General features: G+C 35.1%; 57 protein-coding genes (2 of these 57 cut by a window edge). 24 read left to right on the top strand and 33 right to left on the bottom strand.

Translation table 11 applies throughout. The features are described 5' to 3' along the window. From JST55_15425 to JST55_15390, 8 genes are all read left to right on the top strand, one after another. A protein-coding gene (locus tag JST55_15425; GenBank protein MBS1494904.1) for a hypothetical protein crosses the window boundary here: on the top strand, positions 1 to 188 show its 3' portion. 172 nt of this gene lie to the left of the window's left edge; the window shows 188 of its 360 coding nt (coding positions 173-360); its start codon lies off the left edge, out of view; its stop codon occupies positions 186 to 188. Between the two features lie 40 nt (positions 189 to 228). Next, a complete protein-coding gene (locus JST55_15420) occupies positions 229 to 603 on the top strand; it encodes a hypothetical protein (GenBank protein MBS1494903.1) in 375 nt (124 codons plus the stop codon). A gap of 3 nt (positions 604 to 606) precedes the next feature. Continuing rightward, positions 607 to 966 carry a 2Fe-2S iron-sulfur cluster binding domain-containing protein gene (locus JST55_15415; GenBank protein ID MBS1494902.1) on the top strand — a complete coding sequence of 120 codons (360 nt, stop codon included), beginning with the start codon at positions 607 to 609 and terminating at the stop codon, positions 964 to 966. Between the two features lie 2 nt (positions 967 to 968). Continuing rightward, entirely contained in the window at positions 969 to 1,184 is a 216-nt protein-coding gene (iscX, locus tag JST55_15410; protein ID MBS1494901.1) for a Fe-S cluster assembly protein IscX, read from the top strand. Between the two features lie 130 nt (positions 1,185 to 1,314). Next, positions 1,315 to 1,944 (top strand): LON peptidase substrate-binding domain-containing protein, encoded by a 630-nt coding sequence (locus JST55_15405; protein ID MBS1494900.1) that lies wholly within the window; start codon positions 1,315 to 1,317, stop codon positions 1,942 to 1,944. Continuing rightward, positions 1,928 to 2,932, top strand: a complete 1,005-nt coding sequence (locus JST55_15400) for a glycosyltransferase family 9 protein (protein MBS1494899.1) — start codon at positions 1,928 to 1,930, stop codon at positions 2,930 to 2,932. The genes JST55_15405 and JST55_15400 overlap by 17 nt, the downstream gene beginning before the upstream one ends. Before the next feature lie 46 nt (positions 2,933 to 2,978). Next, positions 2,979 to 3,791, top strand: coding sequence for a DUF3108 domain-containing protein (locus tag JST55_15395; protein ID MBS1494898.1), 813 nt, complete (start codon positions 2,979 to 2,981; stop codon positions 3,789 to 3,791). A gap of 19 nt (positions 3,792 to 3,810) precedes the next feature. After that, on the top strand, positions 3,811 to 4,542 hold the full coding sequence (locus tag JST55_15390) for a 7-carboxy-7-deazaguanine synthase QueE (GenBank protein ID MBS1494897.1): 732 nt from the start codon (positions 3,811 to 3,813) through the stop codon (positions 4,540 to 4,542). A gap of 8 nt (positions 4,543 to 4,550) precedes the next feature. Here the strand turns inward: JST55_15390 and JST55_15385 are convergent, their stop codons facing one another. The 7 genes from JST55_15385 to JST55_15355 all read right to left on the bottom strand — a co-directional run bounded on the left by JST55_15385 (position 4,551) and on the right by JST55_15355 (position 12,741). Continuing rightward, a complete protein-coding gene (locus JST55_15385) occupies positions 4,551 to 5,348 on the bottom strand; it encodes a phosphatase PAP2 family protein (GenBank protein ID MBS1494896.1) in 798 nt (265 codons plus the stop codon). After that, positions 5,349 to 6,503, bottom strand: coding sequence for a PLP-dependent transferase (locus JST55_15380; GenBank protein ID MBS1494895.1), 1,155 nt, complete (start codon positions 6,501 to 6,503; stop codon positions 5,349 to 5,351). Positions 6,504 to 6,540: 37 nt separating this feature from the next. Then, on the bottom strand, positions 6,541 to 7,899 hold the full coding sequence (locus JST55_15375) for a pyridoxal-phosphate dependent enzyme (GenBank protein ID MBS1494894.1): 1,359 nt from the start codon (positions 7,897 to 7,899) through the stop codon (positions 6,541 to 6,543). A gap of 37 nt (positions 7,900 to 7,936) precedes the next feature. Beyond that, a complete protein-coding gene (gene lysS / locus JST55_15370) occupies positions 7,937 to 9,502 on the bottom strand; it encodes a lysine--tRNA ligase (protein ID MBS1494893.1) in 1,566 nt (521 codons plus the stop codon). A 78-nt stretch (positions 9,503 to 9,580) separates the two neighbouring features. Continuing rightward, on the bottom strand, positions 9,581 to 11,074 hold the full coding sequence (locus JST55_15365) for a pseudouridine synthase (GenBank protein MBS1494892.1): 1,494 nt from the start codon (positions 11,072 to 11,074) through the stop codon (positions 9,581 to 9,583). Further along, positions 11,074 to 11,895: an SMC-Scp complex subunit ScpB gene (gene scpB / locus JST55_15360; protein MBS1494891.1), complete on the bottom strand. Its 822-nt coding sequence runs from the start codon at positions 11,893 to 11,895 to the stop codon at positions 11,074 to 11,076. Before scpB ends, JST55_15365 begins: the two co-directional genes overlap by 1 nt. A 24-nt stretch (positions 11,896 to 11,919) precedes the next feature. Next, entirely contained in the window at positions 11,920 to 12,741 is an 822-nt protein-coding gene (locus JST55_15355; protein MBS1494890.1) for a segregation/condensation protein A, read from the bottom strand. 826 nt (positions 12,742 to 13,567) lie between these two features. Between JST55_15355 and JST55_15350 the strand changes: the two genes are divergently transcribed. The 6 genes from JST55_15350 (at position 13,568) to JST55_15325 (ending at position 17,744) form a co-directional block, all read left to right on the top strand. Beyond that, entirely contained in the window at positions 13,568 to 14,494 is a 927-nt protein-coding gene (locus JST55_15350; protein ID MBS1494889.1) for a CPBP family intramembrane metalloprotease, read from the top strand. After that, complete coding sequence (locus tag JST55_15345; GenBank protein MBS1494888.1) at positions 14,491 to 15,288, top strand: phosphatidate cytidylyltransferase; 798 nt, start codon at positions 14,491 to 14,493, stop codon at positions 15,286 to 15,288. Before JST55_15350 ends, JST55_15345 begins: the two co-directional genes overlap by 4 nt. An 82-nt stretch (positions 15,289 to 15,370) precedes the next feature. Then, the gene (locus tag JST55_15340) at positions 15,371 to 15,868 is read left to right on the top strand and encodes a hypothetical protein (protein ID MBS1494887.1); all 498 of its coding nucleotides are present in this window, start codon (positions 15,371 to 15,373) and stop codon (positions 15,866 to 15,868) included. A 22-nt stretch (positions 15,869 to 15,890) separates the two neighbouring features. Further along, on the top strand, positions 15,891 to 16,442 hold the full coding sequence (locus JST55_15335; protein MBS1494886.1) for a thioredoxin family protein: 552 nt from the start codon (positions 15,891 to 15,893) through the stop codon (positions 16,440 to 16,442). Between the two features lie 27 nt (positions 16,443 to 16,469). Then, positions 16,470 to 17,075 (top strand): 2,3-diphosphoglycerate-dependent phosphoglycerate mutase, encoded by a 606-nt coding sequence (locus JST55_15330; GenBank protein MBS1494885.1) that lies wholly within the window; start codon positions 16,470 to 16,472, stop codon positions 17,073 to 17,075. Between the two features lie 51 nt (positions 17,076 to 17,126). Continuing rightward, entirely contained in the window at positions 17,127 to 17,744 is a 618-nt protein-coding gene (locus tag JST55_15325; protein ID MBS1494884.1) for an HAD-IA family hydrolase, read from the top strand. Positions 17,745 to 17,935: 191 nt separating this feature from the next. Here JST55_15325 and JST55_15320 read toward each other — a convergent pair whose 3' ends face one another. The 5 genes from JST55_15320 to gnd form a co-directional block, all read right to left on the bottom strand. Then, positions 17,936 to 18,325 carry an antibiotic biosynthesis monooxygenase gene (locus tag JST55_15320; protein ID MBS1494883.1) on the bottom strand — a complete coding sequence of 130 codons (390 nt, stop codon included), beginning with the start codon at positions 18,323 to 18,325 and terminating at the stop codon, positions 17,936 to 17,938. Positions 18,326 to 18,459: 134 nt separating this feature from the next. Then, on the bottom strand, positions 18,460 to 18,900 hold the full coding sequence (locus tag JST55_15315; GenBank protein MBS1494882.1) for a response regulator: 441 nt from the start codon (positions 18,898 to 18,900) through the stop codon (positions 18,460 to 18,462). A gap of 135 nt (positions 18,901 to 19,035) precedes the next feature. After that, a complete protein-coding gene (gene pgl, locus JST55_15310; protein MBS1494881.1) occupies positions 19,036 to 19,758 on the bottom strand; it encodes a 6-phosphogluconolactonase in 723 nt (240 codons plus the stop codon). A gap of 8 nt (positions 19,759 to 19,766) precedes the next feature. After that, a complete protein-coding gene (locus tag JST55_15305) occupies positions 19,767 to 21,287 on the bottom strand; it encodes a glucose-6-phosphate dehydrogenase (GenBank protein ID MBS1494880.1) in 1,521 nt (506 codons plus the stop codon). 21 nt (positions 21,288 to 21,308) lie between these two features. Then, on the bottom strand, positions 21,309 to 22,208 hold the full coding sequence (gene gnd / locus JST55_15300; protein MBS1494879.1) for a decarboxylating 6-phosphogluconate dehydrogenase: 900 nt from the start codon (positions 22,206 to 22,208) through the stop codon (positions 21,309 to 21,311). Positions 22,209 to 22,564: 356 nt separating this feature from the next. Between gnd and JST55_15295 the strand changes: the two genes are divergently transcribed. Continuing rightward, on the top strand, positions 22,565 to 23,077 hold the full coding sequence (locus JST55_15295) for a DinB family protein (GenBank protein ID MBS1494878.1): 513 nt from the start codon (positions 22,565 to 22,567) through the stop codon (positions 23,075 to 23,077). Between the two features lie 14 nt (positions 23,078 to 23,091). Here the strand turns inward: JST55_15295 and JST55_15290 are convergent, their stop codons facing one another. From JST55_15290 to JST55_15250, 9 genes are all read right to left on the bottom strand, one after another. Continuing rightward, complete coding sequence (locus JST55_15290; protein MBS1494877.1) at positions 23,092 to 24,264, bottom strand: O-antigen ligase family protein; 1,173 nt, start codon at positions 24,262 to 24,264, stop codon at positions 23,092 to 23,094. 127 nt (positions 24,265 to 24,391) lie between these two features. Continuing rightward, a complete protein-coding gene (locus JST55_15285; protein ID MBS1494876.1) occupies positions 24,392 to 26,293 on the bottom strand; it encodes a polysaccharide biosynthesis protein in 1,902 nt (633 codons plus the stop codon). Further along, positions 26,293 to 26,904: a sugar transferase gene (locus JST55_15280; GenBank protein MBS1494875.1), complete on the bottom strand. Its 612-nt coding sequence runs from the start codon at positions 26,902 to 26,904 to the stop codon at positions 26,293 to 26,295. Before JST55_15280 ends, JST55_15285 begins: the two co-directional genes overlap by 1 nt. 87 nt (positions 26,905 to 26,991) lie before the next feature. Further along, the gene (locus tag JST55_15275) at positions 26,992 to 28,209 is read right to left on the bottom strand and encodes a DegT/DnrJ/EryC1/StrS family aminotransferase (GenBank protein ID MBS1494874.1); all 1,218 of its coding nucleotides are present in this window, start codon (positions 28,207 to 28,209) and stop codon (positions 26,992 to 26,994) included. 88 nt (positions 28,210 to 28,297) lie between these two features. Further along, a complete protein-coding gene (locus JST55_15270; protein ID MBS1494873.1) occupies positions 28,298 to 29,407 on the bottom strand; it encodes a DegT/DnrJ/EryC1/StrS family aminotransferase in 1,110 nt (369 codons plus the stop codon). Positions 29,408 to 29,418: 11 nt separating this feature from the next. Further along, the gene (locus tag JST55_15265) at positions 29,419 to 30,411 is read right to left on the bottom strand and encodes a glycosyltransferase family 2 protein (protein ID MBS1494872.1); all 993 of its coding nucleotides are present in this window, start codon (positions 30,409 to 30,411) and stop codon (positions 29,419 to 29,421) included. Positions 30,412 to 30,430: 19 nt separating this feature from the next. Further along, positions 30,431 to 31,147 carry a class I SAM-dependent methyltransferase gene (locus tag JST55_15260; protein ID MBS1494871.1) on the bottom strand — a complete coding sequence of 239 codons (717 nt, stop codon included), beginning with the start codon at positions 31,145 to 31,147 and terminating at the stop codon, positions 30,431 to 30,433. A 202-nt stretch (positions 31,148 to 31,349) separates the two neighbouring features. Further along, positions 31,350 to 32,216, bottom strand: a complete 867-nt coding sequence (locus JST55_15255) for an SDR family oxidoreductase (protein MBS1494870.1) — start codon at positions 32,214 to 32,216, stop codon at positions 31,350 to 31,352. A 99-nt stretch (positions 32,217 to 32,315) separates the two neighbouring features. After that, entirely contained in the window at positions 32,316 to 32,945 is a 630-nt protein-coding gene (locus JST55_15250) for an outer membrane beta-barrel protein (protein ID MBS1494869.1), read from the bottom strand. A 414-nt stretch (positions 32,946 to 33,359) separates the two neighbouring features. Between JST55_15250 and JST55_15245 the strand changes: the two genes are divergently transcribed. The 5 genes from JST55_15245 (at position 33,360) to JST55_15225 (ending at position 38,224) form a co-directional block, all read left to right on the top strand. Beyond that, positions 33,360 to 33,602 (top strand): hypothetical protein, encoded by a 243-nt coding sequence (locus JST55_15245; protein ID MBS1494868.1) that lies wholly within the window; start codon positions 33,360 to 33,362, stop codon positions 33,600 to 33,602. A 74-nt stretch (positions 33,603 to 33,676) separates the two neighbouring features. After that, positions 33,677 to 33,991, top strand: coding sequence for a phosphoribosylpyrophosphate synthetase (locus JST55_15240; GenBank protein ID MBS1494867.1), 315 nt, complete (start codon positions 33,677 to 33,679; stop codon positions 33,989 to 33,991). 24 nt (positions 33,992 to 34,015) lie between these two features. Next, positions 34,016 to 34,969 (top strand): glycosidase, encoded by a 954-nt coding sequence (locus JST55_15235; GenBank protein ID MBS1494866.1) that lies wholly within the window; start codon positions 34,016 to 34,018, stop codon positions 34,967 to 34,969. Between the two features lie 7 nt (positions 34,970 to 34,976). After that, complete coding sequence (locus tag JST55_15230) at positions 34,977 to 37,253, top strand: glycosyltransferase family 4 protein (protein ID MBS1494865.1); 2,277 nt, start codon at positions 34,977 to 34,979, stop codon at positions 37,251 to 37,253. Positions 37,254 to 37,282: 29 nt separating this feature from the next. Next, positions 37,283 to 38,224: a YihY/virulence factor BrkB family protein gene (locus tag JST55_15225; protein MBS1494864.1), complete on the top strand. Its 942-nt coding sequence runs from the start codon at positions 37,283 to 37,285 to the stop codon at positions 38,222 to 38,224. Between the two features lie 49 nt (positions 38,225 to 38,273). Here the strand turns inward: JST55_15225 and JST55_15220 are convergent, their stop codons facing one another. The 4 genes from JST55_15220 to JST55_15205 are packed head-to-tail and all read right to left on the bottom strand — an operon-like array spanning position 38,274 to position 39,744. Then, positions 38,274 to 38,450 carry a hypothetical protein gene (locus tag JST55_15220; protein MBS1494863.1) on the bottom strand — a complete coding sequence of 59 codons (177 nt, stop codon included), beginning with the start codon at positions 38,448 to 38,450 and terminating at the stop codon, positions 38,274 to 38,276. 37 nt (positions 38,451 to 38,487) lie between these two features. Continuing rightward, positions 38,488 to 38,883, bottom strand: a complete 396-nt coding sequence (locus tag JST55_15215) for a hypothetical protein (protein MBS1494862.1) — start codon at positions 38,881 to 38,883, stop codon at positions 38,488 to 38,490. A 6-nt stretch (positions 38,884 to 38,889) separates the two neighbouring features. Further along, a complete protein-coding gene (locus tag JST55_15210; protein ID MBS1494861.1) occupies positions 38,890 to 39,291 on the bottom strand; it encodes a YtxH domain-containing protein in 402 nt (133 codons plus the stop codon). 45 nt (positions 39,292 to 39,336) lie between these two features. Further along, on the bottom strand, positions 39,337 to 39,744 hold the full coding sequence (locus JST55_15205; protein ID MBS1494860.1) for a response regulator: 408 nt from the start codon (positions 39,742 to 39,744) through the stop codon (positions 39,337 to 39,339). Between the two features lie 413 nt (positions 39,745 to 40,157). On the opposite strand from JST55_15205, the gene JST55_15200 reads away from it, so the two are divergent. Next, the gene (locus tag JST55_15200) at positions 40,158 to 40,430 is read left to right on the top strand and encodes a hypothetical protein (protein ID MBS1494859.1); all 273 of its coding nucleotides are present in this window, start codon (positions 40,158 to 40,160) and stop codon (positions 40,428 to 40,430) included. Positions 40,431 to 40,764: 334 nt separating this feature from the next. Here JST55_15200 and JST55_15195 read toward each other — a convergent pair whose 3' ends face one another. From JST55_15195 to JST55_15160, 8 genes are all read right to left on the bottom strand, one after another. Next, positions 40,765 to 42,108, bottom strand: a complete 1,344-nt coding sequence (locus tag JST55_15195; protein MBS1494858.1) for a sigma-54-dependent Fis family transcriptional regulator — start codon at positions 42,106 to 42,108, stop codon at positions 40,765 to 40,767. Positions 42,109 to 42,111: 3 nt separating this feature from the next. Then, complete coding sequence (locus tag JST55_15190) at positions 42,112 to 44,916, bottom strand: PAS domain-containing protein (GenBank protein MBS1494857.1); 2,805 nt, start codon at positions 44,914 to 44,916, stop codon at positions 42,112 to 42,114. A gap of 817 nt (positions 44,917 to 45,733) precedes the next feature. Beyond that, complete coding sequence (locus tag JST55_15185) at positions 45,734 to 45,883, bottom strand: lmo0937 family membrane protein (GenBank protein MBS1494856.1); 150 nt, start codon at positions 45,881 to 45,883, stop codon at positions 45,734 to 45,736. Between the two features lie 263 nt (positions 45,884 to 46,146). Beyond that, positions 46,147 to 47,553, bottom strand: a complete 1,407-nt coding sequence (locus tag JST55_15180; GenBank protein ID MBS1494855.1) for a serine hydrolase — start codon at positions 47,551 to 47,553, stop codon at positions 46,147 to 46,149. Positions 47,554 to 47,587: 34 nt separating this feature from the next. Beyond that, positions 47,588 to 49,042, bottom strand: coding sequence for a serine hydrolase (locus JST55_15175; GenBank protein MBS1494854.1), 1,455 nt, complete (start codon positions 49,040 to 49,042; stop codon positions 47,588 to 47,590). Beyond that, positions 49,032 to 49,628 carry a TetR family transcriptional regulator gene (locus JST55_15170; protein ID MBS1494853.1) on the bottom strand — a complete coding sequence of 199 codons (597 nt, stop codon included), beginning with the start codon at positions 49,626 to 49,628 and terminating at the stop codon, positions 49,032 to 49,034. Before JST55_15170 ends, JST55_15175 begins: the two co-directional genes overlap by 11 nt. Before the next feature lie 229 nt (positions 49,629 to 49,857). Beyond that, a complete protein-coding gene (locus JST55_15165) occupies positions 49,858 to 50,046 on the bottom strand; it encodes a hypothetical protein (GenBank protein ID MBS1494852.1) in 189 nt (62 codons plus the stop codon). A gap of 185 nt (positions 50,047 to 50,231) precedes the next feature. Next, positions 50,232 to 51,689, bottom strand: coding sequence for a hypothetical protein (locus JST55_15160; GenBank protein ID MBS1494851.1), 1,458 nt, complete (start codon positions 51,687 to 51,689; stop codon positions 50,232 to 50,234). Between the two features lie 529 nt (positions 51,690 to 52,218). On the opposite strand from JST55_15160, the gene JST55_15155 reads away from it, so the two are divergent. The 3 genes from JST55_15155 to JST55_15145 all read left to right on the top strand — a co-directional run. After that, positions 52,219 to 56,097, top strand: coding sequence for a T9SS type A sorting domain-containing protein (locus tag JST55_15155; protein ID MBS1494850.1), 3,879 nt, complete (start codon positions 52,219 to 52,221; stop codon positions 56,095 to 56,097). A gap of 110 nt (positions 56,098 to 56,207) precedes the next feature. Then, positions 56,208 to 56,387, top strand: a complete 180-nt coding sequence (locus JST55_15150) for a hypothetical protein (protein ID MBS1494849.1) — start codon at positions 56,208 to 56,210, stop codon at positions 56,385 to 56,387. A 6-nt stretch (positions 56,388 to 56,393) separates the two neighbouring features. Next, a protein-coding gene (locus JST55_15145; GenBank protein MBS1494848.1) for an FAD-dependent oxidoreductase crosses the window boundary here: on the top strand, positions 56,394 to 57,671 show its 5' portion. It continues 228 nt past the right edge of the window; only the first 1,278 of its 1,506 coding nucleotides appear in the window; it begins with the start codon at positions 56,394 to 56,396; the stop codon falls past the right edge of the window.

The following is a 57,671-nucleotide window of genomic DNA, read 5'->3' as shown; positions in this document are numbered from 1 at the left end:
CGCAGGCTGCATTTGATTCATTAAAAGCTGATATGGAAAAAAATAAGTTTGTAATGAACTCACAGGGAAATAATGTTATGAGTGATGCAGGAGGTATGGTCAACTGGGCAAAGGATGATAAAATTGCCTTTGTGGTTTTCTCAAGAAAAGATGATAAGATAACTACTATAGTAATTGCTTATAAATAAAATTTTTTAAACACTAAAACAAAGATAGACGTAACAAAGAATGAAAGTAATTCTCACACTTGTTTTTATCCTGATAGCTTCAGCTTCATTCTCACAAGATCTTGGCAAAAATTTCCCTGCAGATTATCCTGCGGATTTGCCGAAACCAAAAATAACAGTTTATAACGGTTCTGAACCGGTTGATAAAGGAACTGTTTTTATGTTTGATACAGACCAAACAGTAAAAGATGCCTTTAATTTTTTTACTGCCGAAATGCCGAAAGCAGGTTATAAAGTTTATAGCGAACCATTGCTTTCAGGTGATACAGGCGGAAGCGGTTTATGGGAAAAAGATGATAAGATTGTAACACTATTAGTTATGAAGCCCGAAGGATTTGAACAGACGTCAATTTCTATTTCTATTACATCTAAATAAATTATGCCAAAAGTAACATTTTTACCGGATAACAAAACCTTTGAAGGAAAAGCCGGAGAGTCACTATTAGATATTGCTCTTGAGAACGATATTGATCTACAGCACAACTGCGGCGGAGTCTGCGCCTGCTCCACTTGCCACGTCATTGTAAAAAAAGGAATGAAAAACTTTGATGAAATGACTGACGAAGAAGCAGACCAGCTTGATGAAGCAGAAGGTTTAACACTTGATTCAAGGTTAGGATGCCAGTGCAAAATATTACTGGAAGAAGGCGAAGATATCGTTGTAGAAATACCAATGATAAATGAGCAGATAAGATATTTCTTCCATGAAGGAAAACCAACTAATACAATTCCACACTAATTATGTTTGATAAATTCAAATGGGAAGATACTGAAGATATCGGCATTGCGCTCTATGAGAAAATGCCTGATACTGATCCTTTGCATATAAGATTTACCGATTTGCTTGAATGGATAAAGGGACTTGAGAACTTCGATGATGATATTTCTAAATCGAATGAATCAAAACTTGAAGCAATTCAGATGGCATGGTATGAAGAATGGAAAGAGAATCAGTAGTATAAGAACCAGTAAAATAAAATCAGTAGAAATTTTTGAATTTAAGTTAATTCTGACTTCTGTAATTTTCGATTACAGAAGTTTTTTTTTTTGTAAACAATTGTAGAACTGTTAAAGTAATTGCAAAAGAATGATTAAGATACCGCTGTTCCCGCTAAATCTCGTCCTCTTTCCTAACTCAAAATTACCGCTGCATATTTTTGAAGAACGATATAAAATAATGATTACAAGATGCATGGATAATAATGAGCCGTTCGGAATAAACCTGATGTCTAATAATAATATAAGCGCAATTGGTTCTACTGCAGATGTTGTGAATAAATTTAATGTGCTGCCAAACGGAGAAATGGATATCGTTATAAGAGGAATATCTCGCTACGAACTTAAAAATTATAATCTTTCTTCCGAAGGTTATTTCATGGGAGAAATTAAATATCTTGAAGACGACACCCAATTTGCCAGAGAAGATTTTGATAAAGCAGTTGAGTGTTATAATAAAATAATAGATGCAGCATATAAGGGAACGCTGGAAAAAATAAATCCTGAAGAGCTAAGATGGATTGACGGCTCGGAATCTGTCTCATTTTTCATAGCACAGAAGTGCGGATTGAATTTATTGGAGCGCCAGCAAATCCTTGAAATCGACAGCGAACAGGACAGGCTGACATATCTATTAAAATATTTTGATGAAGTAATGCCGAAGATAGTTGAAGCTGACAGAATATCACAAATAATTCAAAGCGATGGCTACCTTCAGTAAAGAGAATATAAAGAAGATAGTTGTTTCAAGAACCGACAACCTTGGAGATGTTATTCTCACACTTCCTTTAATAACTCAAATCAAAAAAAACTTTCCTGATGCTTCAGTAACTTTTCTCGTAAAAAAATATGTGCATGACCTGATAAAAGATTATCCCGGAATTAATGAATTTGCATTTATAGATGATTTAAATGATTCATCAAAACTAAAAAAGTTTTTTAAACAAGGTGAGTTTGATTTACTGATTAATGTGTATCCGAGATTTGAAATTGCGCTGGCTGCATTTTTAGCGGGAGTAAAAATACGGGTCGGGACGGGTTACAGATGGTATTCATATTTATTCAATAAAAGAAATCACGAGCACAGAAAAACTGCTGAGAAACATGAAGCAGTTTATAATCTGAATTTGCTTAAGACAATAACTCATTCTAAAAATGATTTTCCGGTTGAGTTTAATTTTCAAATCAGTGAAGATGAGATTAAAAATTTGCGTGATAAGCTGCTTAAGAAATCATTTGATATAAATTCAGATTATATAATAATACATATTCCAAGCAAAGGCTCGGCTGCTAAACTTTCCAAAGAGAAATTTGTTGAATATATAAATGCTTTTAACTCTGAATTTAAAAATGTAAAAGTTATTTTTACAGGAGTGAGTGAAGAGAGAGATGAAATTGTGTCAGTGATAGCTGGGATTAGTGAAAAAGATAATCTGGTTAATCTCTGCGGAGAGTTAACTCTTTCAGAACTTAAAGTGCTTATAAATAAAAGTAAACTGTTCGTTTCAAATTCTACAGGTCCCATACATATTGCAGGAGCGTTGAATAAAAACATAATCGGATTTTATCCGCATCATCTTCCTGCAAGCAAAACACGATGGCAGCCGCTGAGTAAGAATACAGTAATACTGGAGCCTGAAATTGAAGATAATATGAATTCTATTCAAATAGAATCAATGTTAAAAGCCACAAGAAATTTTTTAAAATAATGAAACTATTTCCCGCAACACCAAGTTTAAGTATTAAATATAAAATATGAAAAATAAGATAATTTTAACATTTTTACTGATTTTTACAACATTAACTGCTGCTTTTGCGCAGGATACGACATTAAGAACAGTTCCAAATAATGCATTCAAGCAGGGTGAAAAACTTACGTTTGAAATCAATTACGGATTCATTACTGCAGGTACTGCTGAAATGATAATTTCACCTAACCTTGTAACAATTAATGCAAGACCTGTTTACGATATTACATTCACGGTAAACTCGTCATCTGCGTTCGGTTCTGTTTATAAAGTAAACGACTTTTACAAATGTTATCTTGACCAGCAGGGGTTATTTCCATGGAGATTTGAGCAGCACATTAAAGAAGGAAATTACACGAGAGATTTTGAAGCTTTATTTGATCAGGTTTACGGCAAAGTCAAAACTTATACCGGTGAAAAAGATCCAAAGAAATTTGAAGGGGAGTTTGATATACCTAAATATGTTCACGACGGTATCAGTGCGTTTTATTATGCAAGAACACTGGATTACTCAGGTATGAAAAATAATGATGTAATTCATTTACAAAATTTTTATAACGATAAAACTTTTCCGCTAGATATTAAGTATCTTGGTAAAGAAACTGTTGAAGTTTCGGCAGGTGAGTTCAGATGCATTAAAGTCCAGCCGTTCTTTATTGAAGGCGGTTTGTTTAAGAGTGAAGGTGATATCACTGTATGGCTTACAGATGACGACAGAAAAATGCCTGTGAAGGTTAGCTCAAAAATTATAATCGGTTCAGTTGATGTTGACTTAACTGATTACTCGGGACTTGCAGGTCCGTTAAAATCCAAGCAATAATTTTTAGAAACGAATTGAAATGAAAATTTCAGAACTTTTTTATACTATACAAGGTGAAGGAAAGAGGGCAGGCAAGCCCTCTTTTTTTATCCGCACAAATCATTGTAACTTACGCTGTCAGTTTGCCGGAGGCAATCTATGTGATACAGCCTACACAAGCTGGCATCCGGACGATGAAAAAAATATCGGTGATATTGAAATTGAAAAAATAATCGGCGAGTATCTTCAACATAATTGTATTGATGTTGTTATCACCGGCGGCGAGCCGACTATGTTTGAAGAGGATTTAACAAATCTTTGTATTGAACTGAAAAGAATAAATCCTGAGTGTGTGATTACAATTGAAACAAACGGCACTTACATGGGGAAATTTGTAGAGTATATTGATTTGGTTAGCATTAGTCCCAAACTGAAATCCTCCACTCCGTTCGGTACTCAATATGAAAAACTTCACACCAATAACAGAGTAAATTTTGAAAGTTTTAAGAAATATAACGAGTTAAGAAATGAAGGTAAGATTGATATTCAGTGGAAATTTGTTGTAACGAGTGAAGATGATTTGAACGAAATATTAGAACTGCAAAAAGAAGTAGGCTTCAAAAACTCCGATGTTTACTTAATGCCGGAAGGTATTACCGAAGAAGAGCTTGCTGCAAAACGATTGGAAATAATTGAGTTATGCAAAAAATATCAGTTCAATTATACCGACAGACTTCATGTGATTATATGGGGAAACAAAAGGGGAGTGTAATAATGAGTTTAGAAATTTATTTGCAATGCGACTGAGTTAAAACCGGTTGTTACGTTTGTTTTTCTTAACACGGGAATTTTAGAGCCCAATAAAAAATTATTAATAAATCCTGCACCAACCAAACTTCCTAAGGCTACATATCCGTTAACACTTACTTTTTTGTCATCAGAATAAGTCTCATTAAATAAATTACTTTTTGCTTTTATAATTTCTGTCCTTATGGAATAAATCAATATCGCGCCTCCTGCTCCGACAACAGCTCCCGCTAAAACATCACTCGGATAATGCACGCCTAAATAAATTCTTCCATAGGAAACTATCATAGCATAAGTATATGCTCCGGCAATTAGCAGGGGACTATCATTATATCTTAATGTCAAAGCCGTTGCCATAGAAAATACAGTTGATGTATGCGAAGAAGGAAATGAATAATCATCCGTAGGTGAATTATTCTCGCTTGAATAAACTTTTGGCAAAGTTACAAACGGTCTTTTTCTTTTTACGATTTTTTTTATTCCAAGTGTTAAGCCTAATGAAGTTACTTCTGAAACTCCAAGTAATACAGATGAGTTTTCATCGTAAATATTTTTATTCCCTCTTGCAAAAGCAAACATTGTAATGGGAGTAACGATTGCTGCAGGAAAAACTGTCTTATCTGTTATTGAAATAAATTTATCAAGGAAGTGCGAGCGGTTATTATTAATAGAACGGAAAATCCTTATATCAGGATTTTCCGTTTCTGAATTTTTTTGTGAGTATGAATTTGTAAAGGAAAATAATATTAAAATAAATATTATCTTCTTCATTTAAATTTTTGCTAATGCATTCTTTATTGCTTCAATCAAATCATCTTTATCTTCTATGCCGACTGAAAGTCTTACAAGACCGTCGCTTAATCCTATTTTCTCTCTCAAATCTTTAGGAATGCTTCCATGTGTCATTGAAACAGGATGGCAAACTAATGATTCAACTCCTCCGAGTGACTCTGCAATCTGAAAAATATCCAGAGCGTTACAGAATGCCTGCGCAGTTTCGTAGCTTCCAAGCTCAAGAGAAATAATTCCGCTGAAACCCCTCATTTGTTTTTTTGCAAGTTCATGCTGTGGATGAGAAGGAAGTCCCGGGTAAATTACATTTTTAATTTTTTTATCAGTCTTCAGGAATTCACAAATTGCCAGTGCATTTTCATTGTGCGCTTTCATTCTTACTGCAAGTGTTTTGGTAGAGCGAAGTACAAGCCAGCAATCGAACGGTGACGGCACTGCGCCTATAGAGTTTTGCAAAAACTTAAATCTCTCTGCAAGTTTTTCATCTGAAGTAATTAAACATCCGCCTATAACATCGCTGTGACCGTTAATATATTTTGTTGAGCTGTGTGTGACTACTGTAATACCAAAGTCTAAAGGATTCTGGAAGTAAGGGCTCATAAAAGTGTTATCAACACAAGTGATAATATTTTTAGAGTTTGCAAGTATTGCCAGCGCTTCTAAGTCAGTTAATCTAAGCATCGGATTTGTAGGCGTCTCAATGAAAATCATTTTAGTGTTATCTTTTATAGCAGCGCTAGTTTCATTCACATCTGAAGTATCTACATAGGTAAAATCAAGTCCGTAGCCTCTTATTACCTGTTCAAATAATCTGTATGTTCCGCCGTATGTATTGTTTGTAACGATGATATGGTCGCCGGGTTTGAAGATAGTTATAAGGCATTGAATTGCACCCATGCCCGATGAAAAACAAAATCCGTACTTTCCGTTTTCAAGAGCGGCAAGGTTTGCTTCAAGCGCCTGCCTTGTGGGATTTATTGTTCTTCCGTAATCATATCCTTTTGTTTCGCCGAGCTTGTCATTCGAATAAGTTGAGGTCTGGAATATAGGAGTTATAACCGCGCCTGTCGTTTCTTCAGGATGCTGCCCTGCGTGAATCGCTTTTGTTGCGAATTTCGATGAAGTAGTTTTCAAAATTTTATTTGTTCAGTTAAGAATTTCAGTTAATCAATTAAACGAATTCAAGTACATCGTAGTTTGTAATAATGCCTGCAATTTTTCCGTACTCGGATACGAGCACTGCAGGATTCTTTTTCAGTTGCTCAATAGCTTTTTCAACGTTCTCGCTTATTTCAAGGATCGGCGGCTTAGCATCCATCACATCTTTAACATTTTTACTTGCGCTGTTTCTGTCCTTCATTAAGTCATTCAGTAATTTTTGCTCATTCAAGGAACCGATACATTTCTCTCCGTCAAAAACAGGAATTGTTGTTAAGTTATATTGATTGGTTAAGTATAATGCATCTGATACTGTCTGGTCTGAACTTACTGTAACAAGCTCAGGAGTATCTTTCGCTGCTTTTGTATGGAAAATCGTTCCGACTGTAACCATATCTTTATCAAGCAATCTCTTTTCTCTCATCCATTCATCCGAGTGATATTTGCTCAGATATCTTTCACCTGTATCGCAAACGATAAATACAACAACTGCATTTTCATCCAAATCTTTTGCAACATCAAGAGCAACTTTTGCAATCGTTCCTGTTGATGAGCCGCAGAAAATACCTTCAACGCTTGAAAGCTTTCTGCACATCTTTACAGAATCAATATCACTTACATTAACTATTTCATCTATGAGAGTTACATCAACGTTTTCAGGAATAATATCCTGGCCGATACCTTCTACTAAGTAAGGTACTCCTTCAGGCGTCTGTCCCGTTGCTTTAAATGTTTTGAATATAGAGCCATAAGGATCTGCACCGATTATTTTTATATTGGGATTTTTTTCTTTAAGATATCTTGCTGTACCGATAATCGTTCCGCCTGTACCAATACCTGCAACAAAGTGTGTAATTTTTCCTTCGGTCGCTTCCCATATTTCCGGGCCTGTTGTTTTATAGTGAGCTAAGGGGTTGTTTTCATTTCCATACTGATAAGCAAATAAAGAATTCGGAATTTCTCTGTGAAGTCTTTTTGCTGTTTCAACATAATGTTCAGGTGTGCCCGGTTTTGCAGAGAGTGGTTTTATTATCACCTCAGCGCCTAAAGCTTTCAAATAATTTTTCTTTTCTGCAGATGCTTTTTCAGTCATTACAAAAATACATTTGTAACCTTTCTGATTTGCTGCAAGGGCAAGTCCTATACCTGTGTTACCGCTTGTTGCTTCAATGATAGTTCCGCCCGGTTTTAAAGTGCCCTCTTTCTCAGCTGCTTCAATCATCGAGATACCTATTCTATCCTTAACGCTTCCTCCCGGATTCATAGATTCCATTTTTGCAAGTACAGTCGCTTTGTAACCCGTTGTAAGTTTATTAAGCTTTACAAGAGGAGTGTTGCCGATTAAGTCCAGTATATTATTATAATATTTCATAGCCGCAATAATTAAGTTAAAATAAATTTTAAAATTTTTACAACTGTCTCATAAGAGGGAAGAATATTACGTCTCTTATAGTTTGTGAATTTGTCAGAAGCATCACAAGTCTGTCAACTCCAAGCCCGACTCCCGTTGTAGGAGGCATACCGATTTCAATAGCGCGAAGGAAGTCTTCATCCATCGGATGTGTTTCTTCTTCTCCGCCGCGGCCTCTTTCAACCTGCTGTTCAAGCAACGCTCTTTGGAGAACAGGGTCGTTTAATTCTGTATATGAATTTCCTAATTCCCATTTGTTAATATATGGTTCAAATCTTTCTACAAAGATAACAGCTTCAGGATCATTCTTCATTTGCTCAAGCTGCTCCATTGAGTACTCTCTAAGTGGTTTGCATAGGGGAGTAGTGTCAATCGGATGCTCAGTGATGAACGTTGGCTGCACCAATCCGCTTTCACATGTTTCTTCAAACAAGGCAGAGATTAATAATCCTTTGCTGTGAGAAATTTTTCTGTCGAAGTCGATTTCATTTTTTACCATGTGTTTTATAATTTCATCTTTGCTCATGCTCATTACATCAAGCCCTGTTGCTTCTTTAATAGCATCGACCATTTTAATTCTTTTCCACGGAGCTTTGAAATCAATTTCAGTTTCTCCGTACATAACTTTAGTTGTGCCGTTTGCGGCAATACATGCAGCTTCGCAAACCTGCTCAAACATATTCATGCTGTCAAAGTAATCTCCGTATGCCTGATACCATTCTACCTGTGTGAACTCAGGATTGTGTGTTCTGTCAATCCCTTCATTTCTGAAGTCACGTACGAATTCATAAACACGATTGAATCCGCCGACGATTAATCTTTTCAGATATAATTCATTGGAGATTCTTAAGTACAGTCTCATATCCAGTGCATTGTGATGTGTGATGAACGGACGTGCATTCGCGCCGCCATAAACACTTTGCAAAGTAGGAGTTTCAACTTCGAAGAAAGCTTTATCTTCTAATGTTCTTTTTATGGATTGAATAATTTTTGTTCTCTTTATAAAAACTTCCTTTACTCCGTCGTTTACAATTAAGTCAATGTATCGCTGTCTGTATCTTAACTCAACATCGGCAAAAGCATCATGAACAATCTTTTCACCTGATTCCAGAACTTCTTCTTTAACTACAGGAAGAGGATGCAAAGACTTAGTTAACAAGGTAAATGAATTACAGTGTACGGAAACTTCACCTGTCTTCGTTCTGAAAACATAACCTGCAGCTCCTATAATATCACCGATATCAAGAAGCTTCATTAAATTATAACTATCTTCACCTACATCATCTTTGCGGATGTATAACTGTATTTTTCCCTGTTCATCTTTTATGTGTACAAAACAGGCTTTGCCCATTTTGCGGATTGCCATTATTCTTCCTGCAACAGAAATGATTATTTCTTTTGCTTTTTCTTTCTGCTCGTCATCGGCAGGATCAACAAAATTATCGATTATATCTTTTGAGTAATGCGAGACATCAAATCTATGGGGATAAGGATTTATTCCCATGCTTTTTATGTGTTCAAGCTCTTCGTACCTTCTTTTTACCAGGTCGTTTTGTTCCGTCAAATTATTTCTCCTTATTAGTATTTTATGGGGGTATTTATAAATTATTTACAAATTACTTATAACTTTAAAATCTATTTGTTAAAATCTTTTTTTGAAGCCCGACTTAAAATTCTTGCTTCCGCTGCTTACTTTTTTTGAGAACTTCTTTTTAAAGTCCGGTTTTGAATCTCTGCTTTGGCTATCTGAAGAAAATTTCTTCGGTCCTGATTTAGAAAATGATTTTGGTGCATCACTTGAAAATCTCTTTGGCCCTGATTTTGAAAAATTCTTTTTAAATCCAGGCTTGGAATCTTTTCTTACAAAGTCATCATCTCTTACTGAACTTTTTGGTCTGTCCGAAAAATCATTTTCATATCCTTTCTTGGGTCGTTTCTCCAAGCGTGTATCATTCGAGAATTTCTTTTTGTAATCTATCTTATTCTGTTTCTGTTTTTCTTCGGATCTATCATCAGAAAATTTCTTTTTAAAACCTCTTTGTGAATCTGTTTCTCTGGAAAATCTGTTTGGCTTTTCGTCAGAAAACTTCTTCTTAAAATCTCTTCCGCTATCATCGTTATCCTTTGAAAATTTCTTTTTAAAATCTCTTACAGGTTTATCTTTCTTAAAATCTTTAGGTCCTCTTGTGTAATTTTTCTTTACTCCCTTTATTTCACTCTTCTCTGCTCTTTCTTTTGGAACTCTTTCCTCTGACATTGATTTCGGAGCAGGCTGCTTAGTCATTAAACTCTCGACTTCCTCCTTTGTCATTTTGCGGAACTCACCTTCACGCAAGTTACCGAGCTTCAATGCTCCGTAACCTGAACGGTGAAGTTTATTCACAAAGTATCCGAAGTGCTCAAACATTCTTCTTACCTGTCTGTTCTTTCCCTGTGAAATTGAAACAACTACCTCTGTATAATCTCTTTCGTTTGGAATATTTATAACTGCCGGAAGTGTATAAACACCTTCGAGCTTAATTCCTTTTTCAAGCAGCTGCCTGTGTTTATGTTCAAGCGGTCTGGATAATTTTACATCGTAAGTTTTCCAGACTTTGAAAACCGGGTTCATTAACTTGTTAGCAAAGTCGCCATCGTTAGTAAGGATAAGCAATCCTGTTGTATGAAAATCTAATCTTCCCACAGGGAAAACTTTCGTTTTCATGTTTACAATATCTATCACAGTCGGTCTTTTCTTTTCATCGCTTACACTAGTAATTACGTTAAGCGGCTTGTTCATCATCAGATAAATTTTCTTATCTGTTATACGAACGCGCTCACCGTCAATAAAAACTTTATCTGTTAAAGGATTTATTTTTGTGCCAAGGTCATAAACTTCCTTGCCGTTTACGCTTACACGACCTTCTACGATAAACTCATCTATTTTGCGGCGGGAAAACATTCCGTTTGCAGCGATGAATTTATTCAGTCTCTCTTTAGCAGGAGCCGGTTCGGTTATTTCGTCATTTGATTTGTAAGCCGTGTAGTCAGGTGTTTCTTCGGCTGTATTGTCAATTGTCTCTTCAGCTGTGCTGTCAATTGCTTCTTCAGATGTCTCTTTAACTATATCTTTAGATGTATCTTTTTTCTTTGCCATTAATCGCTTTCTTTATCTTCTTCTAAATTCTTGTCTATTTCTATAGTGCTTTTTATTTCTAACTCATCGATGTTTATTTCGGGAATATCATCCGATGTAATCTCAGGTGCTTCGGGGTCAACCATTAATTCATCGCCGCTTTGAATTTTATTTCCGTCTTCATCAAATTTAATTTCTTCCTGCGCGTCGCCGCCTTCTTCAGGTTTACCCGGAATAAAATTCTGATTAACAGAATTAAACAAATCAATATCCGCTTCAGTTATTCCTTCAATTTTTTCGTTCTGAAGAATTTCATTTATCTCTTTCAGCTTCGGTAAATCACTCACTGAATTCAATCCTAATATTTTCAGGAACGTATCAGTTGTTCCGTATAATATCGGTCTGCCGGGAGTTTCAGCTCTTCCGGTAATGCAAATCAAATCTCTTTCCAGCAGTGAATTAACTATATAGTCAACATTTACTCCGCGGATAAATTCAATTTCGCTTCTTGTAATAGGCTGCTTGTACGCAATGATTGCAAGTGTCTCAATCGATGACTGAGATAATTTCTTTCTTTGCTTTTCATCGAATAGTTTGCCTACGTAAATACCAAATTCTTTTCTTGTAGCAAACTGATATCCGCCGGCGACTTTTATTATTTCAAATGAGCTGCCTGACTGATTGTACTCTTCATTCAAAGCATCGACTGCCTGCTCAATTTTATTCACATCAGTTTTTATGCTGAAAGAAGATAAAATTTCGCGGATCTGCTTTGCAGGGATTTGTTCCTCCGAAGCAAATATCAATGACTCGATAATATTTTTTATATCGTTATTTACCAATTATGCGGGCAATGCTGTTTAATGTTATAATTCTTCGAGTGGAATTAATCTCTTTTTCAGCTTAAAGCTGGTAAGATTTTGGGGGTCAACTGTTATTTCAATTAATCCGTCTAAACCAAGTTGAAGTAATGCTAAAAAAGTAAATATTAATTTTAATCTGTCGTTAAGCGCAATTATTATTTCCATAAAATCAACTTCACCTTTTTCTTCCAGTAAATTCATCACGTATTCCTGCTGTCCTTCCTGTGATACATCAAGGACTTCAATCGGGTGCACAGTGCGTTCCTTAGTCAAGCCGCTAAGTACAATCTTATATGCTTTTATAAGATTGAAAATATTTATGTTCTTCAGTGAAGGGTCGTTCAAAACATCCACATCTGTTTCAGTTATTCTCACATCGCTATCAAAATAATTTCTTGAGAATTTCTTGCGAGCTTCCATTTCAAGCATTGCAAGCTCTTCAGTTGCATCTTTAAATCTTTTGTACTCAAGAAGTTTTCTTATGAGTGTCAGTCTCGGATCTTCTTCATCTACCAATTCACCGTCTTCGTTTAAGACAGGAATTAACATCTTCGCCTTAATTTTCATCAGCTCGGAAGCCATCAGCAAAAACTCGCCGGCAAATTCAATATCAAGCGACTGCATATAATTTACATATCCCAGAAAATCACGTGTGATTTTTGAAATAGGGATATTATATATATCAAGCTCATCGGCTTTGATAAAGTGAAGCAGGATATCCAGAGGACCCTCGAACTCAGGCAGCTTTGCCCAATATTCGTGGTTTCTTACTGCATTTTCCTGTTCTTTTGCAGCTTCAGTATTTACGTTTGTATCGACTTCCATTAAGCGTTAAATATACAAATAAGCGCACTCATATTAAATGAACTTTGAGATATAATTTTTATTTCCCCATTCCTACTAATAGGGTGATTCTTGTTGATTTGGAAGATTATTTTTCCGAAATTGAGAGGTGATAAAACAGACAGTCCGCCAAGGCGGATTAATCCTGTCAGGTCAGTTAAAAACGAAATAAAAATGTTGTTTGATATCCTAGTTCAGTTAAAACGAAATAAAATGTTATTTGATTTTCTACCGGGATTTTTAAAAGCACTTAGAATTTATTCTTATATACCTGAGAGGATTAATCCGCCTCGGCGGACTGTCGGCCAACTTTATATCTCTAACAATTATTTTGCAGAAATCCGTCAAAAACCCGTCAAATTTAAAAAATAAAAAATACGCGTATTGTTTTTTCAATTCCGGAATACTGATAAATCATCAAAGATTATGCGATAAAGAAAAAATATCTCTAACATTTTTCTCGATTAAAGGTATTAGAGAATATGTGATAGCATATTAATCTGTGTTTCAAAATGTTACAATAATGTTACTTTCTAAATTACAATCTGTGACATCATAAAAATCATATAAATCAGTGTTCCAATCCCGCTGAAGACGGGACTGAGCTGCGCTCAGAATGTGACAATAATGCGACAATGAAATCTTACATCATAAATCTTAATTCTTAAATAAAAGAAATGTGACAATAATGTAACAATCAAAATCTCTTAACTCGTAACTTGAAACTCGTAATTTGAAACTGAATCTGAATCCGTTGTTACTTTATTCATAAATCTATTTTGATAATATTGTAAATTACCTCATATACTTGGAAGAAAATAAGACCACACATACAGCTCCGTTTAAAAATATTAATCCCGTTGTTTATGTATTTCTGGGATTAGTTGTCGTATTTTTTTTATATCAGATAATCGGTGGATTAATTCAGTTCATGGCAACAGGGGAGGATTTTTCTTCCACCACAGGAAAGCTTACTTTAACCCGTATCATTATTTCCTTTGCTCAGTTCATGTTCATTCTTTTTCCTGCTGTTATGCTATCGTATCTGCAGGGTGATAATGTAAAAATTTCGTTCAGACTTAAGGCTCCGAAAATTTCCGTATTCGCATTAAGCATTGTCGGAATATTTGTTGTGCAGCCGTTCCTTCAATTGTATATGTACTACCAGAACAAAATTATTTTTTCTCTGCCGTTCGGTCAGGATGTGTTGAAGCAGATGAAAGACCTTTTTGATTTGCTTGAAGCTTCTACATTACGATTAGTCACTGCATATTCATTCGTTGAATTTCTAGTGATTGTTCTGGTAATAGCCGTTACTCCTGCTATATGCGAAGAGTTTTTATTCAGGGGATTTGTTCTCTCAAATTTTGAAAAAGTCAGCAAAAGAACTGCTGCAATTTTTTTCTCAGGATTACTTTTTGCGCTATTCCATTTTCATCCGTTTAATATAATACCGCTGGCAATACTTGGAATTTATTTATCGTTCACGGTTTATCACAGCGGAAGTATTTTCACAGCTATAGTTTGCCACTTCATAAATAATTTTATATCAACTGCTGCAGTTTATTTTTACGGCAAAGAAGAATTTATAAGTAAAGAAATTCCTCAGGACGAAATAATGCAGGTTGTTATAATGGGAATAGTTTCTTTATTAATATTTACAGGAATTGTATTGATGATAAAAAAGAATTCTGTTACTAAAAATCTTTTAGAAATTAATACCCCTGTAATATGAGCAATACTGCCACAAGAATATTAGTTGGCGTAATAGGAATACCATTATTTCTTTTTTTAATTTTCAAAGGCGGTGTTTATTTTCTCGTTCTTTCTATTATTCTTTCGGGTATTGCCTTATGGGAGTTTTACACAATGTTCAAATCGATTGATTTGCATCCTTTCAAAGTATTCCCGATAATATTATCAGTTGTCTTATTAATTACCGGTTACATGGGTTATGGTGTTGAAGCAGGAATAATTTTAGCCGGCATTACAATGATTTGCTCGGCAGAAATTTTCAGAAAAAAACAGCCGAATCCACTTAACTCATTAGTATCGGTTTTCGGATTATTTTATATTGCAGTCTCATTTTTGCTTTTAAATAAAATAATTTATTTAGAGCAGTTTAATTATATTATTTATATTTTTATACTGATATGGACCTGCGACAGCATGGCATTCTTTGGAGGAAAATTTCTCGGCAAGCATAAGCTTTCAGAAATAAGTCCCAAGAAAACATGGGAAGGCTCAGTAACAGGTTTGATATTTACTCTCATTGCTTCTTATTTGTTCTATTATTTCAGCAATGGAAAGCTTACTTTAATGGACGCAGTTGTGATGGGATTTATCATAGGGATTTTTTCCCAGATAGGGGATTTGTTCGAGTCTTTGTTTAAAAGAAAACTCAACGTAAAAGATTCTTCACATATAATTCCGGGACATGGCGGTGTTCTGGATAGATTTGACAGCCTGATATTTGTTACTCCTTTAATATTTATTTACTTGACTTATTTTAAAAATATTATAGGGTAAATGTAATGATTAACAAAAACTTGACTTGAAAAAAAATATATAAACTCATTAATTGCATAATACAAGATAATATAACTACAAAATGTCTGAACGAAAACCAAAAGAAAAAAATAACGGTAAAAAGGAAAAAGATTCTCTCAAAGAAGATCTCGGGCTGACTGAAGATTCTATTATGGATGAAGATGAAGTCATCGAAGATGATTTCATAGAATCCGTTGACGATGAAGATAATCCTGAATTTATAAATGAGGTAAAGAAATTTGAAAGCGAACACACCAACGCAAAAGTTGTAAGCGTCTTTCAGAAAATCGGCTCTCCGAAATTCAAAAAATTATCAGATATTAAAAAAGATGCACTGGCTGATGAATACAAAAAGCTGATACTTCTTTTAGACGAGCATAATATTATAGTACACTTCCATAACGATTATCCTGTATCTGAAAAGTATCGTTTTATTGTAGAGGAAATCTTTAAGGAAGCGATAGAGGAAGATAAGAAAAATAAAAATGCTCACATAAGTTTTATCTATGAAGATTTTCATCCGGAAATGGATGACGATGACGACGAAGAAGATTATTAATTAAATTCAAATCCCGGTAAAATTGCTTCTTCAAAGTACACAGCATAACCTTAATACTCCTGCAGTAAATTTTAATTTACAGGGAACCGATAATCATTATTATTCTCTTGAAGATTTTAAGGATAAAGAAATTTTAATAATAATTTTTATGTGCAACCATTGCCCTTACGTGAAGGCAGTGATTGAAAGATTTGTAAAATTTCAGGAGAAGTATAAAGATAGAAGTGTACAGCTTTTAGCAATTAATCCCAATGATGTACAGACTTACCCGCAGGATTCATTCGAAAATATGGTCAAGTTTCACTCCGAGCATAAAATGAATTTTCCTTATCTCATAGATGAAACTCAGGATACAGCAAGAGCGTATGAAGCAGTCTGCACCCCCGATATTTATTTATACGATAGCAATCGTGAATTAAAGTACAGAGGAAGACTTGATAATAACTGGAAAGATGAGAACAATGTTACTCATAAGGATTTAGAAATTGTAACAGATTTACTTTTAGATAAACAAAATATTTCAAAGCTTGAGCAGGTTCCTTCAATGGGATGCTCAATAAAATGGAAAAGTTAATTACCCCAACATTATAATTTAAAATTTATGCCAAATTTAGTTTTAGTACGTCACGGGCAATCATTATGGAATCTTGAAAATAAATTTACAGGCTGGATTGATGTTGACCTCTCACCAAAGGGCGAGGAAGAGGCAGCAGATTCAGGAAAGAAACTGGCGAATTTTGAATTTGATATAGCCTTTACATCTGCTTTAACAAGAGCACAAAGAACTCTTTCAATAATTCTTGAACACAATAAAAAAAAGGTAACACCCGTTGTAAAAGATAAAGCTTTAAATGAAAGAATGTATGGCGACCTTCAGGGAATGAATAAAGATGAGTGCCGCGCTAAGTTCGGCGAAGACCAGGTAAAAATATGGAGAAGAAGTTATGATATTTGTCCTCCTAACGGTGAAGCTCTGAAGCAGACTGCTGAAAGAGTTCTGCCGTACTACCACGAAAAAATTGAACCGCTGCTTAAAGAAGGAAAAGATGTATTGGTTGTTGCTCACGGCAACAGTTTGAGAGCATTGATAATGTATCTAGAAAAGATGACTCCTGCGCAAATCCTTGAATATGAAATTCCGACAGGTACTCCCAGACTATATACTTTAGATAAAAATCTTAATGTACTGGAAGTAGTTTACCTGTAAAAAAGGAAAATATTCCTGCTGAAATCTTCAGCGAAACTTAATCCGCATTCTTTGGAAACTCCAAAGATTAAAAATATTATTTTCGATCTTGGAAATACTTTGATATTTTTCGACCATGGATATTTTTATGATGGTCTTGCAAATATTGAAAAGGGATTGAATGCCAATAAACTAAAAAAGTTTATCATAGAGAAAAAGCTTGATGTAAAGCTTGGCAAAGGCAGAATTACAGGCAAAGATTTCTTCAAAGCGGTCAAGAAAAAATTCAATATCAAGACGGGCTATAACGATTTTATATATTTGTACAGCGATGTATTCTGGGAAAATAAACCTATGATAAAGCTGCTTGAAAATCTCATTGATGAAAGAAGATACAAAGTGTTTCTTCTTTCGAATACTGATTCATCTCACTTTAATTTTATACTTAAGAATTTTCCTTCGATAAATCTTATAAAGAATAAAATTCTTTCATATAAAGTAAATGCGCTGAAACCTGAAAAGAAAATTTTTACCGATATGGTAAAGAGATATAGAATAAATCCGCAGGAGACAGTCTTCATAGATGATATAAAGCCTTACATTGTATCAGCGGATAAATTAAAATTTAATACAATTCATTACACTACTCATAAAAATTTTCTGAAGCAGTTTAATAAATTGATAAAGTAATGTTGAATTTGTAAAGAGGGAAGTGTGAATTTATTTTGAAGCGTAATATGCAATCAATGCAGGAATAAGCAGCCATAATAATCCTTTAATAAGGAAAAACAGAAATCCCGCTACTCCAAGTTTTTTTAACCAACTTAGAAATGTATCTTTGCCCATGCCCGGTAAAAATATAACAGTTATCTTTTAAAATTTTAATTACACATTACTTCATAAGTTTTAAAATCAGAAGTCATAGGTGGTTCTTTTCCTTCTTCTTTATATTTTTTGATGTCTTCAAATCCACGTTTATGTCCTTCTATAAACTCAGGTGACTTAGTCCAGTTTTTGAATGCATCAGCATTATCCCAATGGCTAACAATTAAATAAACGTTACCATTCCCCATTGGTTTCAGAACTTCCATTTCAAGAAATCCCGGCATTGTATCAATTGCCTTTGCTCGTGTTGAAAACAACTGTTCGAATCGTTCTTTGTAATCTTCTTTGCAAGTAATGTAATTTATGGCAACAAATTTTTTACCGATATCGTTGCTTTGCCCGAGCTTTTCACCGCGGATTTTTACTTCTTCTACTAAACTTTCCATTGAAATATTTTTTTTAAAGTGTATCGTAAATTACAAATAATAACGAATTTTTGCAATATATTTATTTAGACTTAGTTTAGATAAGAAAATAAATACAGAATTATTTAGTAGATTAATTTGAGAAATCGCTGCAATTATTTTGGAGGTTGGTTAATTAGAAGCCAGTATAAACCCAGGTCTGCGACGGCTTTTGCAAACTGATCGAAGTCAACCGGCTTCACAACATAGCTGTTTACGCCGTTTTTGTAGCTTGTGATAATATCCTGATCTTCTTTGGATGAAGTCATTATTATCACCGGAATGGACTTAGTTCGTTCATCTGATTTGATTTGCCGCAATACTTCAAGTCCGTCAACTTTAGGCATTTTAAGGTCCAGTAAAATAACCTTTAGTCCGTTTTTTACAGTCCCGTTTACATAACTTCCTTTAGCAAAGATAAAGTCGAGCGCTTCAGCTCCGTCTTTCAGATGAATTAAATTATTGCCAAGATTATATTTGTTAAGAGCGCGTATGGTTAGCTCAGCATCAGTCGGGTTGTCTTCGACCAATAAAATTTCATAATGATTTTTTTCCATAAGTATTTACATTTCATTAATTAGGAAATTTTTGAACGTATTTCGCGCAGGAGAGTGCAAGAAAAACTAAAGATAATAATAATATTTTAATTTCAAAATACTTTAATAAAATCAAGCAATTATTATAAACTATTTTTATAAGCTAATCAGGGATGAACTGTCTACATCCATAAACCAGTAAAGTATTCCGGTATTTAGTTTAACATATGATGCAGGATAATTATTCGATTGCACGCCGTCATGTAAAATCTTTGCAGCTATGTTCGCTTTATTTTTTCCCGTTACTAAAAACGCCCCTTGTTGAGAATTGTTAATTATCCTTCCTGTAATTGTTATTCTATTCTGATTTGTAACCGGCTGCTTTACCGCTTCACAAATATTATCTGATTCAAACAAATCTAGTCTACCCGGAAAAATTGATGCTGTATGACCGTCCTCTCCTAACCCCAGCATTACAAAATCGAAGCACGGCAAATTACTTCTGAACGGGACTGTTTTTAAAATTTCATCTGAATATCTTTTTGCTTCTTCATTGGGTTCATCTTCTCCTCTGATTCTGTGTATATTTTCAGGTGGAATATTTATTTTATCCAATAGAAAATCTTTTGTCATTTTGTAGTTACTTTCATCTGAGTCAGGAGGTACGCATCTCTCATCTCCCCAGAAGAAATGGACTTTCGACCAGTCAACTTTTTCTGAATATCGCTCAGCTAAGACTTTAAATACAATTTTTGGTGTAGAGCCGCCTGAAAGAGAGATGTAATATTTATCTTTTAAGTTGATGTCATCAGCAATAAAATCTGCAAACGCTTCTGCAAGTAACTCAGGCGTTTTAAATATTTTAATAATCGGATTCATTTTAGTTTTTATAATTCACAATAAGTGCCGTCATCGGAAAGATTACTGCAAGGATATCGCCAGGTAACATTTTTATCCTCAATTAAATCATCTGCATTATCCGGTCCCCATGTTCCTGCGGGGTATCCGTAAATTTTAATGCCCTGATTATTCTTCCATGCCTTCTGTATCGGAGCAAGAAATTTCCAAGCCGCTTCAACAACATCACCGCGTGAATATAAAGTTGAATCTCCCATCATGCAGTCATAAATCAATCTTTCGTATGCATCGGGTATATGAACGTTTCCTAAATCTTTATAATGGAAATCCATGTTGACTGTTCTGATATCAAAACCGCCTCCGGGGACTTTCATACTAATTTTCAAAAGTATACCTTCGTCCGGTTGAATACGAATGATTAATTGATTACATGTTTCACAATTATCTGTCTGTCCAAACAAGGCATGAGGGGTAGGTTTAAAATGAATAACAACTTCAGTTACTCTGGTAGGAAGGCGCTTACCGGTTCTTATGTAGAATGGTATTCCGCCCCAACGCCAGTTATCTATATAGAACTTCATTGCAATGTATGTCTCAGTTCTTGAGTCAGGATTCACATCCACTTCTTCCCTGTAACCCTTAACCTGTTCGCCTCTTATTGTTGAAGCCATATACTGACCGCGAATTACATATTTATCTACTTCCTCTTCCTTAATTGGTCTTAGTGACTGATAAACTTTTAATGTCTCATTTCTAATCGCATCCGAAGCAAAAGAGGATGGCGGCTCCATGGCAACGAAACTCATTACCTGAAGCAGATGATTCTGAACCATATCTCTCAGCGCTCCTGCATTATCGTAATAACCTCCGCGGTTTTCTACTCCTATGCTTTCTGCTGAAGTAACTTCGACATGATGAACATAACTTCTGTTCCACAGCGGTTCAAAAATTCCGTTTGAAAATCTTGTGACCAATAAATTCTGAACAGTCTCTTTACCGAGATAGTGGTCAATTCTATAAATCTGATTTTCTTTGAAAATTTTATGAAGCTCGCTGTTTAATTCAATGGCCGAATCCAAATCATATCCAAATGGCTTTTCTATTACGAGCCTTCTGAATCCAACTGACTGGTCCTGTAAATTATATTCGCCCAGACTTTGAGCAATCATTGCATACGCGCTTGGGGGAGTTGCGAGATAAAATATATAATTACCGTCTAATGAGTGTTTCTCGTTTAGCTCATCAATTCTTTCTTTCAATCTTCCATAGTCTTGTGAAGTTTTAGTATCAATTGACATATAGTGAAGCTTCTCCAGAAATTTTGGAACGTCGCCATTAACATTATCTTTTACAAACTCTTTAATGCTTTCATTCATCGCTTCGCGAAAAGTGTCATCTGTAAAATCTGTTCTTGAAACACCAAGAATTATAAAATTTTCCGGTAATACATTTTGCTTAAATAATTCATATATAGATGGCATAAGTTTCCTTTTCGTAAGGTCACCGGATGCACCGAATATTACTATTAAACAATCTTTTGGTTTTTCCATTTTCATTTTTGTTCTTCCTTCTTAATCTTCCTTTTTAACAGCGTGTCCGCCAAATTGATTTCTTAATGCTGCAAGTACTTTCATTGCAAATGAGTCTTCCTGACGTGATTGGAATCTTGTATACAAGGAAGCAGTAATAACATGTGCCGGGACATTTAATTCCATTGCAGCTTCCACAGTCCATTTCCCTTCACCGCTGTCTTCAACATAGCCTTTTATTTGCTCCAATCCCGGATCTTGTTTGAATGCAAGTACTGCAAGCTCAAGCAGCCATGAACGTACAACACTTCCGTATTGCCACCCGCTTGCTACTGCAGCGACATCAATATTAAAAGGGGACTTTTCCATTATCTCAAAACCTTCTGCAAACGATTGCATCATTCCATATTCAATTCCATTGTGAACCATTTTTACAAAGTGCCCTGCGCCGCTTTCCCCGCAATAAGTATAGCCGCCTTCAGGAGCAAGACTTTTGAAAACAGGATAAGTGTATTCAACAGCTTCTTTATTTCCGCCCGTCATTAAACTGTAACCGTTTTGTAATCCCCATACTCCGCCGCTTGTACCGCAATCGATGTAGTGAATTCCAAGTTTTGCGAGAACTTTTCCTCGAGCCATAGTGACTTTCCAGTTTGAATTGCCTCCATCAATTATAATGTCATCTTTCTTTAATAGCTTAGATAATATTTCAAGATTAGAATCTACTGGAACTCCGGCAGGCACCATAAGCCATACAATTTTTCTTTCGGGCAATTTATTTACTAAATCTTCAACCGAGTCTGCGCCTTCTGCTCCGTTTTTTATTGCTGCATCTACCTCGGGTCTTGTGAGATTGTAAGCTGCTATCTGATGACCGTCTTTAATGAGGCGCTCAACCATGTTGCCGCCCATTCTTCCAAGACCTATAAATCCTATTTTCATTTCTATTATTTAAATTTAATTACACTTAAAAAGTATAACAAAATAATACAGTTAAAGTTTATAACTCAATTCATTTAATTATGCTTTAATTTAAAATTTCTTTAGGCCGATAAGTTAATATAAAATCATAGAGCAAAACTTACGCCCCCTCGTAAGTTTTCTGATAATTCGATGTTAAAACAATAGATAAATCGCACCGATTATATTTTATCATTATAAAAATAATAATTTAAATTCCCCTCTCTTAGTGCCTATTAGCAGCAATATGTTCTTCCTAAAAATTTCTTAAATTCCAGAGTGAATTCATTTCTCATATTTATTATATTTATTAGAGATATCAAAGCTAAAATTATTTTATGGATATAAATCCCGTCATAAATGAACTCTCTAAAAACAAAATTATCTTTCAATCTCTCTTTGAAAATCTTCCGTCAGATTTTTATCTCTGGCGTGAGGGTGATGACAAATGGAATCTCCTTGAAATCCTCTGCCATCTGTATGATGAAGAGCGTGATGATTTCAGAAACCGCGTACAGAACACTCTTGAAAATCCGCAAGCGCCGTTTACTCCTATAGAGCCCGGTAAATGGGTCACTTCACGAAAATATTCTGAACAAAATTATGCTGAGAAGTTAAAAGATTTTCTTGCAGAAAGGGATAACTCAATTAAATATCTGAGTGAACTTCAAAATCCTCAATGGGAAAATGAACACATTCATCCAAAATTTGGTGCAATGAAAGCAAAAATGTTTTTATACAACTGGCTTGCCCATGATTATCTTCATATAAGACAGATTATCAGAGTGAAGTATAATTATTTTAAGGAAGTAAGCGGAGAGAAGTTTGACTATGCGGGAGAGTTGATATAATTATGAATTATGAATTACACTTTGTTTATAAAAATGTTCTTTAACATTTTTAGGTTTTCTTCTTTTAAAGAAATGAATGCTATGAATGAAAATAAACCCGTCTGAAAGGGGATTGAATATGAAAACAATGCAAGCAGAAGGAAGTACAAAAATAAAAAGACGAGCAGTAAATTTACTTTGAGAACACTTCTGTAAATATAAATCAATAACGTACAAATAAAAACAAGACCGGTTATACCGAGCTCGATAGCATACTCAATAAAAATGTTATGCGGATACTTTAATCCTTTTGTGTAAATGAATATACTCTCATCGTAAAAACTTCCCAGCCCTCTGCCGAATATAATATTCTGGCTAAAAATTTCATACGCCGTTCTGTAAATGTGCATGCGTGTTTGTATGGCGCCGTCAGTTAACTGTTGAACATGAAAAATATTAAAAACCTGAGTAAACCTCTCAAATAAAATTGAAAATGAATTATTGAAATAAACTATGGCTGCAAGCAGAATAATCCCTGCTGAAAGAAATGAAAGTATTTTTACAAAGGAAATCTTTTTTTTGATAAGCGCATAAATAATGATACAGGCTGTAATTAACAGCGAGCTTACTATTGCTCCGCGAAGTCCGCTAAGTATTAATCCAGCAAAACTTATTAAAAAAAATATTTTATCAATTTGAAATTTTTTAAGAAAATCAAAATAGATAAGATTTATAATCGATACTAAAAATACAAATCCCATATATCTCCCAAATCCTACATGGCTGTATAAACCTATGCCAAAAATTTTCATCTGAGAATATTCATCGTAGAATGAAATAAAAGGTCCCGATGAGGCAGATACAATTGTCAATAACAATCCTGAAAACAAAATTATTGTTACTAATTTTTTAAGGAGCGATAAACTGAAATTGACAAGAAGGAACCGCAAAGCAAAAATATTGAGAATAATATTTACTAATATTCCGTAAAATTTGCTCTGACCGTAAACGAAATTATGTGTATAGAGAAGTGTAAGACCGTGGTAAATAATAAACACAGATAAGAGTAAAAGAAATGCAGCTGAAGATTTTATATCCGAAACAAATTTTTTTAACTTCTGACCTGAGGATAATATTAATATCCAAAGAAGTACCGGAAAAACAAGGCGTACACTTGTAAAACTCTGATCAAATGTACAGAAAAACAATGAGGCAATAAAGGAGGCAGCTAAAAGATAATTTTTAAATTCCTCGTTAAGGTTAAACTCACTGCCGTCAGTTGTTTTTCCGGAAAATTTTTTGATAAATTATTTTGTGAAATTTTAATTGTAGAATTTAATGATAATTTGTCAGCGAAATATCTTTTGTATGCTGAAAATCCGAAAGCATTTCTTTTAAATAATTCAGAACAATCTGGTCGTTATTATCATCTGTATGAGATATAAGAGTTTCAACTGTATTATCAAGATTGTCAATTATTATTTTACTTGCATTGGATGCAATCAGAATTTTTATGTGTTTTGTTCTTGCATATTCTTCACCATCAATAAATAATTCTTCGTATAACTTTTCACCGGGGCGTAGACCTGTTGTCACAATTTTAATATCTTCACCGACTTTATAACCGGAAAGATTTATCATGTCATGCGCAAGGTCAATTATCTTTATCGGTTTACCCATATCTAAAACAAAAATTTCACCGCCTGAACCTATTTCGGCTGCCTGCAGAACTAACTGCACAGCTTCCGGTATTGTCATAAAATATCTTACTATATCCTGATGTGTAATGGTAACCGGACCGCCTTCAGCAATTTGTTTTTTGAATGTAAGAACAACGCTTCCTCTGCTTCCTAGAACATTTCCAAATCTTACAACAACGTAATTTTTCCCGTAATCTTTTGCTGCCTTCAGAACAATCATTTCAGCCATACGCTTCGTAGCTCCCATGATACTTGTCGGGTTCACAGCTTTATCAGTGGAAATCATTACGAAGTTTTGGATATTATTTTTAGCGCATGCTTCAATAAGATTTTTAGTCCCTAGAATATTGTTTGTTACCGCTTCACATGGATTGGCCTCCATTAAAGGCACGTGCTTATGCGCAGCGGCGTGAAAAACTATATCAGGTTTATAATCAATTATAGTCTGGTCAATTCTTGTTTTATTCCTTACATCGGCAATGACAGATTCTATAGAAACGTGATTAAAATTTTTCTTCTTTCTGGTATGCAGCTCATTTTGAATTTCAAAAATTGAATTTTCGCCATGGCCGAGAAGTATTAATTTCCCCGGATTACAATTTAAAATTTGCCTGCAAAGTTCGCTTCCTATAGAACCACCTGCGCCTGTAACAAGTACAATTTTATTTTTAATTAAATTCTTTACCTGCTTAATATCTGTCTGAATCGGCTCTCTTTTTAATAAGTCTTCAATCTGAATATCTCTTATGCTGTCAATTCTAACACGATTATCAAGAAGCTCAAAGGTATTCGGAATGGTTCTTGTTTTTACTCCAAGCTTGGTGCAGATGTTAACTATATTTCTAATCTCTTCACCTTTCAGAAGAGTCATAGCAATAACTACTTTGGAAATCTTATATGTTTTTATAGCATCAGCTAAAATTTCATTGTTGCCTAAAACACTTATACCTCTTATTTTCAGTCCGGCTTTTTTCTTGTCGTCATCAATAAAAGCAACAGGATTCAATCCGTTGCTTGGATGCCTTTGCATTTCTTCTACAATTTTTACTCCCGCTTTTCCTGCTCCGTAGATTAAAACTTTTTCACCAGAGCCGCGTAAATTTTTTCTTTGCTCAAGTCTTTCTATTAATCGGATGCTGAATCTTGATGCAGAAAAGAATATATAAGTTATAAATGAATCAATTAATGGAAGTGAATTTGGGATGCCGTCAAAAATCTTTACCTGAGACCTCAATAATATAAGGAAGGCATACTGGAATGTATTAAATAGAATGAAGGCAAGAATAATTTTGGCAAGTTCATCTATGCTTGCAACGTGCCAGAATTTTTTATAAAGACCAAGATAATAGTTTACAATTAATTTTATAAAGAGCGATACTAAAACATAATTAAAAATTGCAACTATATGAATTGTAATAAAAGAAGCGTCTTCAACTCTCAGTAATAAAGCTAAAAATGGTGATATTAAAAAGAACAGCACATCCAGTATTAACAGATGTCTGTTTCGTATTTTTTTAAGATATGGATTTAAGAACATCACGGCTTTGTTTCCCCCTGCCTTTGTCTTATTATGTAGTAAATTGTAAGAAAAATAATTTTAAAATATTCCGTTACCTTAATATTATTTAAATATAATCTGTTCAATAATATTTTCTCAGGTAATATTTTATTTATATATAATTTTTCGGGATTATCAGATTTTGCCAGCAGCTCTTCTTCATTAATGAATTTTATTGTAGCATAGTCTGTTATTCCCGGCTTTACTTTCAGAATTTCTTTTTGTTGTTCAGTATAAAGATTAACATATTTTCTAAGTTCCGGTCTGGGACCTACAAAACTCATATCTCCTTTGAGCACATTCCAAAGCTGAGGAAGTTCATCTATCTTGAATTTCCTTAGTACTTTGCCTGCACTTGTAATACGGTTAGCTTCAGGATCAGACGTTAAAAAAGAATTATTTCCACTGTTTACTTTCATGGTTCTGAATTTATATAATTCAAAATCCCGATTCAGTAGTCCTACTCTGCTTTGTTTGTATAATACAGGTAATTTAGAATCAATTATTATCAATAACGAAGCAATTACGAGTATCGGGCTGAAAAGAATTAACCCTAAGAAAGAAATTAGAAGATCAAAAAATCTGATCATTTATATGTGTTAGCGCTCATGCCTGCTGTTGCGCTAGATTTTCGAGAACGATTTAAAATAAGTGTTTTAAAGGTTAATTTAAACATTCTATTTTTTACACAAAACTTTATTGTATGCTTTTACAACACAGTCAACTATGTAATTAATATTATCGTTCGTTAATTGCGGGTAAACCGGGAGAGAAATTTCTATAGAATAATTTTTATAGCTGACCGGGAAGTCTTCTATTTTGTAATTAAGATTTTTAAATAATGTGAGAAGCGGAAGCGGCTGAAAATGCACATTGACCGATACACCATTGCGAAAAATTTCATCTATTATTAAATCCCTTTGAAATTCAGTTATATCTTTTATACGAAGTAAATAAACGTGGTAAGAAGATTCTTTTCTTTTGCAGAAAGTCGGAGGAGAAATAGCCCAATCAATTTTTGCAAAAGCTTCGTCATACAATCTGAAAATTTCTTTTCTTCGCTGGTACAATTCTTTTTTATATATCTGAAATTGAGCAACTGCAATTGACGCAAGAATATCAGGCATATTGATTTTGAATCCCTGATATATTATATCGTACTTCCATTCTGCTCCCATAGTTTTTGCATACGCATCTTTAGTTTGTCCGTTAAAAGAAAGTAATCTCAGGAAGTCATAAATCTTTTTGTTATCAAAAGGGGCAGGAAGATTTATACACAATGCGCCGCCTTCGGCTGAGCTTATATTTTTTACTGCATGGAAAGAAAAAACCGTGAGGTCGGCAAGCGAACCTGTTGGTCTCCCTTTGTATCTTGCTCCGATAGAATGAGCTGCATCTGAAAGAATTAATATCCTGCCAAGCTTTTTCTGATTTTCGCCATTTGATTTAAATTTATCTAATACTTCTTTAGAATTTACTACATCATAGATTTCATTGTAATCGCATGGCAGCCCTGCAATATCAACAGGCATTATTGCTTTAGTCTTTTCTGTAATTACGGATGCAAGCTTTGTTGTATCAATGCAGAAGTCATCGTTTATATCAACCATAACAGGTTTTGCACCAAGATGCAATACAGCCAGAGCAGTAGCTACAAATGTGTAAGCAGGGATAATTACTTCATCGCCCGGTTTTATGCCGTACCAATGAAGCGCCAGGAGTAATGCTGAACTTGCAGAGTTAACACACAGAACGTCATTCACACCGGATATAATTGCAACTTCTTCCTGCAGAATTTTGACCTGCGGACCGGTTGTAATCCATCCCGATTTAATTGTTTCAATTAAATTTTCGATTATATCGTCGTTAACGTAGGGGAGATAAAAGGGTATCATTTTAAATGCTCAAACTTTTATATAAAAATAACAAAAGCGAAGCAACAAAGATACTTTAAAAGGAATTATGTATGAATACTTTTAACTGTTATTGTGTGGTGAAAAATTTCTTTATCTTTTCAGAAATAAAAGTAATCTGCTCTGAAGTTAACTCAGGATACATAGGCAGGGATAGAATTTCATCCTGGAAAATATTTGTCAGTTTATAATCTTCCGGCGGAATATTCAGATAACTATATGCAGGTAAATTTGGCAATGCAACAGGGTAATGAATAGAAGTCTCTATTTTATGAGAATATAAAAATTCTTTCAGTGCATCGCGATGTTTTGTCCTTATAACGTAAAGATGAAATGTATGTTTTGAGTTTTCGCGAATTTGTGGAGTTACAACATCGCCGATATCTGTAAGCATTTGTGAATAAAGCTTTGCATTGTTAATTCTTTTGTTCGTCCATTCAGTAAGATGGGGAAGCTTTGCGCTAAGAATGGCTGCCTGCATACCGTCAAGCCTGCTGTTGATACCCTCCATTTCGTGAATATGTTTTTTTATCGAGCCGTGATTTGCAAACATTCGGATTTTTTCGGCAAGCGCGTCATCATTTGTAATTATGCATCCCGCATCTCCGTAAGCGCCCAGATTTTTACCGGGGTAAAAGCTGAAAGTTGCAGCATCGCCGAATGTACCTGCAAGTTTTCCGTTGCACTCAGAAAGATGCGACTGCGCGCAGTCTTCAATTAAAAATAAATTATGCTTTTTACATATAGTCTGAATTTTTTCAATATTGCAGACCTGCCCGTATAGATGGACTGCAATGACAGCTTTTGTTTTTGAATTTATTTTACTTTCAATGAGTTCTTCATCTATTGTATAAAGTTTATCATTAATATCTACGAACACCGGTTTGGCACCTGCTTGCGAGATGGTTTCTGATGTGGATATCCAGGTATTTGCAACTGTTATAACTTCATCACCTTGTCCAATGCCCAGCATTTTTAATGTTATGTAAATAGCATCTGTACCGTTAGCGACTCCGATGCAATTTTTAATTTTATATAAATCAGCAAAGGAATTCTCAAATTGTTTTACATACTTCCCGCCGATAAAGGCAGTATCGTTTATAACTGACTGAACAGCATTATCTATTTCATTTTTTATTGATAAGTATTGTGCTTTTAAATCTACAAATGGTATCTTCATGTAAGTAAAAATTAAATTGTTTTTGAAAAGAGTCCCCGCAGCGTTCCCCATCCGTAAGAAAAATGAAAAGCGAAAAATAAAAAGGGCAGAGATAAAATATTTTTAAGCGATTTATATTTTTTTATTGTGACAGAAAATAATAATCCCGCAAATAAATGAACTCCAATAGCGCCTGCCAGCAATACTAATTGTAAACCTGAATTAATCAGCAAACCTAAGATTGCAAACACAGTCATAATTATAATTGTAACTACAAATGCAAAGGGAATATAATGATGCAGCTTCATTGACTCGGGATTCTCGAGCAAAGATTTTGCATTCCAGAAGCCGTTTCTATAGGAATACTTATACAACCCCTTTAATGTATCTTCAGGATAATAATAGCATTCAGTCTTCCACGTATTATACAATTTATATCCGGCATTCATGATTCGATTGTTCAAATCGTTATCCTGATTTCTATGAAGCTCCGTATCATACAAACCTACTTCTTCAAATACTTCTCTTTTAAAAACAGGGAAGTTTACCATTGAAGTATATCCTTCTTTCACAGTTCTGAATGATTCGCCGGATACGCCGAATTTACTTGTCAAAATAAGTTCGCACAATTCCCCTCCATTTGAATCTTTTTCAATTGATGTCACCACTTTCCCTGACACTCCCGCTGAACCTGTTCTCTCCATTTCTGCAATACAAGTTTTTATATAATCATTCTTATAAATCGTATGTGCGCCGAGTATAGCTATGTAATTACCGTTGGATTCCTGTATCCCTATATTTCTTCCGAAAGGATTTTTCCTTTCAGGATTATCAATTAATTTAATTCTGCTGTTCTGCGTTTCATATGATTTTATTATCTCTCTTGTTTTATCTTCAGAACGTCCATCCACTACGAAAATTTCAAGCTGCATATTATCAAGCTGCTGACTTAGAAAACTATCCAGAGTTTTTGCAATTAATTTCTCTTCGTTATATGTGGTACAAACAATTGAGACAAGATTCATAAACTATAACTTTTTCTGATTACTTCTGCGCATATCCGTAAATCATATATCTTGAATTTTCCGGAGTAATTTTTTCTAAAATATTATCTAAGGGTAGTACTTTCTTTTTTGTACCGGTACCGGAAAAGAAAGCTGATATAACTCCGGCAGTGTGAATTTCCATCCTGCTGAAATTTACCAATAGAGATTCTATTTCATTTATTGAAAAGTACTTCCAATAGACAGCCCATCTGCGAAAAATTTTCCTGAGAGCAGTATGAATAAAAGAGCCCTTGGCATTTTCAGCATACAACAAAATCCCACCCGGTTTTAGTACTCTGTAAATTTCAGCTATTGCTTTTTTTACCTGATTAGTATTGTCATTTTTTCCTATTGAGCCGAGCACCGATTTAAGTATTACGACATCAAACATATCTGAACTAAAATTCAGTGAGCAGGCATCTGCAATTGAATAACTGATTTTATTCTCCGCTCCATATTTTTTATGAAGCTCACTTGCATCGGAATTTATTTCTTCAATATCCGTACAAAATGTTTTGAAGCCAAAGTCATAAGAGAGAAATAATGAAAGCCCGCCGTCTTTACTTCCAACTTCCAGCGCAAGACCTTTCTCGTTTTTGTGTGAATTTAAAACTTCTCTCCAGAAATTCAAAGCCTTATTCCATATATAAATATCCCATGACAGATATTCTTCCAATGTAGGAATTGCTTTAATTTCTTTATGTGTTTTAGTCAATATTATTTATAATCAACATTAAAGAAAATAAATAGAATAAAATTGAAATTAATTGCATTTGAATTTGCACTTAACAGGAAGTAAAAAAATTATAATTGAAGTTTGTGATATGAACTTGAGATGACTATGAAATAAAAATAAAAATGCCGGTGGAGTATAGATTCACCATCGGCTTAAATGTCAGTGGTACTTATGAAGGGAATTATCCGTTAACTATTTCTCCGCCGTTAACATGAATGATTTGACCTGTAATGTAAGATGAATCATCACTTGCCAGAAAAACATAAGCAGGCGCTACTTCCTCCGGCTGGCCTGTTCTACCCATAGGAGTTTCGCTTCCGAAGTGGGAAACTTTTTGTTTAGGAAAACTTGCAGGAATCAATGGAGTCCAGATTGGTCCAGGTGCTACGGCATTTACACGAATTCCTTTTTTAACTAATGAACCTGATAAGGAACGCGTGAACGCAACTATCGCTCCTTTTGTAGAGGAGTAATCTAAAAGTTCAGGACTTCCTCTGTAAGCTGTTACAGAAGCAGTATTAATGATTGCTGCACCTTTTTTTAGATATTTCATTGCGGCTTTTACCATATAAAACATTGAAAAGATATTCGTTGAGAATGTTTTTATTAATTGTGCTTTGGTAATTTTTTCTATGTTATCCTGCGGATATTGCACGGCGGCGTTGTTTACTAATATATCCAGTCTGCCAAACTCTTTATAAACTTTATCTACTGAACGCTTACAAAAATTTTCACCCTTCACATCTCCCGGCAATAATAAACATCTCTGACCTTGCTCTTCAATCAATTTTTTTGTTTCTTTAGCATCTCTGTGTTCGTTAAAGTAAATTATTCCAACATTGCATCCTTCTTTTGCAAAATCAATTGCTACGGCGCGACCAATACCGCTATCACCTCCTGTTATTATCGCCGCTTTATTTTGTAATTTTTTAGCAGGTAAATACTTATCTGATTCGGTAACAGGCTTTGGTGACATTTTAAATTGCATACCCGGCTGCTTCGGTTGAGTTTTTCCCTCGCGTAATTTTCTTTTTTTGCTTCCCTGCATGTCTTAACTAATTAATGTTTTGTAAATAAAAACATCTTGCCCCTCTGCGGAGCAAGATGTTTTTTGTAATTCCTTAACCATGCGTTGTATCGTTATATCTTAGAACTTAAATTCTAATCCTGTTGATGCTGTAATAAAGCTCTTTGTTGTTGTTGATGTAAACACTGTGTTATATTTTGTTCTTAGCATAAGATTCATGTTCGGTGATAAGTATAATGAAGCACCTATTCCTGCATTAACACCAAGCTTTGTTTCATTTATTTCTGGTACTACTGCTGCTGTCGGGTCTCCGGGCTGATAACTTGCCTGACTGAAAATATAAGGTCCGATACCTGCATCTGCAAATAATTGTGATTTAACATTGATGCTTGAGAAATAATATCTTGGTCCTGCAGTTATTTCAATATATTTTCCGATTGCTCCGCCGCTTGCGCTTGAGTTCATGAACATATAGTTACCTCTTAAGTAAAAACCTACTTCTTTGTTTACCTTTGCGCCTGCTTCAAGACCAAAAATACCATTAGCTTTAAAGCTGTTGCTTAATTCCATAATTGGGAATACAATACCGCCTGATGGAGCAACTGACCATTGCGGATAAGCTTCTTTTGTTACTACATACGTTTTAGATGGTGTTGTAACAACTGTTGTTGTTGTTTGTGCAAATGAATTAGATGCAAATGCAAATAATATCACAGCTAATAGCGTAGAAAATAATTTCTGGGATTTCATGACTTCTCCTTTTAATTTAGTTTAGTATAATTTTATTTTTCAAATTTTTTATTTCGTACATCTGCACTTTACTAAAACAATTGGTGTGCCATTTTGAAAAACGTCAAAAATAAACAGCAAATAAAAAAAATGAATTTTTACAATTTTCAGATGTCATAAAAAATATTTAATAAAAATTTATGAAAAGTTGATTTTCAGACAGGAAAACAAAAAAAATGCGTGATACTACTGAGATTGTCTTGAAAGGACAGGTATGTCGCACCTTGTCAGTATTGACGTAGTGAGCTAAATACCTAAATTATAATCTGCATATATAATGCGTTTCCAGTATATAAATACATCTTTTGAAAGGTTCCTCCTACCTCAGATGGCATAGTTATTGTTTTAAAATAGATTAGAAACCAATTAACTATTATGCCAGCTACAAAAAAATCGTCATCTAAAAAATCATCTACGTCATCAACAACTAAGAAGGCAGCACAGCATAAAGGTGCTGAAAAAAGAAAAGCTGAATTGCCTGCAAAAAGAAAAAGACAATACAAGCATATTCTTGAAAGCGAGAAAGAAGAAGGAAGAAGCACAAAATCTGCAAAGAGAATTGCCATGGCTACTGTGAACAAAACACGTTCGAAGAAAGGGGAGACTAAATCCAAATGAATTTAATGTATCCGGCAGTTCATTTTCAAAACTACTACTTAATAATAAAAAACTATTCAAATATGGAAAGTGAAATGAAAACGCTCGTTGAAGTAATTAACAGACTGCGGGAGAAACACTATATACACGATTTCGAAGTATCGCATCATAAGCTTATTTGCAAAGAAACAGGTGAGTGTTTTGATGCGCATGAAGTGAATATAGATAAGACGTTCCGTTTTGAAGGCGACTCTAATCCGGATGACATGTCAGTTTTATTTGCTCTTACATGCAAATCAGGTACACAAGGAATTCTTATCGATGCCTATGGAACCTATGCAAATTCAGATGTAACAGAGTTTGTTAAAAAAATTCCGCATCAGGATGAAGCTGTTGCTGAAGTAATATAATTTTTAATTAAAATTTTTTAAATCATGGATAAACTAATGTATTCTTTTCACGGACCCGGACTTTTTAAAAGATATAAGAATAATCCGATTCTTACACCTGCTATGTGGCCATACAGGATAAACTCATGCTTCAATGCAGCTGCAACAATGTTTAACAATGAAGTTCTGCTTTTAAACAGAGTTGAAGATATGAGAGGCTTCTCTCATTTATGCAAAGCAACAAGCAAAGACGGATATACTAACTGGAAGATTGATTCCAAACCTACAATGCTTCCGAAGGTAGAAGACTTTCCGGAAGATAAGTACGGAATAGAAGACCCGAGAATCGTGCTGCTTGAAGAAGAAGGTAAGTTTGCAGTAACATATACTTCATTTTCAGAGAGCGGTCCTCTGGTTTCACTCGCTACTACAGAAGATTTTGAAACATTCAGAAGATACGGAGTTGTAATGCCGCCGGACGATAAAGATGCATCATTATTCCCGAGAAAATTTAACGGCAGATACGCACTGATTCACAGACCTTCACCGACAAATTATTTAATAGGTGCGCATATATGGATATCATACTCACCTGATTTAAAACACTGGGGTGACAGCGCAATTTTATTGCCTGCAAGAAAAGGAAGCTGGTGGGATGCATATAAAGTCGGGCTTGGACCTCAGCCTATTGAAACAAAAGAAGGCTGGCTTATAATTTATCACGGAGTAAAAACTACGGCTGCAGGTTCTATTTACAGACTGGGATTAGCTTTACTTGATTTAGATGACCCAACAAAAATAATAAGAAGAAGTGATGAGTGGATTTTCGGACCTAGTGAAATGTACGAGAGAGTCGGAGATGTGCCAGATGTAACTTTCCCATGCGGAGTAGTAGTAAAGGGTGACGATCTGATAATGTATTACGGCGCTGCAGATACAACGATGGCTATAGCAACAGCTTCTATGAAAGAAATATTAACTTATTTAATGAAATGCTAAATACGAAATGCTAAAGACAAATGGTTTCCATCAGAAAACGCTTGGAATATCTTTTATATCATCTTTTCTTCCGCGGCAATGCGGGATTGCTACATTTACAAATGACCTAGCAACATCTATATCTAAAGTATCCCGCAACGAGAATATTATAACAAACATTGCAGCTTTGAACGACATTCCGGAAGGATATAAATATCCTTCCGATGTCAAATTTGAAATTAAAGATAAAAAAATTAATGACTTCAAAGAAGCTGCTTATTATCTGAATCTGTCTGATTCCGATGTTATAAATATTCAGCATGAATTCGGTCTGTACGGCGGTGATGCAGGAGCAAATATTTTATACCTTATTGAAAATTTAAATAAGCCGTTAGTTACTACACTTCATACGATACTTGAAAAACCAAGTCCGGATGAAATGAAAGTGATAAAAGAAATTGCTGCTCACTCATCATATCTGGTTGTTCAATCAGAGAGAGCTGTAATGATGATGCACAATATTTACGGAATTCATCCTGATAAAGTAAGGTTCATTCCACACGGAGCGCCTGAAGTTCAGTTTTTAGATACATCATATTATAAAGATAAATTCAGACTAAGTGATAAGAAGGTTATACTCACATTCGGGCTCCTCGGACCCGGAAAAGGGCTGGAAGATGTTATTACAGCCCTTGCAGAAGTTGTTAAAACATATCCGGATGTTGTATATATAATTTTAGGGGCAACGCATCCGAATGTTAAAAGGCAGTTTGGTGAAACATACAGAATTTCACTGGAGAATCTTGTAAAAAAATATGACCTTGAAAACAACGTCATGTTCATAAACAGATTCGTCGATACAAAAGAGCTTCATGAGTTTTTACTTATGAGTGATATATATGTTAGTCCTTATCACAATAAAGCTCAGATAGTTTCAGGAACATTAACCTATGCAATGGCTTGTGGTAAGGCGGTCGTATCTACACCGTACTGGTACGCGGAAGAATCTCTGAAGAATGAAAGGGGAATATTGTTTCCTTTCAAGGATTCCAAATTCCTGGCAACGACTTTACTTGAGCTTTTACAAAATGAAAGCTTGCGCAACAGGCTTAGAAAAAATGCTTATGACGCTACACGAAAACTTACATGGAATAATGTAGCAAAGAATTACATTGATGTATTTACCCGCGCTATTGTTGAATACAAAACGAATACTTATTCGGGCACTGCTTCAAAGTACAGAGCACTGCCTGCGTTACCTGAAATAAATTTCAATCATCTTGAAAACCTTACTGACTCTACGGGAATACTCCAGCATGCTACATATTCGATAGGCAATCCTGCAGAAGGATATTGCACAGATGATAATGTAAGAGCATTGCTTATAACAGTAATGCATAAGCTGATTTTTAATGATGATAAGGTAAGCAAACTGATAAATATTTATCTCAGATTTGTTTATTATTCATTTAATAAAGAAAAAGGTCTGTTCAGGAATTTTATGTCCTATGAAAGAAAGTGGCTTGAAGAAGCCGGCTCTGAAGATTCAAACGGAAGAGTGATTTTTTCATTGGGATATATTATAAAAAATATGGATTCAAATTCAATTGTCGGACTTTCAAAATCTTTATTTGATGAAAGCATTCAGAACATGAAAGATTTCAAATCTCCCAGAACTATTGCTTATATGATTCTTGGAAGTGTTTTTTATCTTTCAAAATTTTCCGGTGCGCTTGATATAAAAAAAATATTCAATAACAAATGTGAAGAATTATACAATTGTTATCTGAAATATAAAGATGAAGACTGGAACTGGTACGAAGACAGTCTTTCATATTCAAATGCAAGATTGCCTCACGCGCTTTTAATGGCAGGTCAGTTTAAAAATAATAAAAAATATATAACTGCCGGACTTGAATCTCTTGAATGGCTATACGAACAATTACTGGATGACAGCAGGAAATTTATATCTTTAATCGGAAACGACGGATGGCTTGTTAAAGGGCAGCCCAAGGCAAGATTTGACCAGCAGCCTGTGGAAATACCGCCGTTAATGGATGCATGTTATCAGGCTTATCTTATAACAAAAAATCCCGAATGGATTAGCAGAGTTAATATGGCTTTCAGCTGGTTCCTTGGCAACAATGAAAGACAGGAGCCGATTTGCGATTTTGCAACAGGCGGCTGCTACGACGGATTAACATCTACAATGTTCAATCAAAATCAGGGAGCGGAATCTACCTTAAGCTGGCTTCTTGCTTTACTTAGAATGACAAAAATTAATCAGGAATTAAAAATGAGCTGATGCTGCATAAAAAATCAAATAAAAGAAGAATAACTTTTAAAAATATCCTATGGCTAATAAAAGAAACTTACTACGAGTTTCTGGATGATAAAGCTTTTAAAATGTCAGCCGCACTATCTTATTATGCGGCTTTTTCTATTGGTCCGATGCTGATAATAATTATTGCTATAGCCGGATTTATATTCGGAGAAGAAGCAGTAAAAGGGCAGATATTCAAAGAGATGCACGGCCTCATGGGAAATGACGGAGCTTTGTTATTGGAAACAATTTTAAAAGGAGCATCAAGTACATCGCAGGGAATTTTCGCAACTGTACTAAGTATAATATTTTTAATACTTGGTTCAATCGGAGTGTTTCTGGAACTGCAGGAATCTCTTAATATAATCTGGGGAGTCGAATTAAAGCCCGGAAGAGGATTAAAGGGATTTATTAAAAACCGAATTAATTCATTCTCACTTGTTATAGCAACATCATTTGTAATGATGATTTCGCTGGTAGTTAATTCAGTCATGACCATACTTAACAATTATCTGGGTAAGACATTCAGCGTATTATTTCCGTTGGCAGATGTATTGAATAACATATCGTCGTTTGCATTTATTACAATCCTCTTTGCTTTAATTTACAAATATCTTCCTGATGCAATTGTACCATGGAAGTATGTAAGAATCGGCGCAGTAATGACTGCAGCCCTCTTTACATTAGGGAAATACTTGATTGGGCTTTACATAGGAAATAGCTCTTACAGTTCAACCTACGGTGCAGCTGCTTCGATGGTTGTTCTATTCGTTTGGATTTACTATACAGGTATTATATTATACTTCGGTGCAGAGTTTACGCAGGTTTACAGAGAGAGATTTGGCGACAGTAAAATACTTCCGGATGGTGATGCTATTAAAATTCCAAAGGTCTCGGATCTTATAAAGCAATCAGTATCAGAAAATACAAACACTTCGGGTAATTCAAAATAAAAAAGCCGTTCAGTGAACGGCTTTTACAATTTGTAAATTATTGATGTTATTACTTTTTAAAGCTTTTGATAATTAATAATATCAAAGCGAGAACTGCCACAACAATAATAATTCCAACCCAAATTCCAACCTTAAAAATATCTTCTATAAACTGGCATCCCGGTAAAAGAGAAAGTGTCAGAAATATAAAAACTAAAAGACTGGGGGTAATTAGTTTTTTTTTCATTCGATGTTTTGTTTCTATAAAGTAAAACTCTGCTTAGTTATCTTTTTAAAAATTTTAATGCTGTTGAAACTCCTGCAAGGGCAGGGAAAATTGATTTTGCAACTGTTGTTGTTCCGTCTTTTATTTTTCCGAGTATTCCCGCTATATCTTCTGCTTTTGTAATTACATTGGTAATTGCAGGTCTTGCCTTGGCGTAGTCTACTTTTATATTTTCAGAAATCACAGATAAATCTTTTACAACTTCTGAAGCTTCTTTTACAACAACAGAAGTTTCCGAGATTAACGGAGTTAATCCATCGGAAACTTCTATAATTTCTTTTTCAATATTGCTTACTGAATTTGTTATTTTTTTGAGTGACATTATAAGATACACAGCAAGCACAATCATTGACGCAAAAAATAAAATCTCTACTATAGTTAATGTATCGTTCAATTTAGATTAATGATGTTTAGATTTTTGTTTATCTTTAATTGTATGATCTGCTGAATCCATCATTTTGTTTAGCTTGCTCTTTCCTTCGGTTACAAGGTTACCGGCATTATCAACAATTTTACTTTCAGTTGAGTTCAGTAAGCTTGAAATTTTATGTGTACCTTCTGTAATTAACTCTTCAGCTGATTCCTTTGCAGAATTTAAAAAATCACCTGCTTCATTTAAGTATTCGCCGGCAGAATTTTTTAAGCTTGTTGTAGCTTTCTTTATATCTTTGTTAATGTCCTTTCTTAAGTTCTTGCCTTTTTTAGGTGCAAACAAAAGCGCAAGTCCGCCAATTATTAATCCGCCTGTTAAAAATCCGTAAGTGAAATTAGGAACTCCGCTTGGTGTTGATGATTTATACATTTTATATTCTCCGTTTTATATTTTAATTTTTTTAATCTATTTTTTTTAAGAAATCTTTTCTGTTGTTTGAGGATTTGAGTTAGTCAGCTTTGCAACAGCATCAAGTATATCATCAAGCATAAATGGCTTATTAATGAATACATCTATTCCTGCTTCTCTTGCCAATTCCTTAATTTTATTATCGCTGTATGCAGTGATAAGAATTGATTTAACATCAGGGTTTACTGACTTCATACGCTGAAGTATATCTAATCCTGTCATTCCGCTGAGGTTACCAAGATTATAATCTAAGATGACCAGACTATAAACTTTATTGTTGTCGTGTACCTTATCGAGGGCTTCCTGTGCGCTTGTGGCGCTAACGATATCATATCCTTCCTCCTGCAGAAACCCGGAGAGAGTGAGGTTCATATATTTGTCGTCTTCTACCAGTAAAACATAAACTTTATTCATAGCTTTTTTTTATACTTTTTCTGTATCTCTATTACCATATACCCCAAATTGTATGCCATTATGCCGAATAATAGAACTCTTTAATACTAAATAATTGGCTTAAAAATTTGTTTTTTATGATTCCACTACAAATTTCATTAACATATTCTGACAAAATGTGACATCTTTGTCATATAATTCCAGAGAGCTAAACGACACGCTAAAAGTTATTAATTAGCGTTATTAAGCCGCCAAACTTGTCAGAATAAATTTAGATTTGTCACTTTATTAACGAATAATCTTATAATTTCAATCATATCTGAACAGTTTTTTTGGCACATCTTTGGCTTTTAATATTGTAAAGTTTTATTATTAAAGGAAGCTTTATTAATCTAATAAGAAAATAACAAAGCTTCAAAAAGGAGAAAAAGAAAATGCCAAATCCAAGAACACCAAGTACATCAGACTTTTCAACACTTGCAACACAGGAACGAAACGATAATACAACACTAGCTAACACAGTACCTGAAGTGCCTGATAACACTAACGGTAATGAGTTTGAAGTTGAAAAAAGAAATGAAGTATATCCTGATCAGTCGCATAATACAGAGCTAACTGAAGATGAAAAGGAAGAAGAAAAAAAGAACAAGAACGATTCTACCGAAAGTAAAAATGCTGACGACTGGGATATGACTAAAAAAAAATAGTAAAGAAATAAATTATATTCCGGAAACAAAAATGAAAGCGAACCATGAACACAAAATGAACGGGAAAGAAATCTTCGTTAATACGAAAAGGAAAACTTCAGCAGCGACAACGTAAGAAGTTACTTGCAGGAAGAATGATATACAGATGAATAACAATAAATGTATTGCGAAGATGTAAAGGTAAAGAAGATATAAATCCGGACTTAAACCCTGTACTGTAATATTTCAAGAGAAACCTTTCGATCTCTTGACGAGAAGAATATTCAGTGCAGGGTTTTTTTTTATTACAAAATCAATTTAACAAAGAACAGCTATCGTAAGTTTTAATCCTCAATTACAAATTATAAAGCTTAAGTTTCCTATAGAACGTTCTCTCATTCATATTTAATAACTTTGCTGCTTTAGATTTATTACCGCCGGTTTCTTTCAGCGCATTTATAATAAATTCTTTCTCAATATTTTTCTTCGAATCTTCAAGATTGTTTGTAATCATTCCTTCAGAATCACCATCCAGATGATAATTAATTTCCTTAGGTATCTGAATGTTCGTAATCACATCGTTGCCTGCCATAAGTATCGCTCTGCGCATTACGTTACGAAGTTCACGCACGTTACCCGGCCAGTCATAATCCATAAGCTCCTTCATTACATCTTCAGATACACCTTTCACATCTTTATTAAATTCTTTGTTACATTTATTAATAAAGAACGTTGCGAAGAGGGGAATATCACTTATTCTCGCTCTTAGCGGCGGCATATCAATGTTGTATTCGTTCAGTCTGTAATACAAATCGTGGCGGAATCTTTTCTTATTTACAAACTCTGCTAAGCGAATATTTGAAGCGACAATAATTCTTATGTTAATAGGAATATTTGTTTTGCCTCCAAGTCTTGTAAGTTTTCTTTCCTGTATAACTCTGAGCAGCTTCACCTGGTTCGGGTCAGATAAGTTTGTTATTTCATCAAGGAAAATTGTTCCGTTGTTTGCAAGCTCAAACTTACCCTGCTTCATATTATCTGCTCCTGTGAATGCGCCTTTCTCGTGTCCGAACAATTCGCTTTCTATCAATGTCTCCGGAATAGCTCCGCAGTCAACGGCAATGAAGGGACCGTCTTTGCGTTCGCTCTTCTGATGTATAAGATTTGCAATAACTTCTTTACCCGTTCCGCTCTCTCCATGAATAACAACGGTTAAGTCAGTTGGCGCAACAATGTTTACCTGGTTGAAAACAGAATTCATCTCAGGGCTCTTACCTATTATATCATCGTTGCCTTCATCAAGTTTCTTTCTGAGTATATTAATTTCTTTATTGAGATATCTGTTCTCAATCGCTTTGTTTATCAGGATAAGAATTTCATCGTTGTTGAACGGCTTAGTTACATAGTGATACGCACCCTTTTTCATAAGGTCTACTGCATCCTGAATATCTCCGAAAGCCGTTAAGAATATTACAGGAACATCGGGATCAGATTTCTTTATCTCGTAAAATATTTCCCTTCCCGATAGTCCCGGAAGCTTCATATCAAGTATGACCAGGTCATAGAACGTCTCCTTAACCTCTTTGATGGCTGCAAAGCCGTCAGAGGCTTGTGTGCATTGGTAATCTGCATCTTCAAGCAATGTTGTTAATGTGTACCTGATGAATTTGTTGTCATCTACAATTAAGATTTTAGCCATAGTTTATATTTTTAATGGTAGAATTATTTTTACAATTGTACCTTTATTTACTTCACTTGTTATTTTAATATCTCCGCGATGGGATTTTATAATACTGTAAGCCAATCCCATACCAAGTCCCGTACCTTCATCTTTTGTAGTGAAGAACGGTTCAAATATTTTATCTAAATTTTCAGGTGGAATTCCGGAGCCCGTATCAGAAATTATTACAGAAGCATTTTCACCTTCTTTTAATGAACTTATCCTCACAGTTCCGCCGGTGCCTACTGCATCAATTGAGTTAGTTATAAAATTCAAAAATGCTGAATATAATTTTTCTTCGTTCAGTTCAAATTCAGGGATTGAATCATCAAGCATCAGTTCGCATGTCATTTCTTTTTCTTCGCACCGGGATTTCACACTCTGATAAAGTTCGTTCAGAATTTTATTTACATTTCCTTCTTTGAAGTTTATATCATCAGGAGAAGCGAACTGCAGTAAATCTTTTATAATTTTATTCGCTAAATTAATATTGATTAAAATGTAATCAAGTCTTTCTTTAGCTTTATCATCAAGAGTTTTTGACTTAGCCATGAACTGCGCAAGTGAACTTATATTTGCCAGCGGATTTCTAATCTCATGGGCAATACCCGATGCAAATCTTCCCAAGGCTGTAAGTTTTTCCTGGTGAACCATTTCCTTCTGCATTTCTCTCAGTTCATAGTAAAGTTTTTTAAGCTCTTCCTCTTTCTGTATTCTTGTTTCGACTTCTTCACGGAGATTTACAAGAACATTGTTCAATGCTGCTGTTCTTTCCTCAACTTTGATTTCAAGATTATCCTTAGCTTCTTTAAGATTATTCTCTGCAATTTTCTTTTCAATAAAACTTCCTATCTGCTTGCTTATTGAGTATAGCAGCTCTTTTAAGCTTTCTTCTTCTTCAATTCTGTACTTACTTAAACACTCTATTACACCAAAGAATTCACTATTTACATAAATCGGCAATATAAATGAAGTTCTTATTTTTTTATCATCAAAACTTTGCCACGCAAAACTTTCAGGGTGCTTATCTTCACGGATTAAACTGTAAGGTGTAAAATCTACATCAGGGTTATCAGCATACTTGTTAATAACTTTTCGTTTGCCGAGCTTCTTATGTTCATCCAATGCCCAGTAATTTCCTATTTCAAAATTTATTACTTTGCACATGCTGTTTAAAACAGTATCGAACACTTCATCGAGGGAATCTGACTGAGCATCTGCAAGTACTTTTGAAACTGAATTCTGTAAATGTACAAGACCTTCATCTTTTTTCTTTACAGTTATATCTATACAAAGTCCGCTCATAATTATTGGTATCTCAAGCTCATTGATAAAAAATCTTCCTGTAAGGTTCAGCCATTTTATAGTACCGTCATCTTTTAGTATCCTGAAATCAACATCGAGGTTTGTTTTATTCTTATAGGAATTTCTGTATGCATCATTGACAGTATCTCTATCCTCAATAAATACAAGTTCAGACCATCCTGTAATTGCCGGATTAAATTCATCTTTGTTTTTTCCGAACATCTCATATAAATCATCTGACCAGTATATTTTGTTGTTTACCAGATCCCACTCCCACTCTGCTGCCTTACTTGCTTTTAAAGCTAAGTGAAGACGTTTATTGATTTCTTCAAATTCTTTTTGAAGTATTTTATCTTTTGTTATATCTAATGCAAATGCAATTACCTGATTATTTTCATCCGGTAAAAGTGCTGCCCCAACGATGACATTAATTTTTGTTCCGTTCTTGCGAATATAAACTCTTTCAAATGGCTCAACAAATCCATTGCTCTTTAAAGTCATTGTATGTTCTGTTGCAGAATTTAAATCATTATGCGGAATGATAACATCCCACTTCAGGGGTAAATCATCTTTTGAGTAACCAATCATTTTCAGGAATGTGTCATTCGCCTCAGGTATTACTCCGTTCTGCAGGTCTGAAATAAATGTTCCTATCAAATCTGTTTCAAAAAGACGTTTTACTCTTCCCTGAGTCCTTATTAAATTCTGTTCAGTTTGTTTCCTTATATCAATTTCATTTCGGAGTGAGTCATTAGTTTTTTCAAGATCATAAGTTCTTTTCTTCACGAGTAAGTCAAGGTCTTCATTTATCTGCAGCAAATCATCTTCAGCTTTGTTGCGGAGTTTAATTTGTTTACTGGATATTATTAGTGAAATAAATAGAATTGATGCGCCAAGTAATGAAGTAACAATAATAAATGTTTTAGTCTGGTTTGCTTGTGAAAAACTTTCTTCTGTTCTTTTCTGTAAAAGACTATCTTCAATAGCAATCATAGTTCTGTGCTGAAATCCGATTTTCTGATATGAAGTCATTAAATCAGTTTCTATATATTTCTGTAGCTGAAGTTTATCTCCTTTGAATAGTTTACTGAATTTATCAAGTTGTTTCTTTCTATCATGAATTGTAAGTTTTAAATCCTCAAGATTATTTACCTGCTCAGGATTATCCTGAATCATTTTACTAAGCTTGTTTAATTCATAATCTATTGTATCAATATTGATGGTTACGTTTTTTTCGCCCGTTAATATTCTGTCAAGATAATCAATTTCATAACCTCGTCTCATAGTTTGTACTTCTTTTATCTGTCTTATAACATTAACCGTATGCACCACTGATGCTTCTGCCTGCTTAAATTCATCCATTTGTTTGTAAGTAATGTAACCTATTAACAGAAGAAGGATGAGCGAGAAGATGTATCCCGTCATTAGCGCTTTTTCAAAGGAGTATCTGGCATCAAACTCGCTTTTAAACTTTTTTATCATAAAATTTCAGGGTTTTCTGATTGCTTGCTAAGTTACTTACATATGCTGCTATAAAAAACACAAATAACCTGCATCTAACCCCAGATAGATACAGGCATTTGCGCTCACTGTATTGGCTACGAATAGTTGCTACAGCTAATATTTATCCGAAAGAGATGCTTGTTTGAGATATTCAATCTATCAATTCTTGTCATATCTCTTTCTGTACTGACATATTTCAATATATATGCCGTAGCCGTCTGCTAAAAATGGGCTAAAATCAAGCTTTTTGCGTTTTTAGTATGACATCAGTGTCAATCATGTCATAGCATGTCTGCGCAAATCTTAATATTCTAAAAATTTGTAATCAGTTGATTTCTGAAAAATATTTTTGAAATGACGGATTTTTGACGGATTTTCGGAGCTCAGTGTTGTTTTTACAATGCCGGGAATTTTAAGAATTCGGCATTTAGAAATGCTTGACGGATTTTATTATTAGCAATCTTGTATTGTCACATTTTTGTAACATTTCATAACAGAAATTTCGCCATTTAACTTTTTCACTATTTAAAACTCAGATTGTTACATTATTGTCACATTCTGAAACGCGGATTATATGATTATTATAATACCACAGATTTTTAATTTAATTCATAACTCATAATTCATAACTCCTCAAATATAGTACGTATCAAATCCATTCTCAACCAAATCATCCCTATAACTACTAATAAGGAAATATTTTTTATTCTATATATAAATAAAAAAAAGCCGCTGAAGTTTTTCAGCGGCTTTTAGCAGGCATATGTGGGAAATTAGATGTGTCAGAAAGATGTGTTTAAACGACTTTTCGACCTTGGATTAGTCGAATCAAAATTGTAATTATTGCAAGTACCAACAAAATGTGAATAAAACCTCCGATTGTGTAAGAACTTACTAAGCCAATGGCCCATAAAACCAGAAGAATTATTGCTATTGTCCAGAGCATGCTGCCCTCCTTATTGTTGTTTGATTTCTTAAATTATTTTTAAAGTTTGTTTTCATATTCTGCTTTATACTTAATCAAACGATATGCCAAAACACGGCACGACAAAATCATGTAAAATAATTCTTTTTTACACTTTTTGTTTTTATGCGTTGTCATATGTGTCAAAGTGTGACTAATCGCTATGACATACTGACATAAAAAAAAGCCCCGCGGAAAAATTCCGAGGAGCTTTTTTGTTTTTTTGGAGATTGCAAACTTATTATCTATTTTACCAGCATCATTTTTTTTATGAATGAACTATTTCCTGTTACTAATTTATAAAAATAAACTCCGCTAGGAAAACCGGAAGCATTCCATTTATAAGAGTAACTTCCGGGTGCGAGCTTTCCTGTAAAAAGATTCTGAACTTCCTTGCCGAGTGAATTATAAACTACCAGCTTCACTTCGCCTTGTGAAGTTATATCAAATTTTATGTTGGTTTCGGGATTAAAAGGATTAGGATAATTCTGATGCAGGTTAAATTTTTCAGGAACTTCGCTTGAAATATTCTGAACTGCGCTTGGTCTGTTATTTAATACAGTATTCATAAAACTGATTGCAGGCGCTCCGGTATTAATGCTCGTATTAAAATCCAATGCAATACAGATGCTGTCAACGGGATAATACATAATCGCTGCCGAGTAACCCAGAATATTTCCGCCGTGACCGTAACATGTTTTGCCGTTCACATTATATCTCATAGTGCCGAGTCCGTATCCGTTCGCGCCGGATACGGAGGCATTTACAAATGTAAGCATCTGATTTAGTGAGTTTGGTGAAATCAACGCTCCCTTATATAAATTTCTTGACCACTTCAGAAGATTTTCCGGACGTGAAATAATTTCTCCCGCAGCATTTGCAGCGCTGAAGTGTGCCGTCCTCGGAATAAAAAAAATATCATCAGGAATTCCATCTCCGTTAATATCTACCCAGTTATGCGCATATGGACTTCTGTTTGTATCCTGAGATTCCAATGTTGTTTCTGTCATTCCAAGCGGTGTGAAAAATCTTGTATGATACTGCTCCGATAAACTTGTTCTCATTATTTTAGTAATTATCATTCCAAGCAGAAGATAATTTGTGTTCGAGTATCTCCATGATGCGCCCGGCGGAAAATTCGGAGTTAACACATAAGGCATTACTTCTTCAGGAAGCCAGTGACGGTTATAATTGGAATTAACAGCAGTAAGAAATGCAGGGTTATCAGTGTAATTGTAAATTCCGCTTGTATGGTTAAGCAGCTGCCTTATTGTAATATTGCTGTCAACATTATCATAATGGGGAAGCCACTGATAAAGATGGTCATCTAAAGTAAGGCTATCGGCTTCTGCAAGCTGAAGAATTATTGTAGCGGTAAAATTTTTTGTTATGCTGCCTATGCCGAATACTCTATCTGTAGTCATATCAACTCCTGCTTCGGAAATTCCCGCCGCTCCTTTCCATGTGCCTTGCCCCGGAACATAAACTGCTGCAGATATACCGACAAGATTATAATTAACCTTTAAAGCGTTGACTGCATTCTGCAGTACACGCGCATACGATGTATCGAATACCTGAGCTCTGCCCGACTGATTTAGTATAATCAGAAATATAAAGGACAGTACAATTCGTCCTATCTTATTTTTATTCATACTATAATTCATATTAAAAAAATTTTCAATTTTATTACTTTACCAGCATCATTTTTTTGATGAATGAATTATTTCCTGTTACTAATTTATAAAAATAAACTCCGCTGGGAAAACCGGAAGCATTCCATTTATAAGAGTAACTTCCGGCTGCGAGCTTTCCTGTAAAAATATTTTGTACTTCCTTGCCGAGTGAATTATAAACTACTAGCTTCACTTCGCCTTGTGAAGCAATATCAAATTTTATATTTGTTTCGGGGTTGAATGGATTAGGATAGTTCTGATGCAATTCAAACTTCTCAGGGACTTCACTTGAAATGCTCTGCACTGCAAGCGGTCTGTTGCTTAGTACTGTATTCATAAAGCTGTTTGCAACTGCGCCGGTGTTAATATCGATGTTCATCATTAATGACATGCATACCGTATCCTGAGGATAACACATTACAACTGACGAATGTCCGAAGCTGTTTCCCGCATGTCCCCAGCAAATTTTTCCCTGCACATTGTAACGCATTGTACCGAGTCCGTAACCATTTGCTCCCGAAATACTTGCCGATGTGAAAGTCGTCATTGCATTAATTGAACTCTGGCTTAAGATTACTCCGGGTTTGTAAAGGTTGCGAATATATTTCACAAGATTTTCAGGACGTGAAATAACTCCGCCTGCGCCAACTGTCGAACTTGCAAATGAGTTCTGAGAAATAAATGAAGCATCATCGAGTATGCCGTCACCGTTGAGGTCCACCCAGTTATGAACCCATGGAGCAGTTAATGTATCGGTTATTTCAATAAACGAACCTGTCATCTGAAGAGGGGAGTAGATACGCGAATGAATTTCCTGCCCGAATGTATGCCCCGTAATTTTTTTAATTATAATTGCAAGCAGCAGATAATTTGTATTTGAGTAATGCCAGCCTGCTCCGTGAACAAAATAAGGGGAGAGGATATACTGAAAGGACTCTTCGGGTTCCCAGATTCTATTAAAGTTTGCATTGATGGCATTGCTGTAAGCAGGGTTATCGGTAAAATTATAAATGCCGCTTGTATGATTTAAAAGCTGCCTTATTGTTGTTGTGCTGTCAACATTATTTATACGCGGCAGCCATTTGTAAATTGAATCATTCAGGCTTAAGCTGTCCGCTTCAACTAACTGAAGAATAGTTGCAGCAACAAAATTTTTTGTAATGCTGCCTGCTGCAAATACCATATCGGGAGTAAGGTTTACACCCACTTCAGTAATTCCTGCAGTGCCCGTCCATACACCTTGGCCCGGAACATATACTGCTCCCGAAATGCCGACAATATTATTATTGGCTTTTAATGTATTGAGAGCTGTCTGGAGCTTGCGAGCATAAGCAGTATCGAACGTTTGTGATTTTCCTTCTTTGAAAATAAAAAGAAGCAGGATAAGAAACATCAGGATATAAAACCTAATGGATTTTTTACTGATGTATTTTTGGTTAAAAGAATTCATTGCCGGGTTAGTTTTCAAGTTGTTTGATATAATTCTTTAAAATATTTCTCAGGCTTTGCATTGATTTGTATTTACCGGGATTGACGGGATGCCTCATCATCAGTCCGCCAATTATGGTATAAATTACATAAGCTGCTTCGCCTGTATTAATTTCTTTTTTTATTTTTCCTTCCTTTTGCGCCTGCTTTAGAAGGAGCTCAGTGTATTTTACAAACGTTTTGCCGATCTTTCGGTTATCGCCGTTCTTCAGATAGTAATTGTACAGGTCAATTTTTAATTTTGCGTAATGCACTCCTGCTTTTTGCCCCGGAACAACAGGGAAGTTCGCATTTATCAATTCAAACAATTTTTTCATCACAGGCATATCAGACTTATAGATCATTGCCATATGTTCCAGCGACTCTGCATCTTTAATTTTTATAAGAGAGTCCATCAGGTCTTCCTTATTATTAAAGTGCCAGTAAATCGCTCCTCTGGTTACGTTCGCTTTTTCGGCTATGTTTTCCAGAGTGATGTTTTCAAATCCGTGCTTGACGAATTCACTAAGAGCAATATCAATCAGTTTCCGCTTAGTCTGCTCTGCTTCTTCCTTAGTTCTTTTCAATTTGGGGTAGTCAAATTAATTATACATACAGCGTGTATGTAAAATGAAAAATAAAAATTATTTAGTCAAGGGGAAAGAAGTGACGGAAGAATAGATGATAAATTTAAGTACAAAACTCAGTTTTCCCCCTCCTTACTAAGGAGGGGGCAGGGGGTGGTTATCAAAAATAAAAAACGTGGAGATCTTTGTTAAAAGAATTATTTCAATGAAGTGATTATGCAGGCTATTTCTATTCCTGACATGTAGTATGCGGATTTTCAAAATTATCTGACTGGTCTTCAGTAGTCTCATCGAGACACTTAAAATCTTTTTCAACAATTATTTGCAGTGATACGTCCGGCTCTGTATTATATCCCACAGTATCATTTGTATTCCAGTCTTTAACAAAATCTGAAGGAATAAAAACTTTTAATTTCACCGGATTCAAATATTGCTGTTAAACTCTTTGAATTATTATTACATATTAGAGAATACTTAAACTTTGAATCTCCGAATGATGTAGTTTCCTGCAGAAAAGAATTTTTACAAAGTTTTTCAACATCGGATTTTGTCAAACGAAGTCTTACTGAGTTTCCTTTTATTCTGAGTTTCATAGCTATAATTTTATTTTACAAGCTGTTCCATTTTGGCAAGTATGTATTGCTTGTGATAATATCTTCCTGCGTTTTGTGCTTCTTTATAAATAGAATAATCCAGCTTCTTATTATTTTCTTCAGCTCGGATAATCTCACGGAAAAATTTTAATGAGCTCTCTGTAAGAACTGCATACATTTCAGGAAGCTCTTTACTTTCAAAATAAAATTGTCTTATTGAGTTTAGCATTGAAATAGCCGCCTGATAAGATTTCAGTTCAATATAATTCATAAGATAATAAAATCTCACATTGATTTTTTCATCAACTACCTGAAATTTTACTTTGCTTAGATACTCCAGCGATTCCTCATATTTTTTTGTCTGAAATTTTAATCTTCCCATAGAGTAATTCATTTCGTCTTCTCTTGAATCTTCATCCATATAGTGCCACACTTCATTTATAAAATTTTCAGCCCAGTCAAATTTTTTCAGAACGAGTGCTACTCCGAATACATCTCTTACCAGTGATTTGGCAATATATGGTTCGAGTGTATTAGGATAGATCTTTTGTTTAAAAAAATAATCACATACCCGGAATGCATCTTCATAGTGTTTCTTATCTTTTGGAATTAATTTAAGGATAAGAATATACAGTAATGATTGCCATGCATAGAGCTTAAAAACCACAGAAAACTTATCGATGTTTTCTATTATCAAATCCTCAAGAGCTTTATATTGTTCAAACGTTATTTCGTTCTGTATATATTCATAAGAAAGATAACGCACCTTTAATGAAGGCGGGGCAAGTTTTCCGCTTTCAGAGTTAAAATACTTTTCAGCATCAAACGCCCCGAAAAAAGATTTCTGAATTTCTGAAAAATCTTTCTTAACGTTATATGCTTTCAAAACAATAGAATCATCCGAAGCTATATGATAAATTGTATCCAGAGAAAAATTTATCAGATTAATTATGATTGAGTTGTACCTGAAGTGTATATCATCAAGATCGAATACATTCATCGAGATTGAATTTTCAAGCAGCTTTGTTTCAAGCACCTGATTATAATAGTAAGTATCCTCTTCGGGTATCTGAAAATTGTTTATTGATTTTTTTAATGATGCAACTTGCTTATTGGAAGCTTCATAGCATTTGTTTTCTGAAAGTCCTTTAATAAGAGAAATATTAAATTCCAGTTCACTTTTTTCAAGTCTTTCGTGCGCAATAAATTTTTTAAGCAATCCTCCGAACTCAGAATATAAATTTTTTATTGTCTGCTCTTTATATTCACCTCCGTAAATTTTTTTATAGATTCTTTTATACTCGAATTTTTCCGGCTTGAAATCAGGAGAAGCTTTTTCAACTTCTTTGAAAAGTTGGTAGAGTGTTTCTTTGGAATTAAAATATGGAGATTTAAGAAAATCGCCAAATCTTTTGAAATCGTTTTTGCTTAAATTTTTAACGATTTCAACTGTATTTGAAGGCAGCATTTAAGTATTGTTGATATGTGATAACTGGGATATTATCAACTATTAAAGTTCAAAAATTATCGTAATTTGAACGAAGAGTCAAGTATATTTAGAATTTTTCTTTATGTTTTAAACTCAGCGGAAATATATTTTTGAATTAATAATTATCGTTCTTTAAAAAGTATGGACTGCGAGAGTGGGGAGCTGCAAATGCTGCATTGGAGCTAGGGATATGTTCCAATAAAATTTTGAGAACCGGCTTCTCCTCTCAACTCCATAATCCATTAAATTCCTCATTTTTACTCGACAAAAACCCACACTCGGACAAATTTACTTTCTAAATTCTTTAAATAATAAGCAATTTCCTAATTTAGAAAAATTAAACCTCTCACTCTGACAATTTTTGCTTTAGTCAATGACAATGTTGTCTCATTTCCCGTATCTTTACCCACCAACCATAAATTAAGTATTAATAAAACAGTACCATAAAAGTTGGAATATAAATTGCCTAAACAAAAGGTGAGTTATTAAACTAAACTACGCCCCTTTTATGAAGAAAAAATTCATAATTAGAAATTTACTCTTCTTCTCAGTTATTTTTTCATTCCTGTTTTTAATTTCCAATGAAAATTCAAATAACATCAGCATAACAAAAGGAAGCGAAAAGACTTTAAGAGCTTTAAATAAGCAAAAGAAGGAAACCCTTAAGTCTGAAATTAATGAAGATGAGTCTGATGAATTTGAAAACGAACATTCTGAAAACGATAACGATAAACCGGCTTACGACCAGCCCGACGGAGCATTACAATATGAAGTTAAATATACAAAAGACCCCGTGACAAAGACAGTCCCCAAAGAAAGATTAGTCCGCGCATATGAATACGCAAAGCAATTGGAAGCACGCAACGATAATCCTCTTTCAATTACTTGGAATGAACGCGGACCGAATAACATCGGAGGAAGAACACGCGCAATACTTGTTGACCTTAACGATGTTTCACGCAACACAATTTTTGCTGCAGGAGTGGGCGGAGGATTATGGAAGACAACAAACATACAGGCCGTTACTCCAACATGGACTGCAATAGACGATTTTTTTGCTAACATAGCAATAACAACTCTGGCACAAAATCCTCTGAACCCCCAGGAAATTTATTTCGGAACAGGAGAAGGATGGTTTAACGTAGATGCAATTCGCGGAATGGGAATTTGGAAATCAACAAACGGCGGAGCAACATTTACTCAACTTGCTTCAACAACTGATATTACAAAATTCGGAACAGTGCAGAAAATTTCTATCAATCCAAAGAACGGAGATGTATATGCTGCAACACGCGGACGCTCAGGATTTGAAATTGGTCCCGGCGGAGTGTCAGATCACAGCGGAGGAATTTTCCGCTCTACAGATGGCGGAGCAACATTTGTTCAGGTTCTCGGTGAAGGCAACGGCTCAGTTGCATACAGAGCAGCCGATGTTGAAGTAAACGCAAACGGAACGGTCTATGCATCTATGGGAATATTTCAGACAGACGGAATTTATAAATCATATACGGGAAATCCCGGAAGCTTTACATTACTGAACACGGCTTTAAGCGGATTTCCTGCAACAGGATTTTACAGACTTGAACTTGCAATGGCACCAAGCGATACAAATACTTTTTATGTAGTTGCGCAGAACGCTGCACCTGTCGGCGCTCCTGCAGGGTTTACTCAATACGGAATTTTAGGAATATATAAATCAGTCAACGGCGGAACATTATTTACCACTTGTGCTCTACCTGTAGATAATGACCCACTTATAGGAACAGACTATACAAGAGGTCAGGCTTGGTATGATTTGATATGCGCAGTTGATCCGAACAATGCAAACATATTATGGGTCGGCGGAATTGATTTGTTTCAATCAACAACAGGCGGCGCTGCATGGGTACAGCAGACTCACTGGACGGGAAGTTATGGTCATCAGTATGTTCATGCAGACCAGCATCAGATTTTATTCTCACCGGGAAGCTCAACGATTATGTATTTCGGAAATGACGGAGGTATATGGAGATGCGCCGATGCAACAGCTTTAACACCAACTATAAAAGACAAAAACTTAGGATACAACGTTACTCAATATTACGGATGCGCAATGCATCCCGGAGCAAATGTGAGTGAGTTCCTTGCAGGCGCCCAAGATAACGGCTCGCATAAATTTTCAAACTCAGGAATAAATTCAGTGGTAGAAGTTTCAGGCGGAGACGGAGCAAACTGTCACATCGACCAGCTTGACCCAACATTTCAGTTTACAGCCTATGTATTTAATTCTTACTTTGCTTCAACTGACGGCGGAAATTCTTTTACGCAGGCTGATTTAAATTCAAACGGACAGTTTATAAATCCAACCGACTATGATGCTAACACAAAGAAGATGTATTGCGCCGATACTCCCGGAACATATCTTAGATGGGAAGACCCTACAATTGCAGGAACTACAAATACAATCGTTACAGTGAGCGGAATGGATGCAATGGTTTCATCGGTAACGGTTTCGCCAAACGTTGCTAACAGAGTTTACTTCGGAACTGAGAACGGAAAATTAATTTACGTTAATAATGCCAACACAGGCGCATCTGTAACAGGTGTAAATATTTCAACGGGCTTGCCTAATGGAACTATTTCCTGCGTAACAGTGCAGACCGGAAATGAAAATCATATTATAATCACATATTCAAATTACGGCGTGAACAGCGTATGGGAAACCACTAACGGCGGAACAAGCTGGACTTCTGTAGAGGGAAATCTTCCTGATATGCCTGTATGGTGGGTGATATTTTCTCCTCTGAGCAATAATAAAGCATTGCTTGCAACTGAAGTGGGAGTATGGACAACGGATTCTTTACTGGGAACTTCCACAGTTTGGGGACCATCGAATACAGGACTTGCAAATGTAAAGACAACTATGCTTCAATACAGAACTTCTGATAACTTAGTTATAGCTGCTACACACGGAAGAGGATTATTTTCAACAGATGCATTCTCAACTCCAAGAGTTGGATTTGGTGTTCAAAGAAAAGTTACCTATGCAGATATAAATATTCAGTTCAGCGATGACTCATATCAGGCAAGTTCATGGTCATGGGATTTCGGTGATGGCGGAACATCATCAGCGCAAAATCCTGTGCACTCATATTCTTTACCGGGTACATATACAATATCGTTAACGATAAACGGAAATTTAACTGCTACCAAGACAAACTATATAACGGTTCTTCCGAAGAAGGGGACTCCGTTCGTAACGACTGATACATCATGGACAGGAAGCTTCGATAGAAATCCAACTGACTTTGCAAACGAAACAGAAAGCGGAACTGCATGGGAAAGAGGTAACTCAGTAATTGCAAATAAGAATGGAACACACAGCGGTTCATTTGCCTGGGTAACGGGACTGAACGAAGCGAATTATTCAAACGGTTCAGTTTCTTATTTATACACACCTGAATTCAATATGCTTGGCGGCGGAACATATACATTTAAATTCTGGGCGAAGTTTTCATGCGAAACAGGCTGGGATGGATTCAGAGTTGAATCAACGACTAACGGAGGCGCAACATGGACTGCAGTTGGGACAGTTGGTCTAACGTGGTATAATTATATAAATCCTGCGCTTGCAACAGTATTCCCTGCAGGTGAACCATATTTCACCGGACCTCAGCCGAACTATACACAGTACTCAACCGATGTTTCAGGATTATCCGGGAATGACAGAGTGGCGTTCAGATTTAATTTCCGAACTGACCCGAACACATCTGATATTGGAGTAGCGATTGATGATTTTGAATTAGATGGTCCTCCAAACGTACCATTACCTGTAGAGCTTTCAAACTTTACAGCGACAGTTGATGCCAAGAAAGTAAATCTTAACTGGTCAACGGTTACTGAGATAAACAATAAGGGATTTTATATAGAGAGAAAACTGAAGACGAGCAACGAATGGAGCACAGCCGGATTTGTAAACGGAAACGGAACAAGCATTCTTGCGCACACATATTCATTCATTGATAACGGTCTGAACTCAGGTACATATTCGTACAAACTGAAGCAGGAAGATTTTAACGGTAACTTTGCATATCACAATTTGACAAGTGATGTTATAGTTGGTGTTCCGAAGAAGTATGCAATCAGCCAGAACTATCCGAATCCTTTCAATCCTACAACGAAGATTGATTTTGAATTACCGTTCGATAGCCGGGTTACAATAAAAATATATGATATGTCTGGTAGAGAAGTTGCAATGCTATTGAATGATGAAACTAAGACTGCCGGATATTATACTTCGTTATTCAATGCAAATGTTTTATCGAGCGGAGTTTATTTCTACATGATAAAAGCTGAAGGAAACGGAAATAAATTTGTATCGACTAAAAAGATGGTATTGCTGAAGTAATTCAGTAAGGTTATAAATAAATAAATTGTTTTAACAGAAGGGGAAGGGAGCGAAAATGTTCTTCCCCTTTTTATAATTTAAAAATAAAGTTTAAAAATTAAAAAATAAAAATGGAAAAGAAAAAAGAAGAGAATGAAGAAGTAACGACACATACATCTGACCCGGCAAAGCATCCTAAGGGACAAGCTGACCCAAATGGAAGTGAAACGCAAAGAGATAACAGAGACGATCTCGAAAAAAATTTACATAATGCATCTAAGGACGATAAAGGTCCCGGCGATAATAAATAAAATAGAATGGAACCGACAAATTCAATCTGGAAGTCAACAGTTAGGACGAGGGATTTTACACCTGTAACGAGTGATATCAGCACGGAAGTCTGCATCATCGGCGGCGGCATTACAGGACTTTTAACCGGCTACTTTTTAAGCAAAGAAGGTAAGCAGGTTGTAATAATTGATGATGGCAAAATCGGTGACGGTGAGACGTGCAGAACAACTGCTCACATAACTAATGTTATTGATGACAGATATTATGAAATAGAAAGAATTCATGGCAAGGAAAATGCAAAGCTTGCTGCAGAGAGCCAGACTGCTGCAATAAATGCAATTGAAGAAATTATTAATCATGAAAAAATCGACTGCGATTTTAAAAGAGTTAACGGATATCTTTTATTCAAGCCTGATGAAGATGCAGATGAACTTCAGAAGGAATATGAAGCATGCGTGAGAGCAGGACTGCAAATTGAGATAGCAGAGACTTCTCCTCTGGAATCATTTAATTATCCGTGTTTAAAATTTCCGAATCAGGCAGAGTTTCATCCGCTAAAATTTTTGAACGGATTATGTGAAGTTATTTTAAAGTACGGAGGAAAAATTTATACGAACTCACATGCAGAAGGAATAGAAGAAAACGATGAGGGAGCAAAAATAACGCTTGCGAACAAATCGGTAATTACTGCTAAGAATGTTGTTACTGCAACAAACAGTCCTATCAGTGATTATCTTGCAATACATACAAAGCAGGCTCCGTACAGAACTTATGTAATCGGTTACACAATTCCTGAAAATTATATCGCGGAAGGTTTGTACTGGGATGATGCCGACCCGTATCATTATATAAGAAGATATCACGACGGTGAAGATGAGATTTTAATTGTCGGCGGTGAAGACCATAAGACAGGACAGGAAGATAATCCCGAAGAAAGATTTCAGTGCCTTGATGAATGGGCTTATCAGCATTTCAGTCAGTTAAAGCAAATGAAATATAAGTGGTCGGGACAGGTTATGGAGCCTGTTGACGGACTGAGTTTCATAGGTAAAGATCCCGAAAATGAAAAACATTGTTACATAGCCACGGGTGACTCAGGAATGGGAATGACACACGCCGCTTATGCAGGAATTTTACTTAAGGACATGATTTGCGGATATAAAAATCCATGGGAAGAATTATACAATCCGAAAAGAAAAAGTTTATGGTCGGCCGATGAATTTATAAAAGAAGGCGTGAATGTTGTAGCTCAGTTTGTTGATTACATAACTCCGGGTGATGAAAGTAATGTTAAAGATATAAAG

It is taken from the genome of Bacteroidota bacterium (assembly GCA_018266835.1).
Classification (GTDB): Bacteria; Bacteroidota; Ignavibacteria; order Tepidaquicellales; family Tepidaquicellaceae; genus JAFDZO01.
Note: the sequence above shows the minus strand (reverse complement) of the source record. Positions and strands in the feature narration are given on the sequence as shown.

What these genes read in the sequence shown, in the direction of transcription:
- JST55_15320 (MBS1494883.1), bottom strand. Translation starts at nt 18,325, where the DNA reads ATGGAAAGTTTAGTAGAAGAAGTAAAAATCCGCGGTGAAAAGCTCGGG.
- JST55_15415 (MBS1494902.1), top strand. Translation starts at nt 607, where the DNA reads ATGCCAAAAGTAACATTTTTACCGGATAACAAAACCTTTGAAGGAAAA.
- JST55_15390 (MBS1494897.1), top strand. Translation starts at nt 3,811, where the DNA reads ATGAAAATTTCAGAACTTTTTTATACTATACAAGGTGAAGGAAAGAGG.
- JST55_15275 (MBS1494874.1), bottom strand. Translation starts at nt 28,209, where the DNA reads ATGATACCCTTTTATCTCCCCTACGTTAACGACGATATAATCGAAAAT.
- iscX (MBS1494901.1), top strand. Translation starts at nt 969, where the DNA reads ATGTTTGATAAATTCAAATGGGAAGATACTGAAGATATCGGCATTGCG.
- JST55_15285 (MBS1494876.1), bottom strand. Translation starts at nt 26,293, where the DNA reads ATGTTCTTAAATCCATATCTTAAAAAAATACGAAACAGACATCTGTTA.
- JST55_15235 (MBS1494866.1), top strand. Translation starts at nt 34,016, where the DNA reads ATGGATAAACTAATGTATTCTTTTCACGGACCCGGACTTTTTAAAAGA.
- JST55_15330 (MBS1494885.1), top strand. Translation starts at nt 16,470, where the DNA reads ATGCCAAATTTAGTTTTAGTACGTCACGGGCAATCATTATGGAATCTT.
- JST55_15315 (MBS1494882.1), bottom strand. Translation starts at nt 18,900, where the DNA reads ATGGAAAAAAATCATTATGAAATTTTATTGGTCGAAGACAACCCGACT.
- JST55_15395 (MBS1494898.1), top strand. Translation starts at nt 2,979, where the DNA reads ATGAAAAATAAGATAATTTTAACATTTTTACTGATTTTTACAACATTA.
- JST55_15345 (MBS1494888.1), top strand. Translation starts at nt 14,491, where the DNA reads ATGAGCAATACTGCCACAAGAATATTAGTTGGCGTAATAGGAATACCA.
- JST55_15210 (MBS1494861.1), bottom strand. Translation starts at nt 39,291, where the DNA reads ATGTATAAATCATCAACACCAAGCGGAGTTCCTAATTTCACTTACGGA.
- JST55_15420 (MBS1494903.1), top strand. Translation starts at nt 229, where the DNA reads ATGAAAGTAATTCTCACACTTGTTTTTATCCTGATAGCTTCAGCTTCA.
- JST55_15265 (MBS1494872.1), bottom strand. Translation starts at nt 30,411, where the DNA reads ATGAATCTTGTCTCAATTGTTTGTACCACATATAACGAAGAGAAATTA.
- JST55_15385 (MBS1494896.1), bottom strand. Translation starts at nt 5,348, where the DNA reads ATGAAGAAGATAATATTTATTTTAATATTATTTTCCTTTACAAATTCA.
- JST55_15230 (MBS1494865.1), top strand. Translation starts at nt 34,977, where the DNA reads ATGCTAAAGACAAATGGTTTCCATCAGAAAACGCTTGGAATATCTTTT.
- JST55_15375 (MBS1494894.1), bottom strand. Translation starts at nt 7,899, where the DNA reads ATGAAATATTATAATAATATACTGGACTTAATCGGCAACACTCCTCTT.
- JST55_15280 (MBS1494875.1), bottom strand. Translation starts at nt 26,904, where the DNA reads ATGATCAGATTTTTTGATCTTCTAATTTCTTTCTTAGGGTTAATTCTT.
- pgl (MBS1494881.1), bottom strand. Translation starts at nt 19,758, where the DNA reads ATGAATCCGATTATTAAAATATTTAAAACGCCTGAGTTACTTGCAGAA.
- JST55_15270 (MBS1494873.1), bottom strand. Translation starts at nt 29,407, where the DNA reads ATGAAGATACCATTTGTAGATTTAAAAGCACAATACTTATCAATAAAA.
- JST55_15220 (MBS1494863.1), bottom strand. Translation starts at nt 38,450, where the DNA reads ATGAAAAAAAAACTAATTACCCCCAGTCTTTTAGTTTTTATATTTCTG.
- JST55_15355 (MBS1494890.1), bottom strand. Translation starts at nt 12,741, where the DNA reads ATGGAAGTCGATACAAACGTAAATACTGAAGCTGCAAAAGAACAGGAA.
- JST55_15245 (MBS1494868.1), top strand. Translation starts at nt 33,360, where the DNA reads ATGCCAGCTACAAAAAAATCGTCATCTAAAAAATCATCTACGTCATCA.
- JST55_15150 (MBS1494849.1), top strand. Translation starts at nt 56,208, where the DNA reads ATGGAAAAGAAAAAAGAAGAGAATGAAGAAGTAACGACACATACATCT.
- JST55_15305 (MBS1494880.1), bottom strand. Translation starts at nt 21,287, where the DNA reads ATGGAAAAACCAAAAGATTGTTTAATAGTAATATTCGGTGCATCCGGT.
- JST55_15295 (MBS1494878.1), top strand. Translation starts at nt 22,565, where the DNA reads ATGGATATAAATCCCGTCATAAATGAACTCTCTAAAAACAAAATTATC.
- JST55_15240 (MBS1494867.1), top strand. Translation starts at nt 33,677, where the DNA reads ATGAAAACGCTCGTTGAAGTAATTAACAGACTGCGGGAGAAACACTAT.
- JST55_15160 (MBS1494851.1), bottom strand. Translation starts at nt 51,689, where the DNA reads ATGCTGCCTTCAAATACAGTTGAAATCGTTAAAAATTTAAGCAAAAAC.
- JST55_15155 (MBS1494850.1), top strand. Translation starts at nt 52,219, where the DNA reads ATGAAGAAAAAATTCATAATTAGAAATTTACTCTTCTTCTCAGTTATT.
- JST55_15190 (MBS1494857.1), bottom strand. Translation starts at nt 44,916, where the DNA reads ATGATAAAAAAGTTTAAAAGCGAGTTTGATGCCAGATACTCCTTTGAA.
- JST55_15185 (MBS1494856.1), bottom strand. Translation starts at nt 45,883, where the DNA reads ATGCTCTGGACAATAGCAATAATTCTTCTGGTTTTATGGGCCATTGGC.
- JST55_15200 (MBS1494859.1), top strand. Translation starts at nt 40,158, where the DNA reads ATGCCAAATCCAAGAACACCAAGTACATCAGACTTTTCAACACTTGCA.
- JST55_15205 (MBS1494860.1), bottom strand. Translation starts at nt 39,744, where the DNA reads ATGAATAAAGTTTATGTTTTACTGGTAGAAGACGACAAATATATGAAC.
- JST55_15400 (MBS1494899.1), top strand. Translation starts at nt 1,928, where the DNA reads ATGGCTACCTTCAGTAAAGAGAATATAAAGAAGATAGTTGTTTCAAGA.
- JST55_15250 (MBS1494869.1), bottom strand. Translation starts at nt 32,945, where the DNA reads ATGAAATCCCAGAAATTATTTTCTACGCTATTAGCTGTGATATTATTT.
- JST55_15405 (MBS1494900.1), top strand. Translation starts at nt 1,315, where the DNA reads ATGATTAAGATACCGCTGTTCCCGCTAAATCTCGTCCTCTTTCCTAAC.
- JST55_15195 (MBS1494858.1), bottom strand. Translation starts at nt 42,108, where the DNA reads ATGGCTAAAATCTTAATTGTAGATGACAACAAATTCATCAGGTACACA.
- JST55_15255 (MBS1494870.1), bottom strand. Translation starts at nt 32,216, where the DNA reads ATGCAGGGAAGCAAAAAAAGAAAATTACGCGAGGGAAAAACTCAACCG.
- JST55_15365 (MBS1494892.1), bottom strand. Translation starts at nt 11,074, where the DNA reads ATGGCAAAGAAAAAAGATACATCTAAAGATATAGTTAAAGAGACATCT.
- JST55_15340 (MBS1494887.1), top strand. Translation starts at nt 15,371, where the DNA reads ATGTCTGAACGAAAACCAAAAGAAAAAAATAACGGTAAAAAGGAAAAA.
- JST55_15180 (MBS1494855.1), bottom strand. Translation starts at nt 47,553, where the DNA reads ATGAATAAAAATAAGATAGGACGAATTGTACTGTCCTTTATATTTCTG.
- gnd (MBS1494879.1), bottom strand. Translation starts at nt 22,208, where the DNA reads ATGAAAATAGGATTTATAGGTCTTGGAAGAATGGGCGGCAACATGGTT.